The sequence below is a fragment of the Bacillus sp. NSP9.1 genome (genome assembly GCF_000465465.2).
In the GTDB taxonomy this organism is placed as follows: Bacteria; Bacillota; Bacilli; order Bacillales; family Bacillaceae; genus Bacillus; species Bacillus sonorensis_A.
Genome location: NZ_CP048273.1, coordinates 2,584,834 through 2,642,504 on the forward strand (window position 1 = coordinate 2,584,834; position 57,671 = coordinate 2,642,504).

Annotated in this window: 60 protein-coding genes, 1 tRNA gene and 1 pseudogene (1 of these 62 running past the window's edge); 15 read left to right on the plus strand and 47 right to left on the minus strand. The window is 44.2% G+C overall.

Annotated elements, in window-relative coordinates:
• Window positions 1-536 carry the 3' end of a molybdopterin-containing oxidoreductase family protein gene (locus M654_RS13325; protein WP_026587381.1) on the plus strand. Its footprint begins 1,504 nt before the window's first position, so the window shows 536 of its 2,040 coding nt (coding positions 1,505-2,040); its start codon lies off the left edge, out of view; it ends in the stop codon at window positions 534-536.
• 68 nt (window positions 537-604) lie between these two features.
• On the opposite strand, the gene M654_RS13330 is transcribed toward M654_RS13325, so the two are convergent.
• Complete coding sequence (locus M654_RS13330; protein WP_026587382.1) at window positions 605-1,084, minus strand: MarR family winged helix-turn-helix transcriptional regulator; 480 nt, start codon at window positions 1,082-1,084, stop codon at window positions 605-607.
• A gap of 89 nt (window positions 1,085-1,173) precedes the next feature.
• Here M654_RS13330 and M654_RS13335 point away from each other — a divergent pair, with 89 nt between their 5' ends.
• The gene (locus M654_RS13335) at window positions 1,174-2,712 is read left to right on the plus strand and encodes an MDR family MFS transporter (RefSeq protein ID WP_051290382.1); all 1,539 of its coding nucleotides are present in this window, start codon (window positions 1,174-1,176) and stop codon (window positions 2,710-2,712) included.
• 7 nt (window positions 2,713-2,719) lie between these two features.
• Here the strand turns inward: M654_RS13335 and M654_RS13340 are convergent, their stop codons facing one another.
• The 9 genes from M654_RS13340 to M654_RS13380 all read right to left on the minus strand — a co-directional run bounded on the left by M654_RS13340 (window position 2,720) and on the right by M654_RS13380 (window position 14,263).
• Complete coding sequence (locus M654_RS13340) at window positions 2,720-3,829, minus strand: spore germination protein (RefSeq protein ID WP_026587384.1); 1,110 nt, start codon at window positions 3,827-3,829, stop codon at window positions 2,720-2,722.
• Between the two features lie 33 nt (window positions 3,830-3,862).
• Window positions 3,863-5,062, minus strand: a complete 1,200-nt coding sequence (locus tag M654_RS13345) for a Ger(x)C family spore germination protein (protein WP_026587385.1) — start codon at window positions 5,060-5,062, stop codon at window positions 3,863-3,865.
• Complete coding sequence (locus M654_RS13350) at window positions 5,046-6,146, minus strand: spore germination protein (protein ID WP_026587386.1); 1,101 nt, start codon at window positions 6,144-6,146, stop codon at window positions 5,046-5,048. The genes M654_RS13345 and M654_RS13350 overlap by 17 nt, the downstream gene beginning before the upstream one ends.
• Before the next feature lie 26 nt (window positions 6,147-6,172).
• A complete protein-coding gene (locus M654_RS13355; RefSeq protein ID WP_026587387.1) occupies window positions 6,173-7,270 on the minus strand; it encodes a spore germination protein in 1,098 nt (365 codons plus the stop codon).
• Between the two features lie 25 nt (window positions 7,271-7,295).
• Complete coding sequence (locus M654_RS13360) at window positions 7,296-8,867, minus strand: spore germination protein (protein ID WP_026587388.1); 1,572 nt, start codon at window positions 8,865-8,867, stop codon at window positions 7,296-7,298.
• Between the two features lie 257 nt (window positions 8,868-9,124).
• Window positions 9,125-10,858, minus strand: coding sequence for a ribosomal protection-like ABC-F family protein (gene abc-f, locus M654_RS13365; protein WP_026587389.1), 1,734 nt, complete (start codon window positions 10,856-10,858; stop codon window positions 9,125-9,127).
• Between the two features lie 323 nt (window positions 10,859-11,181).
• Complete coding sequence (locus tag M654_RS13370) at window positions 11,182-12,381, minus strand: Ger(x)C family spore germination protein (protein WP_026587390.1); 1,200 nt, start codon at window positions 12,379-12,381, stop codon at window positions 11,182-11,184.
• Window positions 12,382-12,415: 34 nt separating this feature from the next.
• On the minus strand, window positions 12,416-12,649 hold the full coding sequence (locus M654_RS13375; protein ID WP_026587391.1) for a hypothetical protein: 234 nt from the start codon (window positions 12,647-12,649) through the stop codon (window positions 12,416-12,418).
• Between the two features lie 42 nt (window positions 12,650-12,691).
• The gene (locus tag M654_RS13380) at window positions 12,692-14,263 is read right to left on the minus strand and encodes a spore germination protein (protein WP_026587392.1); all 1,572 of its coding nucleotides are present in this window, start codon (window positions 14,261-14,263) and stop codon (window positions 12,692-12,694) included.
• A 160-nt stretch (window positions 14,264-14,423) separates the two neighbouring features.
• On the opposite strand from M654_RS13380, the gene M654_RS13385 reads away from it, so the two are divergent.
• Entirely contained in the window at window positions 14,424-15,524 is a 1,101-nt protein-coding gene (locus M654_RS13385; protein ID WP_026587393.1) for a GerAB/ArcD/ProY family transporter, read from the plus strand.
• A 37-nt stretch (window positions 15,525-15,561) separates the two neighbouring features.
• Here M654_RS13385 and M654_RS13390 read toward each other — a convergent pair whose 3' ends face one another.
• Window positions 15,562-15,702 carry a hypothetical protein gene (locus M654_RS13390; RefSeq protein ID WP_163170559.1) on the minus strand — a complete coding sequence of 47 codons (141 nt, stop codon included), beginning with the start codon at window positions 15,700-15,702 and terminating at the stop codon, window positions 15,562-15,564.
• 287 nt (window positions 15,703-15,989) lie between these two features.
• On the opposite strand from M654_RS13390, the gene tlpB reads away from it, so the two are divergent.
• Entirely contained in the window at window positions 15,990-17,975 is a 1,986-nt protein-coding gene (gene tlpB, locus M654_RS13395) for a methyl-accepting chemotaxis protein (protein ID WP_026587394.1), read from the plus strand.
• 38 nt (window positions 17,976-18,013) lie between these two features.
• On the opposite strand, the gene csaA is transcribed toward tlpB, so the two are convergent.
• Both csaA and M654_RS13405 read right to left on the minus strand, forming a co-directional pair.
• Complete coding sequence (csaA, locus tag M654_RS13400) at window positions 18,014-18,346, minus strand: chaperone CsaA (RefSeq protein WP_026587395.1); 333 nt, start codon at window positions 18,344-18,346, stop codon at window positions 18,014-18,016.
• A gap of 307 nt (window positions 18,347-18,653) precedes the next feature.
• A complete protein-coding gene (locus M654_RS13405; RefSeq protein WP_026587396.1) occupies window positions 18,654-19,205 on the minus strand; it encodes a GNAT family N-acetyltransferase in 552 nt (183 codons plus the stop codon).
• A gap of 477 nt (window positions 19,206-19,682) precedes the next feature.
• Between M654_RS13405 and M654_RS13410 the strand changes: the two genes are divergently transcribed.
• The gene (locus M654_RS13410) at window positions 19,683-21,011 is read left to right on the plus strand and encodes a serine protease AprX (RefSeq protein ID WP_026587397.1); all 1,329 of its coding nucleotides are present in this window, start codon (window positions 19,683-19,685) and stop codon (window positions 21,009-21,011) included.
• 59 nt (window positions 21,012-21,070) lie between these two features.
• On the opposite strand, the gene M654_RS13415 is transcribed toward M654_RS13410, so the two are convergent.
• From M654_RS13415 to M654_RS13425, 3 genes are all read right to left on the minus strand, one after another.
• Window positions 21,071-21,496: a DUF5367 family protein gene (locus M654_RS13415; protein WP_026587398.1), complete on the minus strand. Its 426-nt coding sequence runs from the start codon at window positions 21,494-21,496 to the stop codon at window positions 21,071-21,073.
• A gap of 13 nt (window positions 21,497-21,509) precedes the next feature.
• Window positions 21,510-22,103, minus strand: coding sequence for a TetR/AcrR family transcriptional regulator (locus tag M654_RS13420; RefSeq protein WP_026587399.1), 594 nt, complete (start codon window positions 22,101-22,103; stop codon window positions 21,510-21,512).
• A 152-nt stretch (window positions 22,104-22,255) separates the two neighbouring features.
• Window positions 22,256-22,741 carry a MarR family transcriptional regulator gene (locus M654_RS13425; protein ID WP_026587400.1) on the minus strand — a complete coding sequence of 162 codons (486 nt, stop codon included), beginning with the start codon at window positions 22,739-22,741 and terminating at the stop codon, window positions 22,256-22,258.
• A 139-nt stretch (window positions 22,742-22,880) separates the two neighbouring features.
• Here M654_RS13425 and yqeK point away from each other — a divergent pair, with 139 nt between their 5' ends.
• Window positions 22,881-23,528 carry a bis(5'-nucleosyl)-tetraphosphatase (symmetrical) YqeK gene (gene yqeK, locus M654_RS13430; protein WP_051290383.1) on the plus strand — a complete coding sequence of 216 codons (648 nt, stop codon included), beginning with the start codon at window positions 22,881-22,883 and terminating at the stop codon, window positions 23,526-23,528.
• A 32-nt stretch (window positions 23,529-23,560) separates the two neighbouring features.
• Here yqeK and M654_RS13435 read toward each other — a convergent pair whose 3' ends face one another.
• The 8 genes from M654_RS13435 to M654_RS13470 all read right to left on the minus strand — a co-directional run bounded on the left by M654_RS13435 (window position 23,561) and on the right by M654_RS13470 (window position 30,568).
• Window positions 23,561-24,046, minus strand: a complete 486-nt coding sequence (locus M654_RS13435) for a DinB family protein (RefSeq protein ID WP_026587401.1) — start codon at window positions 24,044-24,046, stop codon at window positions 23,561-23,563.
• A gap of 44 nt (window positions 24,047-24,090) precedes the next feature.
• Window positions 24,091-25,719, minus strand: a complete 1,629-nt coding sequence (locus tag M654_RS13440; RefSeq protein WP_026587402.1) for a YndJ family protein — start codon at window positions 25,717-25,719, stop codon at window positions 24,091-24,093.
• Window positions 25,716-26,333, minus strand: coding sequence for a DUF4166 domain-containing protein (locus M654_RS13445; protein ID WP_026587403.1), 618 nt, complete (start codon window positions 26,331-26,333; stop codon window positions 25,716-25,718). Before M654_RS13445 ends, M654_RS13440 begins: the two co-directional genes overlap by 4 nt.
• The gene (locus M654_RS13450; RefSeq protein ID WP_026587404.1) at window positions 26,317-27,234 is read right to left on the minus strand and encodes a DoxX-like family protein; all 918 of its coding nucleotides are present in this window, start codon (window positions 27,232-27,234) and stop codon (window positions 26,317-26,319) included. The genes M654_RS13445 and M654_RS13450 overlap by 17 nt, the downstream gene beginning before the upstream one ends.
• A gap of 231 nt (window positions 27,235-27,465) precedes the next feature.
• Entirely contained in the window at window positions 27,466-28,035 is a 570-nt protein-coding gene (locus M654_RS13455; protein WP_026587405.1) for a TetR/AcrR family transcriptional regulator, read from the minus strand.
• Between the two features lie 2 nt (window positions 28,036-28,037).
• Entirely contained in the window at window positions 28,038-28,757 is a 720-nt protein-coding gene (locus M654_RS13460) for an MBL fold metallo-hydrolase (RefSeq protein ID WP_026587406.1), read from the minus strand.
• Between the two features lie 81 nt (window positions 28,758-28,838).
• The gene (locus M654_RS13465; RefSeq protein WP_026587407.1) at window positions 28,839-29,579 is read right to left on the minus strand and encodes a zinc ribbon domain-containing protein; all 741 of its coding nucleotides are present in this window, start codon (window positions 29,577-29,579) and stop codon (window positions 28,839-28,841) included.
• A gap of 53 nt (window positions 29,580-29,632) precedes the next feature.
• Window positions 29,633-30,568, minus strand: a complete 936-nt coding sequence (locus M654_RS13470; protein WP_026587408.1) for a helix-turn-helix transcriptional regulator — start codon at window positions 30,566-30,568, stop codon at window positions 29,633-29,635.
• Window positions 30,569-30,665: 97 nt separating this feature from the next.
• Here M654_RS13470 and M654_RS13475 point away from each other — a divergent pair, with 97 nt between their 5' ends.
• Window positions 30,666-31,217, plus strand: a complete 552-nt coding sequence (locus M654_RS13475) for a CcdC protein domain-containing protein (RefSeq protein ID WP_236251132.1) — start codon at window positions 30,666-30,668, stop codon at window positions 31,215-31,217.
• A 38-nt stretch (window positions 31,218-31,255) separates the two neighbouring features.
• Here the strand turns inward: M654_RS13475 and czrA are convergent, their stop codons facing one another.
• From czrA to M654_RS23935, 3 genes are all read right to left on the minus strand, one after another.
• Window positions 31,256-31,582 (minus strand): Zn(II)-responsive metalloregulatory transcriptional repressor CzrA, encoded by a 327-nt coding sequence (czrA, locus tag M654_RS13480; RefSeq protein WP_026587410.1) that lies wholly within the window; start codon window positions 31,580-31,582, stop codon window positions 31,256-31,258.
• 78 nt (window positions 31,583-31,660) lie between these two features.
• Complete coding sequence (locus M654_RS13485; protein WP_026587411.1) at window positions 31,661-32,485, minus strand: MBL fold metallo-hydrolase; 825 nt, start codon at window positions 32,483-32,485, stop codon at window positions 31,661-31,663.
• A gap of 247 nt (window positions 32,486-32,732) precedes the next feature.
• Window positions 32,733-32,984, minus strand: a complete 252-nt coding sequence (locus tag M654_RS23935) for a YnfE family protein (protein ID WP_026587412.1) — start codon at window positions 32,982-32,984, stop codon at window positions 32,733-32,735.
• A gap of 154 nt (window positions 32,985-33,138) precedes the next feature.
• Here M654_RS23935 and M654_RS13495 point away from each other — a divergent pair, with 154 nt between their 5' ends.
• Window positions 33,139-34,473 carry an APC family permease gene (locus M654_RS13495; protein ID WP_026587413.1) on the plus strand — a complete coding sequence of 445 codons (1,335 nt, stop codon included), beginning with the start codon at window positions 33,139-33,141 and terminating at the stop codon, window positions 34,471-34,473.
• A gap of 85 nt (window positions 34,474-34,558) precedes the next feature.
• A complete protein-coding gene (locus M654_RS13500; RefSeq protein WP_035428123.1) occupies window positions 34,559-35,215 on the plus strand; it encodes a lysozyme family protein in 657 nt (218 codons plus the stop codon).
• Window positions 35,216-35,332: 117 nt separating this feature from the next.
• Here M654_RS13500 and M654_RS13505 read toward each other — a convergent pair whose 3' ends face one another.
• The 6 genes from M654_RS13505 to M654_RS13530 all read right to left on the minus strand — a co-directional run bounded on the left by M654_RS13505 (window position 35,333) and on the right by M654_RS13530 (window position 40,961).
• Window positions 35,333-36,319 carry a polysaccharide biosynthesis protein gene (locus M654_RS13505; protein WP_026587415.1) on the minus strand — a complete coding sequence of 329 codons (987 nt, stop codon included), beginning with the start codon at window positions 36,317-36,319 and terminating at the stop codon, window positions 35,333-35,335.
• 39 nt (window positions 36,320-36,358) lie between these two features.
• A complete protein-coding gene (locus M654_RS13510; RefSeq protein ID WP_026587416.1) occupies window positions 36,359-36,997 on the minus strand; it encodes a DUF1796 family putative cysteine peptidase in 639 nt (212 codons plus the stop codon).
• Window positions 36,998-37,210: 213 nt separating this feature from the next.
• Window positions 37,211-37,714 carry a hypothetical protein gene (locus tag M654_RS13515; RefSeq protein WP_026587417.1) on the minus strand — a complete coding sequence of 168 codons (504 nt, stop codon included), beginning with the start codon at window positions 37,712-37,714 and terminating at the stop codon, window positions 37,211-37,213.
• A gap of 13 nt (window positions 37,715-37,727) precedes the next feature.
• The gene (locus tag M654_RS13520; RefSeq protein ID WP_026587418.1) at window positions 37,728-38,933 is read right to left on the minus strand and encodes a glycosyltransferase family 4 protein; all 1,206 of its coding nucleotides are present in this window, start codon (window positions 38,931-38,933) and stop codon (window positions 37,728-37,730) included.
• 361 nt (window positions 38,934-39,294) lie between these two features.
• On the minus strand, window positions 39,295-39,828 hold the full coding sequence (locus M654_RS13525) for a DUF420 domain-containing protein (RefSeq protein ID WP_026587419.1): 534 nt from the start codon (window positions 39,826-39,828) through the stop codon (window positions 39,295-39,297).
• A 152-nt stretch (window positions 39,829-39,980) separates the two neighbouring features.
• Window positions 39,981-40,961 carry a hypothetical protein gene (locus M654_RS13530; RefSeq protein ID WP_026587420.1) on the minus strand — a complete coding sequence of 327 codons (981 nt, stop codon included), beginning with the start codon at window positions 40,959-40,961 and terminating at the stop codon, window positions 39,981-39,983.
• Between the two features lie 231 nt (window positions 40,962-41,192).
• Between M654_RS13530 and M654_RS13535 the strand changes: the two genes are divergently transcribed.
• A complete protein-coding gene (locus M654_RS13535; RefSeq protein WP_026587421.1) occupies window positions 41,193-41,696 on the plus strand; it encodes an N-acetyltransferase in 504 nt (167 codons plus the stop codon).
• A 54-nt stretch (window positions 41,697-41,750) separates the two neighbouring features.
• On the plus strand, window positions 41,751-42,716 hold the full coding sequence (locus tag M654_RS13540) for a S66 family peptidase (RefSeq protein ID WP_026587422.1): 966 nt from the start codon (window positions 41,751-41,753) through the stop codon (window positions 42,714-42,716).
• 31 nt (window positions 42,717-42,747) lie between these two features.
• Here M654_RS13540 and M654_RS13545 read toward each other — a convergent pair whose 3' ends face one another.
• The 4 genes from M654_RS13545 to M654_RS13560 form a co-directional block, all read right to left on the minus strand.
• Window positions 42,748-44,337, minus strand: coding sequence for a solute:sodium symporter family transporter (locus M654_RS13545; RefSeq protein ID WP_026587423.1), 1,590 nt, complete (start codon window positions 44,335-44,337; stop codon window positions 42,748-42,750).
• A gap of 140 nt (window positions 44,338-44,477) precedes the next feature.
• Window positions 44,478-45,278 (minus strand): LysM peptidoglycan-binding and 3D domain-containing protein, encoded by an 801-nt coding sequence (locus M654_RS13550; protein ID WP_026587424.1) that lies wholly within the window; start codon window positions 45,276-45,278, stop codon window positions 44,478-44,480.
• A gap of 247 nt (window positions 45,279-45,525) precedes the next feature.
• The gene (gene recQ / locus M654_RS13555) at window positions 45,526-47,307 is read right to left on the minus strand and encodes a DNA helicase RecQ (protein ID WP_026587425.1); all 1,782 of its coding nucleotides are present in this window, start codon (window positions 47,305-47,307) and stop codon (window positions 45,526-45,528) included.
• Window positions 47,308-47,421: 114 nt separating this feature from the next.
• Window positions 47,422-47,928: a hypothetical protein gene (locus M654_RS13560; RefSeq protein WP_026587426.1), complete on the minus strand. Its 507-nt coding sequence runs from the start codon at window positions 47,926-47,928 to the stop codon at window positions 47,422-47,424.
• A gap of 284 nt (window positions 47,929-48,212) precedes the next feature.
• Here M654_RS13560 and M654_RS13565 point away from each other — a divergent pair, with 284 nt between their 5' ends.
• Complete coding sequence (locus tag M654_RS13565) at window positions 48,213-48,395, plus strand: YjfB family protein (RefSeq protein ID WP_409445216.1); 183 nt, start codon at window positions 48,213-48,215, stop codon at window positions 48,393-48,395.
• 106 nt (window positions 48,396-48,501) lie between these two features.
• Window positions 48,502-48,575, plus strand: a tRNA-Arg gene (locus tag M654_RS13570).
• A 186-nt stretch (window positions 48,576-48,761) separates the two neighbouring features.
• On the opposite strand, the gene M654_RS13575 is transcribed toward M654_RS13570, so the two are convergent.
• The 8 genes and pseudogenes from M654_RS13575 to M654_RS13610 all read right to left on the minus strand — a co-directional run bounded on the left by M654_RS13575 (window position 48,762) and on the right by M654_RS13610 (window position 53,427).
• Window positions 48,762-49,112 (minus strand): DUF2200 domain-containing protein, encoded by a 351-nt coding sequence (locus M654_RS13575; RefSeq protein ID WP_026587427.1) that lies wholly within the window; start codon window positions 49,110-49,112, stop codon window positions 48,762-48,764.
• 614 nt (window positions 49,113-49,726) lie between these two features.
• Window positions 49,727-49,855 carry a hypothetical protein gene (locus M654_RS24140; RefSeq protein ID WP_268884347.1) on the minus strand — a complete coding sequence of 43 codons (129 nt, stop codon included), beginning with the start codon at window positions 49,853-49,855 and terminating at the stop codon, window positions 49,727-49,729.
• 107 nt (window positions 49,856-49,962) lie between these two features.
• On the minus strand, window positions 49,963-50,418 hold the full coding sequence (locus M654_RS13585) for a DUF4274 domain-containing protein (protein ID WP_026587428.1): 456 nt from the start codon (window positions 50,416-50,418) through the stop codon (window positions 49,963-49,965).
• 32 nt (window positions 50,419-50,450) lie between these two features.
• Window positions 50,451-51,083, minus strand: a complete 633-nt coding sequence (locus M654_RS23940; protein ID WP_236251133.1) for an AHH domain-containing protein — start codon at window positions 51,081-51,083, stop codon at window positions 50,451-50,453.
• Window positions 51,084-51,214: 131 nt separating this feature from the next.
• A pseudogene (locus M654_RS13595) lies at window positions 51,215-51,439 on the minus strand (polyprenyl synthetase family protein); the annotation flags it as partial.
• Window positions 51,436-52,737: a T7SS effector LXG polymorphic toxin gene (locus M654_RS13600; protein WP_236251134.1), complete on the minus strand. Its 1,302-nt coding sequence runs from the start codon at window positions 52,735-52,737 to the stop codon at window positions 51,436-51,438. The pseudogene M654_RS13595 and the gene M654_RS13600, both read right to left, overlap by 4 nt.
• 11 nt (window positions 52,738-52,748) lie before the next feature.
• On the minus strand, window positions 52,749-53,027 hold the full coding sequence (locus M654_RS13605; RefSeq protein ID WP_026587430.1) for a YwqI/YxiC family protein: 279 nt from the start codon (window positions 53,025-53,027) through the stop codon (window positions 52,749-52,751).
• Between the two features lie 7 nt (window positions 53,028-53,034).
• A complete protein-coding gene (locus M654_RS13610) occupies window positions 53,035-53,427 on the minus strand; it encodes a YwqH-like family protein (RefSeq protein ID WP_035428127.1) in 393 nt (130 codons plus the stop codon).
• 292 nt (window positions 53,428-53,719) lie between these two features.
• On the opposite strand from M654_RS13610, the gene M654_RS13615 reads away from it, so the two are divergent.
• Both M654_RS13615 and M654_RS13620 read left to right on the plus strand, forming a co-directional pair.
• A complete protein-coding gene (locus tag M654_RS13615; RefSeq protein ID WP_026587432.1) occupies window positions 53,720-54,829 on the plus strand; it encodes a Rap family tetratricopeptide repeat protein in 1,110 nt (369 codons plus the stop codon).
• A complete protein-coding gene (locus tag M654_RS13620) occupies window positions 54,826-54,957 on the plus strand; it encodes a Phr family secreted Rap phosphatase inhibitor (RefSeq protein ID WP_152520972.1) in 132 nt (43 codons plus the stop codon). Before M654_RS13615 ends, M654_RS13620 begins: the two co-directional genes overlap by 4 nt.
• A gap of 96 nt (window positions 54,958-55,053) precedes the next feature.
• Here M654_RS13620 and M654_RS13625 read toward each other — a convergent pair whose 3' ends face one another.
• Together M654_RS13625 and M654_RS13630 are read right to left on the minus strand one after the other, a co-directional pair.
• Window positions 55,054-55,437: an ArpU family phage packaging/lysis transcriptional regulator gene (locus M654_RS13625; RefSeq protein ID WP_026587433.1), complete on the minus strand. Its 384-nt coding sequence runs from the start codon at window positions 55,435-55,437 to the stop codon at window positions 55,054-55,056.
• A gap of 1,573 nt (window positions 55,438-57,010) precedes the next feature.
• The gene (locus tag M654_RS13630; RefSeq protein ID WP_026587434.1) at window positions 57,011-57,382 is read right to left on the minus strand and encodes an iron chaperone; all 372 of its coding nucleotides are present in this window, start codon (window positions 57,380-57,382) and stop codon (window positions 57,011-57,013) included.
• Window positions 57,383-57,671 lie beyond the last annotated feature (289 nt).

Sequence of the window (57,671 nt, forward strand, 5' to 3'; positions counted from 1 at the left end):
TTGAAGGAATAAATTATGAGAGCTTATCTGAAAAGCACTTTGTAAAAGCGAAAAGAGAAGCGATTTTTCCCGACAGGCTCCCGACGCCGAGCGGAAAAATCGAATTGTATTCAAAAACGATGGAACAAGACGGCTATCCCGCCCTGCCGACCTATACACCGCTTGCAGAGACGAGCAATTATCCATTTTTATTCGTACCCGGGCCGAATCACAATTTTTTAAACTCGACCTTTTCAAATAATGAGAAACATATCAAATTAGAAAAGGAACCTAAGCTCCATTTGAACAGACAAGATGCAGAAGAAAAAGGGATTGAAAACGGAGATATGGTAAGGGTTTGGAATGACCGCGGCGAATGCGTGCTCCCGGCGGCCGTCGGTGAAAACGTCCTCCCGGGTGTGGCCGTCAGCCAGGGACTGTGGGCCGATACGAAAGGCGAAAATTATTTGGTGAATGCGCTGACACCCGATCGTTTGGCCGATATGGGCGGCGGTGCCACCTTCTTTTCGGGAAAAGTTCAAATTGAAAAAGCATAGCCATAAAAAAAGACCGGTGTTGATTCACCGGTTTTTTGAATGATCAGACTTGTTTTAAAGGCCCCTATCTACTTCTGTGCTCCCCTTATTTTTTCTACATAGTTTGCGGCAAATTCCGTACTATGTTTGATGAATCTTGTGATAACCTGCAGCTCCTGATCGGTATATCGACTGAAAAGCACCGCAGATTGTTGGGCAAGCTCTTCAAACAGTGAATAAATATTCTCCATGTTTTCCGGCACCAATTCAATCAAGAGCCGTCTTCTGTCTGAGGCATCTCTAGTGCGCCTGGCATATCCCGCGTTTTCGAGCCGGTCGATCACACCGGTGATGGCCCCGGTTGTCAGGGAGCTCTTTTCCGCCAATTCCCCGGCTGTCATGCTCCCTTTACGCGCAAGAATCTCAAGGCATTTATGGTCTGTTGCATTCAATCCGATTTTTTCACCGATCGCCTGGTGCATAAAAACGGTGGCGGTGCTGTGAAATCTTAACTGCTGAATCAGTTCCTCGATGAGCGTTTCTCTTCCTTTTTGATTTGTCCTTGACATCGGCAACACCCTTCTATAAAATCATAATGTCTTAGAAACTAAGATATTTATTTCCTGATATAAAATAATGATAGCAGGATCCCACGCGAATGCCAAATCTAATAAAAGGAGAATCGAATCATTTGTCAAATACTCAAAACAAAAGATTAGGATTTATTGTAGCAGGATTGCTGCTCGCCATTTTGATGGCCTCTATGGACAATACGATCGTCGTCACGGCAATGGGCACGATTGTCGGTGATCTCGGCGGGCTCGACAGCTTTGTCTGGGTCGTATCCGCGTTTATGGTTGCTGAAATGGCGGGAATGCCGATTTTCGGAAAATTATCGGACATGTACGGCCGAAAACGATTTTTTCTGTTTGGAAGCTTTGTTTTTATGGCCGGTTCTGCATTGTGCGGAACAGCTTCGAGCATTGAACAGCTCAGCATTTACCGCGCCATTCAGGGGATTGGCGGAGGAGCGTTGATTCCGATTGCCTTTACGATTATTTTTGATATCTTCCCGCTTGAAAAACGCGGAAAAATCTCGGGTCTGTTCGGGGCCGTTTTTGGCTTGTCCAGCATTTTTGGACCTTTGATCGGCGCTTATATCACAGATTTCATCAGCTGGCATTGGGTATTTTACATCAATCTGCCGCTCGGTTTGCTTTCTTTCATTTTGATCGCGATGTTTTATCAAGAAACGAAACAGCATGAAAAACATCATATTGATTGGTTTGGCGCCGTTACGCTTGTGGGGGCTGTCGTCTGCCTCATGTTTGCGCTTGAGCTTGGCGGCGGGACATATGCCTGGGATTCAAGCGAGATCCTTCTGCTCTTTTGCAGTGCAGCGGTATTATTCATTTGCTTCTTTTTGATTGAACGTAAAGTGAAAGAGCCGATTATTTCGTTTGATATGTTTAAAAACCGCCTGTTTGCCGGAAGCACGCTTGTCGCTTTATTTTACGGAGGGACATTTATTTCGGCGACGATCCAGATTCCGATCTTTGTCCAAGGTGTATATGGGGATTCGGCGACGAATTCAGGGCTTGTTCTTCTGCCGATGATGCTCGGCTCCGTTATATCCGCACAGCTCGGCGGTTTCTTAACGACAAAAATGAGCTACCGGAAAATTATGGTGATCTCAGGATTCATATTGGTTGCGGGTTTTTCTTTGTTAAGCACGCTCAACATCGATACCCCCCGTCTTTTATTAACCGTCTATATGATCGTCGTCGGTCTGGGGGTCGGCTTTTCCTTCTCTGTTTTGAGCATGGCGGCCATTCATCATTTCGGTCCAGAGCAGCGAGGTTCTGCGACCTCAACAAGCAATTTTGTCCGCTCGCTCGGCATGACAATCGGCGCCAGTATATTCGGGATGATTCAGAAAACCCATTTTTCAGAGCAGATGCAGACGTTTTTTAAAAGTGCTGATGCAGCGGCGATCGCTTCTGCCGATGACGCGAACCAAATTTTATCAAGCTCGAGATCATCGATTCCGCCGGACATTCTAAATCGGATCACTGAAGCGTTGTCAAACTCGATCGTCCACACGTTTGCATGGGCGGTTCTGCCTGCAGCGGCCGCCTTATTGTTGGTATTCTACATGCCGAATGACCGGGTAAACGTAAGCGCCAAAGGCAAGTGATGATGGCTCAGCTTGTATGGCCAGTCCGCTTCTTCCTTGTCTTTTTCATTTTTGAGATGATCAAAAGCGGAATCGGCACAATACAGAATAAAACAGCCGCAATGTAGCCGATCATATCGCCGAGCGAAAAAACATCATCGACATTTTTGGGTATCATTGCAATCAAATACATCACCGGAAGCAGACCATACATGATCGGTCTGCTCTTTTTTTTAAAGACTTGAGACAAGCCCAGCGATGCGGCGTAAAACGAAATGATGAAGGTGGCGAACAGTTGCATGATCCAGATGACAAGCAGCATGGACTCAAACCGTTCAAATATCAACCCCGGGATTTCAAAGCTGCGGATCAGTTCAAGCGTCGGCCATGTCATTGAAGTTACTCCGTCAACGGACAGCGCCCCGATGACAAAGACAACGGTCGTGAAATAAAAAAGCATGGAAATGCTCAGTCCGGCGACAAGCACTTTGATGCCCTTTTCCGGCTTTTTCGTAAACGCCAAAAGAAAGACCATGACTTCCGCGCTGATAAAGGAAAGGGTCGTTGCCTTCACCCCTTTGAGGACCGGCATGAAGCCGTCTCCGAGGACAGGACGCAAATTGTCCAGTTCAAATATGCCAAAGCTCATGAACACAACAATCATGAAGATGATGACTGTAATCGGAAAGATGATTTCAAGCAAACGGGCGATCGCGCCCATCCCGTCTTTGATCGAATAAAGCCCGACCCACATCATCGTCATGACAATCGCCCAAAGCGGTGTTCCTTCGAGCAGATAAAAGTTGATAACTTCCGCCATGATTCTTGCTTCAAATGCCGCAATCGTGACAAAGTGCTCGATAAAAAACAGACTGATGACAGCCGCCAGCCATTTGCCGACAACCTTCCCGCCGTATTGAAAAAACGTTTGCCCGGGATAATCCTGACTTAATTTTGTCACGATCACTCCGGCCGCAAATGTGATCAGTCCGCCTAGAATGACGGATAACCACACGTCCGGTGTACCCGCCTCATCTACGGACGTTCTCGGTAAACTGAGGATTCCCGCAGCCATAATATAGCTGACAAAGACAACAATCGCCTGAGTTGTTGTGATGTTATCTTCGGAACGGATCATTTTTGCAATCTCCGCCTTTCGCATTTCTGTTGTTTACTGATCCCCTACTGTTCCGTAATCTTTAATCGTGATCTGCACATGATATTTAATCGGAATGTCGGTAAAGGTTTGATCCCAGTTTTTCTTCAGCTTTTTCCAAAGTCGGGGATGTTTGATTCTGAGCTGGTTTCCGAATCCGGCGAGATCCGCTTTGTATTGGCGCTGCATTTTTTTAGTAATTTGCTCCATTTGTTTCTTCACCGTTTGCGCTGTGTTTTTTTCAACTCTTTCCAAAAACTTGTTGTCGAACGCTTTTTCAGCGGTGTTCCAGTTTTCGGCGAGGTGTCCCTCTGACTCAACATTGACTTGAAAAGAGAGACGGCCGCCTTTGACAACGGGCTTGATGTTGCTGTTAATGGTTTCCACTGCAAAAGCATTCAGCTTTTTGGCTTTGGTATCATAGCTTTTGACCGCCCCGCCCTTCCCCTGTCCAGTGATCCACATCACACCTTCTAAATCCTCTTCATCCAAATAGCCGATCAGCTTGTTGTTTTTTCCGTTGATGGCGGCGGCCCCCGCGTATTTGACTTCCCCGTCGGCGCCGACCACATTTTGTATCAGGAAGCTCGAGCCTGATCTCATTTTGCCTGTCAGTTTGGCCAGTGTCACAGGAGGGAGCACTTTTTTTGTTTTGTATTCGTTTTCAACGATTTTGCGCAGGCGAAACGCCGGCATTTCACCAGTTTCCTTCAGGTTAAGCGTGTCTTTTGCTTTTCCTCTTGTCACGAGAACGAGGCTGCTCGGCCTGATTTCGTTGTCGCGGAGGGGCTGATCGAGCAGTTCTTCCAACGAATAGGTACGGAGCAGCTCGCCGGCGACGACGATCACCTTTAAATGGGGGCTGAAGATCGGCCTGTCCAGCCTTAAAGCCACTTCAGCGCTGATTTGTTGTAGCGAATCACCAGTTTCATAAATATTGAAGTAAGATTTTTGTGGTGACCCCCCTCCTCCGCTCGCCTTTGAGCCGGCAGCCTGTTCGTTGACATATTGATAGATCATGGTGATCCGGTCTTTTTTCGGGTAGTCTCCCCCCATTTTGTCAAACTTTTTTTCAAGAGCTGTTTCACTGCCTTTATCGATCCCCATGGCAAATGTTAAGCCGAGCTCTTCTATTTCATGGCTGCTCCAGCACCCTGTTAAAACCAAAAGAGAAAAAACGGAAAGGCAGCGAAGCATGTCAGTTATTTTTTTCATGATTCCCCCTCCTTATTTTTGTGATCACAAGCAGCAGCAGCGGGATGAGGCCGACTAAATACAAAGCGGTGTTTCCGATCATATCTCCGATGGAAAATAGCTGATTGATGCTTTTCGGCGTCATGGCAATCATATAGATCAGCGGGAGCAGGCCGAATAAGATCGGTTTCATGTTTTTGTTAAAAAGCTGGGACAGCCCCAATGCGGCAATATAATAGCTGATGGTGAAATTGGAGAAGATCTGCATGATCCAGATGACAAGCAGAAACGATTCAAACCGTTCGAGTACGAACCCGGTGATCTCAAAGCTCCGCATCAAATCGATCGTCGGCCACGTTCTTGTGACCACTCCGTCAATGGAGAGCGCCCCGATCACCATAATAACGGTGATCACGTAAAAGATAACCGGAAAAGAAATACCGACCAAAAGAGCTTTGTACGCTTTGTCCGGCTGTCTCATAAAAGGAATGACAAACAGCATCACCTCAATGCCGGTATAAGCAAAAGACGTCGTTTTAACCCCCTGAAGCGCCGGCGTGATTCCCTTCCCAAGTACAGGGCGCAGATTGTCGGGGTCAAATAGGCCGATGCTCATAAAAGCGACGGTTAGAAAAATCATCACCGTAATCGGAAAAATGATTTCATAAAGACGGGCAATCGGATTGATGCCACCGATGATCAGATAAATGCCGCACCATAAAAAAATCATTGCCATTGCCCAAAGCGGGGTTTCTTCAAGCAAAAAAAACTGCATGACTTCTGTTACAGATCGGACTTGAAAGCCCGATGTTGTAAGGAAGTAGCAAACGAACAGCAGGCCGACCGCCCCTCCCAGCCATTTTCCGATAATATCCCTGCTGTATTGATAAAAGGTTTTTTCCGGATATATAAGGCTTAGCTTCACTATAATGAATCCTGCCATCATGGCAACCAGTCCGCCTAAGATGACGGACAGCCAGACATCCGGCGTCTTGACCGCATCAACAGAAGTTCGCGGCAGCGTCAGAATGCCCGTCCCCAATAGAAAATTAGTGATGATAATGACGGTTTGCGAAACGGTGATTTTGTCTTGCGAACTGACCATAAAGACCGAGCCTCCTTTCATTACGCCTAATTCCCGCTTTTTCTTTTTCTCACCTTTGCAATCACAAGGAGCAAAATGGGCAAAAGACCGCCCAAATACACGCCGCTGTTTCCGATGAAGTCGCCAAATTCAAACATTGTGTTGATGTTGTTCGGAGCCATGGCAATCAAATAAATCAGCGGAAGCAAGCCAAACATGACCGACTGAAGCCTCACTTTGAAGAGCTGGGACAGCCCCAATGCCGCAGCGTAAAAAGAAATGGCAAACGTATTGAAAAGCTGCATGATCCAGATGACAAGCAGCAACGATTCAAATCGTTCAAAAATGAGCCCGGGAATTTCAAAACTTCTCATTAAATCAATGGTCGGCCAAGTCCTTGTGATGACGCCATCAACCGACAAAGCGCCGATGACCATGACGACGGTGATCATGTAGAACAATAAGGGGATGGCTGTTCCGATCACAACGGTTTTTATGATGTGGTTCGGCTGATTCATAAACGGCATCAGAAGCAAAATAATTTCGATGCCTGAAAAGGACAGAGCCGTTACTTTTATTCCTTGTAAGACGGGTCCGATGCCTTGCCCCATGACAGGTCGCAAATTGTCCGGCTCAAAAATGCCAGTACTCATAAACACCACCAGCAAAAACAGGATGACTGTAATCGGAAAAACGATTTCAAACAAACGGGCAAGTGAACTCAAACCGCCGACAATCGAATAGAGCCCCACCCATAAAAACACCATCGCCGTTGCCCAGCGCGGCGTTCCTTCCAGCAGAAAAAAGTGGGTGATTTCAAGCATAGAGCGGACCTGAAATCCGGAATGAGACAGCATATAGAAAATGAACAGGAGGCTGACAAATCCGCCCAGCCATTTACCGACGATCTCCTGGTTGTATTCATAAAATGTTTTCTTGGGATACTGCTGATTTAGCTTCACCATGATGATTGCGGCCGTCAGTGCGATCATTCCGCCTAAAACGAGGGTGATCCAGACATCCGGAGTCTTCACTTCATCGACAGATGTTCGCGGCAGCGTCAAGATGCCTGTTCCAAGCAGGAAATTGATGACGATGACCGCCGTTTGTGCAGTGGTGATATGCTCTTTCGGCCTGATCATCATGAATGTTTGCCTCCCTTCTATATTGCTACTGGCGTGTTGTATCGTCTGTTTTCGTCAGCTTCGGTCTTTTTCTCATCATCAACAGCGGCGCACGAACAATAAAATCTTTCCAGTCGCCTATACGATATGGAACAGCAGGGCTCGCATATGGAACACCAAAGCTTTTCAGCTTCACCGCATGACTGGAAAGCATCAGGAAAAACATGATCACGCCGTACAAACCAAATGTGGCCGCACAAAACATCGCCGCAAACCTCAGCATACGCAGGGAAATGCCGGCGCTGTATTGCGGAATCGCAAATGAAGAAATTGCGGTGACCGCAACGACGATGACCATGATCGGGCTGACGATGCCTGCCTGAACAGCCGCCTCGCCGATAATGATACCGCCGACGATTCCCATTGCCGGACCGATCGGTTTTGGGAGCCGCAGTCCGGCCTCACGTAAAATCTCGATGGCGATTTCCATAATCAGCGCTTCAATCAGAGACGGAAAAGGCACCCCCACCCTCGTCCCTGTGATCGAGATCGCCAGCTCGCTTGGGATCAGCCCGGGATGAAACGAGATAAAGGATATATATAAAGCCGGTCCCAGTAATGAAATCATCGCCGCACCGATCCGCAAAATGCGGATCAGTGAACTTGGAAGCCAGCGTTCATAATAGTCCTCAGGCGATTGAAGGAGCATGCTGAAGGTCACCGGCACGATTAACACAAAAGGCGTTCCATCCAAGAGAATCGCCACCCTGCCTTCCATCAGAGCGCTCATCACACGGTCGGGCCGTTCCGTGCTTTGCACCTGCGGAAACGGACTGAGATAATTGTCTTCAATCAGCTGTTCGACAAAGCCTGATTCAAGCACATCATCGATATTAATACATTGGACTCTTTTTTTGACTTCTTCCACCAGCTCCGGATCGGCAACATCTTTAATGTAGGCGACGACAAGCTTTTTGACGGCTCTTTTCCCCACTTGAAATTGGGTCATCGACAAGCTTTGATTTTTTCCGTGCTGCCGCAAAAGCGCGGTGTTTGTCCCGATCGTTTCCGTAAAGCCGACTCGCGCCCCTCTGACCAGCGCTTCCGATACCGGCTCTTCAATATTTCTTGTATTTTTCTTGACGGTGCCGAGCATCAGAACATCAGCTGATCCGTCGATCAAAAGCAGTGTCGTTCCCATGAGAACCTCCGGCACCACCTGGCTTACATGGTTGGCCTCGGTGATCTCACTGATTGATAAAATTTGCTGTTTGATCACCACGGGCAGACTGCTGTTGTTTAATGACGAAAGCTCCATTTGATATTCTTTAGAGAAATCGGCCATCAGGGATTTCATGATGTGTTTGTCGATCAGGTCTTTATCTGAAATTGCTTCGACAAAGGCGATAGCCGCCCGCGTGCCGGTGCGTCCGATGTCAAACTCGCGGAAATGAACATCCGAATTATGTTCCATCGCTGTTTTGGCCATTTCCAGATCATGGTCGAAATCACCGGTAAAATAGCCTGTTGATTCCAAAGACGGCGCTTCGATCTTTGCGGATTTTTGTTTATTGGTCTGTTGCATGATTCTTCGTGTTTTCGATTTCCACCATCTCATCTCTTCACTCATCCTCTTTTATACGAATCCAAAGAAAAAATCTTGATATGGCAAATGGAATGAAAAATACAATAAAAGCCTGCATCAATGTCGGCCAATCTGGAAAATAGGTAACAATCGTTTGCCACATGTTGATCACCCTTTGCTAAGTCCATCTTTTTTATCCTATTATTCCCTTGGATGACTTCTATAATTGTGGTAATTTCACCCACGCAAAAAAGCCATCTGTCCCAAAAAACGAGACAAATGGCTTTTGATTAGTCTTTTTTTGAAAGCGCTTGTTTACGCTTCACAAGCTCAGAAAATTCCTGATCCAGCTCGCGGTATCTCACTTCATCAGGTGAAAGTCCGGCCAGCTCGCCAAGCACTGCGGTCATTCGGTTTTCAATCCGTAACATTTCATCTTCTTCCCCGCTTTTTTTGCTCAGAGATTTTGTCTTGCGCCGCAGGTAGTCTTCCAGACCGGTTTCCACTCTGGTCACGCGGCCGTTTTCAAATACGAGCAGTTTGCTGCACAATTTTTCAGTAAAGTACCGATCATGCGAAACGATGATGATCGTTCCCTGAAATTCCAGCAATGTCTCTTCCAGCTGTTCTCTGCTTGGCAAATCCAGGTGGTTGGTCGGTTCATCCAAAATCAATAGATCGTAATCGTCCAGCACCATGCCAGCCAGTTTGATCCGTGTCCGCTCCCCGAGGCTGAACGTTCCAATCGTGTGATCAAACCGGTCTTCTTTGATCCCCATATTGGCCATCATTGTCCGCGCCCTTGCGATTTTGTCTCTGTCAGACAGCTTCAGCGCTTCGGCCACTGTCTGCTCGGGTTTTAAATTGCTGACATCCTGGCTCAAATAAGCGGCCTTGACAGACTGACTTTTCCATAACACTCCTTCTGTGGCCGGCTCCTCCTCCAAAAGCATCTTCACCAGCGTTGTTTTGCCGCAGCCATTGTCTCCGATAAGAGCAAATCTCTCTCCGTGCTTGATGTAAAAATGGCTGTCTCTGAATAAGGTTCTTCCATCAAACGTTTTTGTCAATCCTTTCGCTTCGAAAATCCGTTTGCCTCTTTTTACTCCAGATGAAAATTGAAACTTGACTGCCGCTTCATCCTTTGGCTTTTCCGCTCTGTTTTTTTCAAGTTCTTGTTCAAGACGCTTGAGTTTTGATTTGACTTGATTATCGAGCTTTTTAGCTTTGACCCGATGGTATTCTTTAAATCCCGCCTGCCTCCGTTCTGACTGGGTCCCTTGTTTTGTCGAGTCGCGGTGAGCTTTCTGCGACCAATTTTGCAGAGTGGAAATCTGTGACTCGATCCTGTTTTTATGCTTCTGCTGGACCTCGTATTGATGCAGGCGTTCTTCATACAACCGCTCTTTCTCCCGCCGGTATGCGCTATAGTTTCCTTGATAAGAGTGCAATTTTCCATCTTCAAGCTCAAATATTTTCGAGACGGATTGATCCAAAAAGTAGCGGTCGTGGGAAATAATCAATACCGCACCTTGATATTGTTCAAGCTCATCAAGCAGCCAGTTGATTCCTTTTAAATCCAAGTGATTGGTCGGCTCATCGAGAATCAGGACATCAGGGTTCGTCTTCCAGACGTGCGCCAGCGCGAGCTTCAGCTTTTCTCCGCCGCTCATATGGCCAAGCCGTTCGGAACTCCAGCTTTGAACCTTTGATAAGCCGAGGCGGCTTGTCAGTTGATATAATGTCCCGCTTTCAGCCCCTGTTAATATGGTTTTGAAATCATTGACCGAATACTCAATCGACTGCTGCAAATAGCCGATTTTAAGCGTCCGGTCCATTTGAACAGTCCCTTTGTCAGCTTCCATATGACCGCTCAAAATATTGGCAAGCGTTGTTTTTCCCGCTCCGTTGCAGCCGACCAAACCGATCCGCTCTTGATGTGAAATCTCAAAATCGATGTTTTTTAAAATGGTTTGCTCTCCAAAGCTTTTTTGCAACCCTCTTATTTTCATTAAAATCGTCATACTGCTCACCTCTGTTTGTTTTGGCTGACAACAAAAAACCTCTCACGGAAACCCGGAGAGGATAAAATGCCAAATCAATGCATCGAGAAAGCGCAGTATGAACCGGCCTCTTTTCGAGCACGGCAAACACACATGCAGCGAAAAAGAAGATGATGCAAGGTATAAAAGGGCAGACTAATCCTATTCTCCAAGTTTCCGTTTTTTCGTATTCAAAAAACGATGGAAAATAAGATTACTGCTTCATGTCCCCTATACCTGTTCCTTTCACTGTATTTACCATAAAGTATATGAGACAGAGAGGTGCTTTGTCAACGTGTAAGCGATTACTCCATTTTTTCAAGCGGTGACTTTCCGATTGTCCCGACGCGTCGAATCTGTACGTCTGTTTTCACATCGATCGGCATCTCCGAGAATGTTTCGTCCCAGTTTTTCTTGACTTTTTTCCAATAGTCGGGGTTTGATCGGTGAAGTGCTTCGCCAAAACCGAAAAAGTCGACTTTGTACTCTTTCTGAGCTGTTTTAATTGCATTTTCTATGATCATTTTAACCCGTTTATTTGCATTGTTTTCCAGCTCGGTGATCGTTTTGGATTTCATCAAATCAAGTTTGCACTGTATTTCTCCAATGTTGCCTTCCACATTGATCTGAACGCTTCCCTTCGGCGAACCGTTTTTGACGTCGACCGCGAGTTCCGATTTCGCGCGAACAACCTCCACCGCCACTTTTCCTTTGCCGTTTGGACAAGGCTGCTCACCGATCGTGCTTTTGACATTTCCTAACGCATAGTTCACCGCTTTACTGTCTCTTTCATTCAGCCAGCCGATGAGTCTATCACTTTTAAAAACCGCCAATCCGCCGTATTTTAATTTGACATCCGGGTCAATTTGTTGAACATTTTCATTGTCTTGCCCCTTTTTAACATCCCCCAACAGCTTGAGTCCTGTCAAATGGGGCTGTATCCCCTCGCTGGTGATATCAGAGATCAGTTTGTCCAAGGTGATGGTCATCGAAGGAGCCCACGACTTCTCCGATGTTTCAAGCGACGTATACAGTTTGTTTGCAGGAATGTCTTCTATCCCGGTCATGACTTTCAGCACGTTTTCCGCTCTGGCATCTTTGGCGACAATGATAAAAAAATCGGGCCGCACCTCGTGATCCCTTGATAAAAAATCAAGCGTGTCGTCGATTCCTTCTTTAGCGATTTCCTCGCCTATGACGAGAACACGCAAATGGGAAAAATAAAGTTTTCTAGGTGTTACGGTTGTCATTCTTCTGATCGCTTCAAAGATCGTGTCTCCCTTTTCCTTATACGTAATGACCGGCGCTTCCTGGCCTTTTCCCTGCTTGGCTGCAATCTGACTGGGGTCGATGACCTGAGTCGTTACAACATGTTTGCCATCCGCCTTGTCGATCGCCATGGCGCCGACAATGGCCAGTTGATTTAATTCCCGCCGATTCCAGCACCCTGATAATACAATAACGGAAAGGATGAGAACGGCAACTAAACCGATATGTTTCCGCAAGCCTTAACCACCTTTCTCCGTTTTCTCTTCCTGCTCACTGCAATAAAGTCATGATGGCATCACCGAGCGGTTTATAAATGACAGCGAGCCAATCGAGAGGGTTTGGAAGCTCAACACCAAGCCCCTCTGTGATGCATAGCGCAACAGCAAGAGCGAGCAGCAGAGAAAAGACCCATATCTCTTTTTTCTGTTTTTTCTTCCATAGCGTCGGCAGCTCCAAAAGGATGATTAAACCCGCTATAAGAGGAATTCCCAGAACAACCAGCATACTGAACCACTCCTTGCTTTCCGGCTTCCCTTAAAGCCGACATTATTTTTGTTTTCTTGGCTTCGGCGGAACGGTGTCTTCGCGCCTGACGTTTTTTTGGCTGATCAGACGCGGACGTGAAAATAATCCCCAGCGCGGCAGCCGAAAAAGCGCATCCTTTTGATCAGCGGCTATAAACGGGGCGAGCGGAGACATATACGGTACGCCAAACGATCGCAAACTGCATAAATGAAGAGCGAGGGCGATCAAGCCGACAATGATGCCAAACAATCCGAAGGAAGCTGCCAGCCCCATAAAAACAAACCGCAGCATTCTGACGGATATCGAAAGATTAAATGAGCTGACGATAAAGCTTGAAATCGCTGTTATCGCGACGACGATGACCATGGCCGCGGAGACGATTCCGGCATCGACAGCCGCCGTTCCAATAACAAGCGTCCCCACGATCGAAACCGCCTGTCCGATCGTTTTCGGCATTCGGACACCGGCTTCGCGGAGGATTTCAAAGGTGACCTCCATCAACAGCGCTTCAACAAAAGCGGGAAAAGGCACGCCTTCGCGCTGTGCTGCCAGATTGATGAGCAGCGGCGTTGGCAGCATTTCTTGATGAAACGTCGTGATGGCGATGTACAGTGATGGTCCGAGCAGCGCGATAAAAAAACCGATAAAACGAAGAAAACGCAACAGTGAGGTGATATCGGCGCGCTGATAATAGTCATCCGCTGTCTGGAAAAATTGGACAAACAGGGATGGAACCACTAAGGCATTCGGACTGCCGTCAACAAAAATGGCGACTCGCCCCTCCAGCAGATTACCCGCTGTGACATCAGGGCGTTCTGTATGGAAAATGGTAGGAAATGGCGTGTAGGTCTCATCCTGTATCAGCTCTTCAACATAGCCGGTTTCCAGGATGCTGTCAATGTCAATTCGATCAAGCCGCCGCCGGACTTCCTCGATCACTTTTTCATTGGCCATTCCTTTAATATAGGCAATCGATACATTCGTTTTCGTCACATTGCCGAGCTTCTTTGTTTCAAACCAGAGATTGTGGTCATTGATAATCCGCCGCAATAGCGCTGTGTTGGTCCGCAGACTTTCCGAATAAGCCTCTTTTGGGCCGCGCACAGTGTTTTCAACTGTCGCTTCGGTTACGCCGCGATCTTTGCCTCCTTTCATACCAAGCGTTAACCCTTGAGAATAGCCGTCCAGCAAAAAAATGACATCCCCGCTTAAGAGTGAGCTGAAAAGTGCGCCGAAATCGGTTAATTCTTTCAAATCACCAACGGTCAAAACAGAGTCTTTTAACTTGATGAACGGGCTTTCTCCAGCAGAAACATCGACTTTTTGAAAATGAAACATTAATGATTCAAGTATGAAATTTTGCACAGATGCCTCGTCGATTAAGCCGTCCGTATAAATAATCGCTGCCCGCAAATCCCCGTCTTTTCCGATTCGAAACTCCCGAACGATAATATCGTCGCTATCCCCGAGCGCTTCTTTTACGTGTTGGATATTCTCTTTAAGATTGAGATGCAGTCCGTCCCTCTGATCGGAAACGTGATCTTCGACATACTCTTTCGATGCTTGTTCGTAGCGTTTTTTAAAGAATCTCATAACTTCTCCCTGCTATTTCCTTTTTGGTTTCCTGTATTTGGTTTTAATTTGTCTTGATTCCACTTTTTTATACCTGAAAGAAGGATGGAGTTTATCATCAACCTATTTTGTTAATGACTAATGATAATTTAACAAATGTTGGTTTTCGGAGGCGTAAAAAATGGAGAATGCCAAAATCAGCCCTCACCAGCTATTTTCGTTGATCGTATTATTCGTGTTTGGAACTGCGCTGATTGTTCCATTGGGAGTCGAAGCGAAACAGGATGCATGGCTGGCGGAATTGCTTGGTTTAGCAGGGGGGATCGTGATATTGTTCCTCTACTACTATTTATATAGACAATTCCCGAATATGCTGCTGACTCGTTATATACAAAATATTTTAGGAAAACCCATTGGCTTTATAATCGGTCTTTTATATATTGTATTTTTCATTTATGGAGCCTCTAGAGATCTTCGTGACGCCAGCGAGCTTTTACTACTTCAATATGGCGAAACCCCGATGTTCACCCTGAGCGTGATCATGATGGTTATTGTTTGCTATGCCCTTTATCAAGGAATCGAGACGTTGGCAAGAGCGAGTGAAATCATGTTTGCGCTGATATTTGTGATGACCATCGTGACTTTTTTCTCCATCATCGGTTCAAATGTTATCCGTCTTGAACATTTGCTCCCGGTCTTAGAAAATGGCTGGATGCCTGTGGTAACCACCGCTTTTCCCGAACGTGTTTTTTTCCCTTATGGTGAATTAATATGTTTTACCACAATATTTCCTTATTTAAATCAACAGAAAATTGGGATGGCATTTGGGCTGGCTGCCATCATTTTCAGCGGTTTGGTTTTAACGGCGACAATCATTCTGGAAATCGCAGTATTAGGTGTACATGGATGGGGATCGTCAACATTCCCATTTTTGAAATTTGTTGAAAAGATCAATTTCGGCGGATTTATCCAAGGGTTGCAAGGCGTTGCGATGATCGCACTCGTGGTGGGAGATTTTGTGAAGGTGACCATCTTCTCATATGCAGCGGTAGTTTGTTCGGCAGACATATTTCATGTAAAAAAAGCCAGCCGCTTCATCCTGCCAATCGGACTGGTGACCCTGGCGCTCTCCATAGTCATAGCTGGCAGTTATGCCGAGCATATTGAACAGGGAAAGGCTGCCCTTCATTCGATCTTTCCCCTGTTTGCATTTATGATCCCATTGCTGTTGGTTATCGCCTCTTTTGTTCGGAAGCGTCTTGCTGCCGGCAAGCAGGATTAGTATTTTCCCGGCTGAAGGAGCCATTCGATGATCTGGATTAGTCACTGGTGTCGCCATAATGATGGACATACTGGGGATTGCAGTAAGTGCTGACCTTTATCGAAATCAATGAGAAGATGTCATGCTCGAGTGTATGATTGGCGGTGCTGTCACCCCTTTCAGATGCGACAGCCAGCATGGTATCTCCGATTTATTTCTAAAGGCGTTCTTTTGACGAGAATCATGACCTGCCCAGATTCTGCCCATGTATCTATACTATGGCGGCAAACTTCAGCTTTAGGATTGGCGTGAATTCCGTTCTCTGACTCTGACCTTTACGTATGCTCTCGGCCGCACTGACGGCCATCACCTTTATCGTCTAAATGAAACTGTTTTTTGTTTCGAATCCTAAATTTTAAAATTTGATATAAAAATGTGAAAATTGTCCGATATTAATTTCGTAAACTAGACAAAGGAGTTTTAGCGATGAAAAAAATATTGGACTGGATCAAGCGTCCTTCTCTTTCAAAAAGACTAACGATCTCATTTTTATTGATTTTAACGCTGCCAATATTAATCTTCTCAAGTGCCTCCTATATGACGGCAGGCAGTTCGATCGAAGATGAAATCATGCGAAGCGCAAAAAACAGTGTTGATCAACTGAATGAAATGATTGATCAAAACCTTGAAAAAAAGGCGGATGCCATTACATATTTTAGTGAAGTCATCCAAGAACAAACATTCAAGGAAAAAGGACAGACTTCTCTAAGAGAAAAGTTTGAACAATACGCCAAACAGAATCAAGACGTTGAAGCGATCTTCACCGGCTCAAAAGACAGCGTATATGTCCAGCATCCATATACGAAAATGCCTGACGGCTATGATCCGACGGAAAGGCCATGGTATAAAGAAGCGGTTGAGAAAAAAGGCGAAATCATCGTCACCGATCCTTACACATCCGCCGCTACCGGCAACACGGTCATTACGATCGCCAAACAAACTCAAGACGGATCAGGAGTGGCTGCGCTCAGCTTGAACATCGACGAGCTGATTAAAGCAACGAACGATGTCAAAATCGGAAAAGAAGGATTTGCTTTTATTACAAGCGCCTCAAAAAAATATATCGCCCACCCGACGATTAAAGCGGGAACTGAAGGTGAAGGCGACTGGGTCAACCAAGTCTACGGCAAAGAAAAAGGCGAATTCAAGTATACGTTTCAAGGAAAAGACAAGCAGATGGCTTTTGCGACAAACAAACTGACCGGCTGGAAAATCGCCGGAACGATGTTTTCCGATGAAATTACAAACGCGGCAAAACCGGTTCTTCACATGGCGCTCATCGTATTTGCGGGAGCCGTGATACTTGGAGGAATTCTCATCTTCTTTATTATTCGGGCGATCAGCAAACCGCTGAATCAGCTTGTTTCATCTGCGAAAAATATCAGCAACGGCGACCTGACACAGCAAATCGAAGTGCATTCCAATGATGAAATCGGACAGCTCGGCAATAGCTTCAATGACATGGCCGACTCGCTTCGCACCCTGATCGGCACGATTCAGGAATCGGTTGAAAATGTCGCTTCCTCCTCCGAACAGCTGACAGCAAGCGCAGACCAGACGAGCAAAGCGACAGAACACATCACTTCGGCGATCGAACAGTTTTCAAACGGTGCCGAAAGCCAGAATGAGAAAGTGGAAGCAAGCTCACACCAGCTCAGCCGGATGAATCAGAAACTGAACGAAATGACTGAGGTCTCTGAATCGATCACAGAATCGTCGGTCAAATCGACGGAAATCGCGGAAACAGGCGGTGAACTCGTCCAGCAAACCGTCGGGCAAATGAATTCGATTGAACAATCTGTCAAACAAGCGGAAGGCGTCGTCAAAGGACTGGAATCCAAATCGAAAGACATTACATCGATCCTCCGCGTCATCAACGGAATTGCCGATCAAACCAATCTGCTTGCGCTGAATGCCGCCATCGAAGCGGCGCGTGCCGGCGAATCAGGCAGAGGTTTCTCCGTCGTCGCCGAAGAGGTTCGCAAGCTGGCCGCTCAATCGGCGGACTCAGCAAAAGAAATCGAAACATTGATTCAGGAAATCGTCAAAGAAATCGAACACTCTCTCAACATGTTTCAATCGGTCAATCATGAAGTTCAGTCCGGTCTGAAAATTACTGAAAAAACAGAAACGAGCTTCAGTCAAATCAGTGATATGACAAATGAAATTGCCGGCAAACTGCAAACGCTGAACGCAGCGGTCGAACAGCTGTCATCAGGGTCACGGGAAGTCTCCGGAGCCGTTGAAGAAATTGCGGAAGTGTCACGTGAAAGCACTGCGGGCATTCAGGATATTGCCGCATCAGCGGAAGAACAGATGGCTTCCATGGAAGAAATCAGCTCCTCTTCTGCCACACTCGAACAAATGGCTGAAGAACTTCGCGAGTTAACAAAAAAATTCAAAGTCAATTAAAAAAGGAGAGGCTCCCAACAGGAGCCCCTCTTTTTGTTTTAACCGATCTTTGTGCCGTTTGGTGCTTCCTCATCAGGCGCCAGCAAAATCACATCACCTTGTTCCGGAACACCGCCAAGAACGAGGACCTCAGATTTAAAACCGGCGATCCGCCGCGGAGGAAAATTAACCACAGCCGTTACCTGCCGTCCCACAAGCTTTTCAGGTATGTAGCGCTTTGTGATTTGCGCGCTCGAGCGCTTGACGCCGATCTCTTCTCCGAAATCGATCTCCAGCTTAATGGCCGGCACCCTCGCTTCCGCAAACACTTCCGCTTTCAAAACGGTCCCGATCCGTATGTCCAGCTTTAAAAAATCTTCAATTGTTGCCATGATGACACCCCTTCTCCTCTGCTGACAAGTCCTAAAATCGTTATTCTATTTTAGATTATCAATCATTACGATTCAACACAAGCGTTCTTATCGGCCCTCACAGCGATCCTTTCCAACTGTTTCATCACCTTCGTTATTGTCATTAAAATAAGCTGCGAATTTCTCGTCTCCTCCATTTTTTATCACTAGGTATAGGATTTATCATCCTGCTCTTCCATTGCTAAACAGTCCGCGTCGTTCAATTCTCGCGCCCTTTTCCGGAATAATCATACAACTGATATAACCGGTATGAGTTGTATGAAAGTCCTTAAATAAGGTTGAGGTCTCCTTTTAAGATCGAGTACATATATAAATCATCAAATTTACCACAAGTATATTCGTAATGTCTTAACAACCCCTCTCTTGTAAACCCTTGCTTTTCTACTAATTTTTGTGAAGGGAGATTTGCAGGTTCTATTAGAGCTTCAATCCTTTCCAAATGATAGTGATGGCACCCGAATTTAACAACTGCTTCCAATGCTTCACTAGCTATTCCTTTCCCCCAGTAATCTTTGCTTAATTCAAATCCAACTTCAGCTCGATAATGTTTGGTAACCATATGAAGAAATCCGCAACTTCCTATAACCTTTCCAAAGTCTTTTAATGTCACTCCCCATCTAATGCCAGTGCCTTCTGTGATCATAGAGTTATACCAATTAATTTCATCCCAAACATCTTGAACTGTTTGGAAAGGTGCCAAACCCGTATGCTTTACAACATCTTCATCAGATAAATAAGTAAACATATCATTAGCATCCTCAGTTGTGACTTCTCTTAAGATTAATCTTTCAGTTTCAATTATCGGAAATTCTTTTTTCATTCATTTTCCTTCTCTCTATTAACATTAGAATATTTATATACTCTCTTTCATTAGACTCCGCCTCATCACTTTATCCCATCATATGGCCCTTTCGAGCACAACTCTTGCTACAGAATCGAAAACGAGAGGGTACATCCGGTTGCCTAATGTATTCAATTTTCGATGAGAAACAAAAATTTAAAATAACGGCCATAGAGCTAAAAATTCTTGGATTCCCCTCTTCCTCTCAAAACACCCATGCATATATTGGTACAATCAGAAAGATGAGAATATCGAAATAAGATTGAACTTTTGTTTAAATATGATCTGAAAGAGCTAAAGATGTTTTTTATGAATATTTAGAATTTTAATATTTCACAAAATGGAATGCTAGTGAACAGCCTTTTTATCCGCCGTTTTAGGACAGCCAACTTTACGGGATCTCCCATTCATTCATAGATTATCTTACAAGACATATCTTAAAAGAGGTGGATCTCGATGTTCGGTTCCTACATGGTTCAAATGGTCCGGGCCAATGCCCATAAATTAGACCGTCCCTTGAGAGAAAGTGTGTTAAGACTCTATAAACCTTTCAAATGGACACCTTGTTTTCTGCACGGTTTCTTTGAAAAAATGCTGATGAAAAACAAAAAACTTTCTGTCATTATAGAATTTGAAAAAGACAGTCATCATAAGGGCTATCAGCTTGTAAACGAGATGGTGGCCAATCGGAGGCGGAACAAAGTCAAAAACCATTTCACCAAAATCAACTGTTGCAGCGCGGAGGTCACACCATCTGTTCTGCAATCGCTCTTGTCACAGTCGAGCGGTATTCGAAAAATCTATTTAAATCGGCCAGTCAAAGCCCTCCTTGATGTCGCACTCGAAGCAAGCAATGCCAAAGAAGTCGTCAGAAACAACATGACACTGACAGGAAAAGGAGTCACCGTGGCTGTTGTAGATACAGGCATTTATCCCCATCAAGACCTTGAAGGAAGGATCAGAGCGTTTGCCGACTTTGTCAATCAAAGAGCTGAGCCGTATGATGACAATGGACACGGAACCCATTGCGCAGGTGATGCCGCCGGAAATGGAGCCGCTTCTTCGGGACAATACCGCGGACCTGCCCCTGAAGCCGATCTGATCGGGGTTAAAGTGTTGGATAAAATGGGCTCCGGCTCACTGGAAACTGTGATTCAAGGAGTAGACTGGTGCATTCAGTTTAATGAGGAACATCCGGAAGATCCGATCGATATTATCTCCATGTCGCTTGGTTCAGATGCCGTCCCTTATGAAAGCGAAGAGGAAGATCCCGTCGTCAAAGCCGTCAATGCAGCCTGGGACGCGGGAATTGTCGTCTGTGTGGCTGCCGGAAATTCCGGTCCTGATGCGCAAACGATTGCCAGCCCGGGCGTCAGCCGCAAGATTATTACAGTCGGAGCTTTGGATGACCGGGATACAGTCAGCCGCGATGATGATGATGTCGCATCCTATTCAAGCAGAGGACCGACCATTTACGGTCAAGTCAAACCAGACCTGCTGGTTCCTGGCACCAATATTACGTCTCTGCGATCTCCGGGATCTTTTCTCGATAAACTGCAAAAATCAAACCGGGTCGGCACAAATTATATGACATTGTCCGGCACCTCAATGGCTACACCGATTTGCGCAGGAATCGCCGCGCTTATTCTTCAGCAGGCTCCCGGAACTGCGCCTGATGAAGTCAAAAGGCTTTTAAAGGATGGCACTGATTTATGGACAGACCGGGACCCGAACATTTATGGTGCAGGCTATGTCAACGCAGAGCGTTCGGTTCCCCAAGACTGATACACCCTTAAACCAAAAATGTGTTTCGCCCGTTTTGCAAAAAGCGGGCGTCTATTATATCAATGTCGCTTTAAGCGTCTTCCCCCTGCTCTTCCCCATTTTTCCATCAACAGCGGTATCGTTAAATACATGGCATATGCAAAGACCATCCATATCGCAAAACCAATCACCTTTCCTTTAGTGAGCGCCGGGAAAATCAGCGAATGGTTCCATAAGGAAAAAGCATCGAGAAACAAACCGATTAAAGAGCCCCAAATTCCAAGCTTAAGTGCCGCGAACCGCGACTGATCAATTCGTTGATAAAACCGCAATATGGCGTATAGAACGACAAAGGTTCCCGCTTCAAGAAGCAGAAAACGTGACCAAAAGGTATCTTCACCTGGTTCGGCAAGTACCGACTCGCCAAACAGCATAAAAAACCCGGCTGCACCAAGCCAGACAAGAAAAGAGAAAACAAGAGCCAAACCTAGTTTTTCTGTAAACATGTCGATTCCCCTTTTACTTTTTTTCACGCGAAGCTGTTTCCGTCAACATCTGCAGAACCATCTCCAATTCCCGGTAGACTTCTTCTGATGAAAATTCCGGTGACACGAGAGACTGAACAGCAAGTCCGTCAATTAAAGCATTTAAAAGAATCCCCCAGGTGCGAAACGAAACCCCTTCGACAGGAGAACGCTTCCACATCAAAGAGAGCTGTTCCGCCAACAGTGTATTTTCTTCTTCAAGAAGCTCGCCTAATTGCCCGTTGATCCTTTTATTGCGAAAACCAAAAACGGCCAATTCCAAAAAAAGCTGATGATAGTAGGCGTCTTTCTCAGTCCTTGACTTTGCCGATAACAGTCCTTCCTTTATTTTTTCGGCCGCGGGCTTTTCATCTGCTGTCAGATGATCCCATGACGTGCGGCAAACATCACGAACCACTTCAAACACAAGCTGCTCTTTTGTCCGGAAGTGATAATAAACCGTTCCCTGTGTCACCTTTGCCTCTTCAGCCACCGCCTTTAGCGTCAGATTGTCCAGACCATAATCGGCAATACGGCGCTTTGCCGCCTCAATCAACGTTTCTTTTGATGTTACATTCGGCCTTGCCATTTATACTCACCCTCTTAGTTATTCATATAACTAACTTATGTGAATCAACTATAATATGGAATAGGTGTATCGTCAATCCAATTTCAAGCAAACAACAAAAATTATTTGTTTACATAATATGATTATGGTTAATTTCAAAGAACATAGGTCAGCTACTCATTTTTATTTGATTCGGCCATAATTGTCATCCCTTGAAGAAATTTCAAAATGGCGCTTTGATCTTTCTCTGAAAATGAATCGAGAAACTGATCAAATTGTTCCGCTTTTTGTTGATGAAGCTTTTCATGAAGTTCAAACACTTGTTTCCCGCTCGGTGTCAGCCGAAAGTAGACCTCTTTTTTGTTGTCCGTCAATTGAAACCGTTTGATAAGGCCTTCTTTCAAAAGCTTTGAACTGATTTTTGTAATGTTTGCCTTGGATAGGTTCATTTTTTTGGCGATACCGGTGTTATTGATCGGTTCATCATGGCCAATACAGCTGATGACATGGATTGTGGTCATATTCCCGGGAAGCCGTTTGACATCGGACTCTGCCGCCTGCTTCATAAATGCTTTGAGATCTGTATCCGCTTTTTGTTCGTTAAGGTGCAGCAGTTTGACATACATATCATAGATCAGCTGTTTTGTCAGTTCAGACATAGTCAATGGACAGTCCCTTCTTTTATTTTCTAGTTAACAAAATATTTTAACGGCCTGTATCCAGATTTGTCAATGCTATGATAAGGTAAAAGCAGATTGTTTTGTTAATGATGAAACAACGTAAAAAGGAGAGATGTTGATGAATATTGAAGGAATAGAGATGGAAGTTCGCCGCAGAGGCGATATATGTTCAGATGCCATTGATTTTTTGAGACGCCATAACCACGAAAAAACGGCTGAGCATTCGATAAGGGTGAAAAAAGCGGCGGAAGGATTGGCAAAACGTTTTCATGTGTCTGTACAAAAAGCTGAAATTGCCGGCGTTTTGCATGACATCAGCGGCGTTATCCCTAACGAAAAAAGGCTTGCGGCAGCGGAAGCGCTCGGTATTGACATTCTTCCCGAAGAACGGGTATTTCCGATGATCATCCATCAAAAACTGTCGAAAGTGATGGCGCGGGACCTGTTTCAGGTGGCGGATCAAGATATTTTGAATGCAATAGAATGCCACACAACGCTCAGGAAAAACCCCTCCCCGCTCGATCTCGTCGTATTTTCAGCGGATAAAATAGAATGGGATCAGACGGGAACGCCGCCTTACATCAAGGAGCTTCATGAAGCGCTTGATGTTTCCTTGGAGAACGGAGCGTTTATTTATATTCAGTACTTGTGGAAGCAAAAAGATAAACTGAAGGTTGTCCATCCTTGGCTAAAAGATGCCTATCACAATCTGAAAGCAAAAATCGAGGCTTCACCCAGGCAAAATGACCGGCCTTCAGACGTGTGAGCCCTTAACCGCCATCTTGCCTGGCAAAGCCGCTAGTTCACGCCTTTTGAAGCATCCCAGTTTTTCAGCTGTTTTCTCATATGGACGATTTGCCCCAGATGATAAGCATTATGAAGGATGAGCAAGGATAAAATGTCCGCCCAGGTGGAATGCGGGTCATGCTCCGCCGGCTGAGTCAGCACCTCTTCTTCGCAGGAGGCGACCGCATCGATCCATTCGGAATAGATGCCGTCCAGCTCCTTTCGGCTTTCTTCCCAGCCAAGCCCGCTCTTATTCACAAACGTATCATCGATTGTATAGGCAAAAGCCGGAACAGGAATGCCTTTAAACCGTTTTAAATAACGCTCATTATAAAAAATTAAATGATTGGCAATTTCCAAAATCGAATTTTCCGAACCTGCTCCTTTTTGCCTTGCCTCACTTTCGGTGAGACCGGCGGCGGCCGTTTGAAAACAAACAAACCAAGTCGTTTCGTTATAGCATGCTTTAAACTGTTCAAGCAAAACGTTTTTTAGCATAATCACCCTCCAGTTCAATTCGATCTTTGCCCGGCTTTCATTTGCTATTTCGCCTTCCATGCGGCGGAATCCTTTTTTTCAATATCATATTGAATATCGAGAAACCGTATGCCAAACAGCCACATGCGGTGAAACGCATAAAGCCTGTCCTGCCCCTCTGCTTTGATGATGAACCGTTCGGCAAGGGGCAGTTTAAAAGTTCCGATTTTTGTTGAAAGAAATATACCTTCATCGCCTCGATCTGACTGTTTTTCGCTTGTCAAGATCAGGGATCTCCCTTCTGCCTTCGGCTTTAAAATGCCCGTCATATTGGAATACGGCAATGGAAGGGCAATGTTCATGTATGTCACGTCATCACGGGTATGAACGGAATATAGCGCCACAAAAACGGTGTCCCCTTCTTCATTTGTTCTGATCCAGGCGCGTACATTCTCCCTTCCGTCTTTCGCTGAATCAACACCGACAATCGCACCGTCCATTATTTGCCGGCCTTGTTTGATGCCCAAATGAATTTGGCCTGTCTGTTTTGAGATGAGCTCGTAGATGTAAGCGAGCGGCTTAAACCATGGCCGCCAGACAACCTCCGCTTTTAAAGCGTAGCCCGCCGTGTTTTCATAGAAATCGAAAATGAGAGGAGAAAGCGATTCGGGCCGGAAGCCGCTGCTGCGGAATAGGTGCATATCATCGGCAAGTCCTTTGTAAGATGTATCGTTTTTTAAACGGTGCCGCTGTAAAAAATCGGCGCCGATTCTCCATGTCCCCAAAATCCTGCTCATGTTTTCGCCGGTTGACCTTTCGCTTACCGATTCAGGGCCTTCAAGGCGCCAGCCGATCAGCCCCGGAATGATGACGAAAACAGCGTTGACAAGCCCGTGAACCCAAATCATCTCCTGTATCGTCAACAGCGGTCGGCCGCGAAAACCGCCGTATGAATAAATCAGCGAACATGAGATTGTGAACATCAAGAGCAATGATGAAAAGATGACCAAGGATCTCGCTGCACGGTTTTTGAAGGCTGCCTTCCATACGAGGAAACCGCCGCTGTATAGGGCAGCCAAATATAGCGCAACAGCCGCGACATCAATCGTTTTCGAAAACGATATGCCGACTGCGATCAACAGCGGGGACAGCATGATCACCCATGAAACCGCCGCATAAAAGCGGGTTTTCTTTTTCAGTGTTCTGCCGAGCATTCCATTGAAAATCGGGATGAGAAATGCCGAATAATGAAAATGCACCGCTGTTAAGAGGATAATCAGCGGGCTGAAGTCCATGATTTCAAGGTCTAGCGTATAAGCCAAAAGCCAAAACCCCCCGAAAGGAAGATAAAACAGACCGCTGTCAATCGACGCCTCTTCAAGGCCCTTTCCTCCCCTTTCCCAGAGGCGAAGGGCCCCGTATAAAGCGATCATGCCTGTATAGCATAGCCAGATCCATGAAAAAAGCGGCGAATGGAACAGCAGGGATAATGCAGCGGAACAAGCTGCAAAAGGAAAGCTGCGGATCAACAGCTGATACATCCCGTTGTCATGCTGAATGAGACTGAGCGCAGCCGGTACAAAAAACAACGCTGATAATAAAAGAAGCGCCTCTGCCGGCGGAATATCCGGCGCTTTAGCGAGGAAAAAAGCCGCATAGCAAAGAGCGCTTACACCTAAACGCCAAACAATCATTTCGCCTCCCCCTCTTCCTGAAATGTTCCTTTGTATGAAAACAGTGTTCCGGCTATTTGGTTTTTCACATGGACATCAATCGTAAAACAGCCTTTGTCCTCGTCATACGATTCATTCACAACAGAAGCGCCGTATAAACATTTTGGAAGCGGCAGCTTTTTTCCGAATAAAGGAAGCCATTGTTTGACAGAGACAATCGATAATGATCCATCGGGTTCCGCTTTAAAATGCAGACTTGAAATTAAAATCGGGGGATGCCCGAAAAAATCGATGATTTCCCTGCGCCTTTCATCATAGACCATGACAGCATCAAAATGCCTTTGCTTATCACGGAAAAAGAACGTTCTGCTCCACTCAGCCTCCATCATATTGTTTTTCGTCAGCCGCAGGCTGTTTTCAATCGTAAATGGAACGTTCTTTCCTCTTTCGGGAAAAAAGCAGCGGAATTTCGTCCCCGCTCTAAACAACTGCCTGATCCAAAAAGAGCCTCCCGATATCTCCGTCATCACCCCTTTTCCTCTAAATGCGTTTTCCGTAGTGATACGATACCGCTCCTTGAGCTTTGGATGGAGAAGGTGAAAGTCTTTTATCACTCGTTCATACATGGAATTCAAATGAACGCCTCTTTCTGATCGTATTTCGCGCACTTGGAATCTCCTTTGCGCTCACATAGCCGATAATGGACAAAATGATCAGTGCGGTATTGAGCGCGACGGGATTAAAAGGGTGTGCGAAGGATGTGATATCCGTCATTCCGGCACAGGCTGTAAGCAATACAAGCAGGGCGATATGCGGCAGAAACCATTTCCTTTTACAAACAGGAAACAGCCACAATATACCGAGCGCCATCTCAGCCAATCCGATCAGTTTCAATAGGGACGCCGGAGGAAATCGTCCGCCTGAAAGGGAGGAAAGCATGCTGATTTCCTCAGGGTGCTGCATGATGAGCTTTGGAATGAGCCCCTGATATATCCAAATAAAAGAAAGAAGCAGACAAACGAACCAGTAGATCGCCGTTTTCTGAATAAGCAGCTTTGGATGCAGCCCTTTTTCAAGCCAAATCTTCAGGGCGTCAAAACTCCAGGCGGTCGCCCAGCCGATCAGCGGCCTGAATGCAAGATCAGCGAGGCGCCCAAGCCGGCCGTAATTGGTTTCATAATCGTATTGCGTCATAAAAGCGATCCCGTTTTCAATCTGTTTGTATTTCCAATATCCCCTTCCTTCCCGGATGAGAGAAAGCGGATGGCTGCTCGCGAATGAGAGTGACGAGACTCTGTCACCCGTTTCTTTATACATGCTTCCGGTCGACTCCCCCGTACCGGAAATCTTCAAACCGAAGCCGATTCTCGTTTCATATAAAAACCTTTGCCGCTCACCGGGTCTTCGCTTTAAATAGGTAATGTCTGTAAAACGCAAATCCCATTGTTGATGGAGCTCAGGGTCTTGCGTGTAACGCCAGAGCCGATCCATATCTGTTTGGATTGAGATTTGTACATATATCGGATTTTTTTTCATAACGTCCGTCCTTTGTGAATTTATTCACATTTATAGATTATCATGGATTTCTTTCCGTGTGAACCACTTATTGGCATAAAGCTTATTTTCCGACAGACAAAAAATCCTTGGCTGACTGCGCCAAGGCAAGAAGTGGCTGGTTAAGCCTATAATACCTATGACTCAAAAGATGCTGGAGTCATATTCCTATGATACTAAAATTTCAGAAAAATGTAAACAATTGTGAAATATTTATTTGTCCTGATAGATATCAAGCCCTATTAAATAAGCGCGTATCGTCCTATCAAGGCTCTCCTCTATTTCGTAAGGAAGGCCGAAAGCATTGTTTTGCCTGAGTCCGGCAAATCCATGCAGAATGCTTCTCAAGCCTCTGACCGCATGAATGGCCGCATCCGCGTCTAAATGGTACGCTTTGAGAACCGAAAGCACAAGACGGACAATTTTTCCGCCGGCTTCTTCAATCCGTTTGTCCCCATCTTCCGGAACAAAAGTCGCATCATAAAGGCCGGGTCTATTTTTCGCGAATCTCATATAAGCTTTCGCCATCCTCCTGACAGCTTCCTCTTTTTTGGCACCTTGAATCGCTGCGGCCATTTCCTCATAAAGGCTTGTCAGCCCGAAAAGTGCGAGCTCCCTGCGAATTCCGTTTAAGCCCTCTATATGATTGTACAAAGACGGAGGGCGGACATTCAGCTTTTTAGAAAGAGAAGCCAATGTCACGCTGTGAATGCCCTCTTCATCAGCGAGCACAGCAGCAGCTTCAAGTATCATTTCTTTATTCAGCCCTATTCGCGGAGACATCCTTAGTCACCCTTCCTCTTGAATGATGTATAAGCTTCAGTGATCGCTTTTCTCATGCCGGCTGCCGGATCATAGACGAAGCTGCCGTGACCTGCGGCAAGCACTTTCGGCTTCAAATCCAATAGTTTTTCCGCGCTTTCAAGCGCGATTTCTTGATTCCAAGTGGCCAACGCGGGAAACGGAAATGTCAGCTTTAAATGCCCCGATACCGTAATGCCGCTTCTTGTATGATACGAGTCGCCCGCAATCAAAATGCCATGCCTTTCATCCAAAAATGAAACACTTCCAGGTGTATGTCCCGGAGATGCGACCGCCGTTAGAGAGCAGATGCGGTCACCTTCTTTTAAGAGCACATCCGGATTTGTCTTGATATGTTTTGGAACCCCGCCTTTAATGGGAGTTTGTGCCTCTTTCTCAAGCAGCGATCGATCCCCCTTTAACAGACGCGCATCCCGTTCAGATATGTAAACCTGAGCATCTGGCAGGTGTTGTTTTAAGGAATCAAGTGAACCGACATGGTCGCTGTGGGCATGGGTCAGCACGATCCGTTTAATCGGCTGTCCGAAGTTAGCTGCAGCTTCGAGAATACCCCTTTTGCTGAGCGCAATCCCTGCATCGATTAATGTCAACCCGTCTTCTTCTTGAACGAGATAACAGTTTACAGGAAAGACGCGCGGAAAAAATGTCAATTGGCAAACCGATTGATACTGTGTGATTCTCAACTGTTTTCACCTCTCAATAAATAAAAAACTAACACTATTAGTTTTTATTATAAAACTAATGGTATTAGTTTTTCAAGATATTTATTTCCCGCGCTGTACAGCTACATAGATGGCGACTTGGGCATTTTCGCGATCAGCTGCGTTTTCGTTATACACCTCAAAATCTCCTGTATATGTACGAATCTGTTTTTGCTCCCATCCCCAGATGTCCCGCCACGTGTCAAACACAACTTCTTCAAGTCTTCCCCGCCGCGAGATGAAAACGGCATACTCTGAAGCCGGAAGTGTGATGACATTGCGATCATCGTCTTCAGGTTCGCCAAAAGTTCCGATTGAAAACGTATATGAACCATGCTCATCTGTTTCATAATCGGAATAGAGTGCGATGATATCGCGCGGGATTTGATGTGACGAAAGCGGGCTGTTTTTGTGGAACCATTCCCACATGGAAGAAATTTTGCCCTTTCCTGAAGCTTCCTCTTTATTGCTTGTCACGGTCGATATACCGGTAAATTGTTTTGTATTCAATTTCTCGAAATGGGAGAAGCTCGTACCCGTCTCTTTAGCGGCCGATCTCCATCTTTTTAAATGAGGCAGTGTGCTTTCAAGCAGCTTCCTCGCTTCCACCTCTGTTTTGCCCTCCTCCTTTAAATAAGGGACACAGATCTCGATCATATCCTGCAAGGTGGCATCAGGCTGTTTGAACTGTCCCTCCCCGTAGCAGTACTTGCAGTAATCGCGGTTTTTGCCCCCGCCTTTTTCTGTACCGAGCTCTTCATGATCCATTGGCATTCCGCAGCTTTGGCAAATGAGTGTTTTCATTTTTCATTCCTCCTTTTTCAACAGCATACAAAAAGAAACCTGACAGCATTGTGTCAAGTTTCATATAAATCAATAATTTGTTTGGCCAAGCTTTTGACGTTTTGGCGAATATGAGGCGGATCAAGGACTTCAATATGGGTTCCGAACTGCAGCAAAAACCCGTAGAGCCAAGGGTCTTCAGGGTACGATATGATGGCGGTGCACCTGCCGTTTTCATATGTCAAAGCGTCAAAGCCGAACCATTCTCTCGCCAACAGCTCTCCGGACGGATGAATGCGCAGGGTAATGTACGTCATGTTTTCCGGCTTATACCATGACGACTCCCATGGAAGAGAGGCCAAATCGACCTCCCTTCGCTGAAACGGCTCGGATAATATGCGGATGTCTTTCATCCGGACGAGCTTAAAAAAGCGAAACGCTTGTCTTTTCAGACAATAAGCATATAAATACCAATGCCGTGCCTTTAAAACAAGGGTGTGCGGCTCGGTAATCCGGCTGCCCGTTTGTCCGTCACGATTAACATATGTAAAAGATACGGTATTCAAGCTGTCGGCCGCTTGATTTAACATCTTGATCTTTTTCTTTATCCCTTCGCTTTCTCCCCAGGATGAAATATCGATAAACCATCTTTTTGTTTTTTCGCGGTACAGCGGCATTTCTTCTTCTGAGACGAGAAGGCGGATCTTTTCCAGGGCGTTTCCGTTCTGAAAGGCTTCATAGGTTGATGAGACGCTTTCCAGCGCCGTCGTGATGGCCGCCAGCTCATCAGCCGAAAGAAGCTTATTTTCCAGGCGGAACTGCTCCATGAGGCTGATCCCGCCTCCGGCTCCCTGTGATGTCACAATCGGGATGCCGGCCTGATTGATCGCTTCAATATCCCGGTAAATCGTTCGGACGGAAACTTCGAATAGATCTGCAAGCTCTTTAGCCTGTACGCGCCTTTTTCTGACCAATAAAATCACGATTGCCAAAAGCCGGTCAATTTTCATCATGTTCTCCTCTCATTCCTCTGTACTTCTGTTTTTTTCCGGGATCTTCGTCCCATTAACATTCAAAACTTAACTTTATGGTTACGATTTGAACAGTTTGGACATATACTTCATTAAAAAAGGAGGTTTTTCAAAAATTACACTTTATGTTGTCCAATTGTTCGCGATTGTGTTGATCATCTATATCAGATTCAAGCGATCCATCGGTTTTCAGCCCTTGAACCGTGCGCGCTTGATGTTCAGAATCGTTCTCTTTTCGGTTATTTTTTTATTCTTGCTGACGATGAGCGCTCTTCATCCGCTCTCATATCTTTATGATCTGATCGGAATCGGATTCGGGTTTTTGCTGACAGCGTATGCGCTCAAACATGTATCCCTCGAAAACCGCGACGGTGTAATTTATTTCCGCACCCATCTATGGGTCGAACTGCTTGTTCTTTGCTTGTTTTTATACCGGTTTCTCTTTCGGATCATCGAAATCAATGCGGTTGAAGACGCTTCGTTAAAAAGCGGATCAGCGGCATACGGTGCTCTATTTGCACAGGACCCGGCGACAATGATCGCTCTTTTTGTACTGGCCGTTTATTATGTCGGCTTCTCTTTTTTTGTTTTGAAAAAAGGAAAATTAGAAGAAAACCGCTCAGTATAAAAGGCAAACTCATTGCCTCGAGTTTGCCTTTTATACGGTCAGTCATGCTGTGTGTGATCGATCATTTGCTTTAGCACATCCAGGACATGCTGATCCTCGGGGGAATAAAAAATCGACGTCCCCGCTCTCCTTGATTTCACCAGGCGCAGGTTTTTCAAAAATCTCAGCTGATGAGAAACGGTTGACTGCAGAAGGCTGAGCTTTTCCGCAATTTCATTGACCGAATGCTCGCCTTGTGACAGCAAATGCAGGATTTTAATTCTCGTAGGGTCTGAGAGCGCTTTAAACGTCTGTGAGACAAGAAATAGCGTCTCTTCATCCAGCTCAATCCGCCCTTTTTCGATGTCTTGTTTGTGTTCGTTCATGATTTCACCTTTTCCGCGCGACTTTTACCTCCATATCATATACCAAAACATGCGGGATTGAAAAGTTTTCGGCCAAAGTCAAGTGGAAAACAATGCCCCCTGAAGAGCTTTTATATATCTTTCGGCAGACTTCTGAACGCGCTCACCGGCGTTCTGTTTCACAATCCGGTGAAAAGCATTGTACAGCCTGTTGTACGGAATATTCTTTACTTGATCGGCCATTTCTTTCACCTTGCCGGCCGGAAGCGGAATCAGGTTGGGGTAGCTGTACATAAAGCTGACCCACTCCTGGTCCTGCACGACTGTGATGATATCTCCTGTAAGGAGGACACCCTTCCCGTCATCACCGTTTTTCCAGTGGCAAACGGCACCACCTTTAAAATGACCCCCAAGCCGATGTAAGGTGATCCCCGCTGAGAGCTCTAGAGATTCCCCGGACCAAAACACGATCCGTTCACTTGGCCTTTGCACCCATTTCCTGTCATCTTCATGGATATAGATCGGCGCATCAAAGGCTTCCGCCCATTCCGTCTGGGCTGAATAATAATGCGGGTGTGACAGGGCAATCGCTTGAATCCCCCCGATTTTCTTGATATCCTCTATCGTTTTTTCATCTAAATATGTAATACAGTCCCATAGCAAATGAAAGCCGGGTTCCTGAAGCAAATAGGCTGTCTGCCCGATTGCAAATCCCGGCTTTGTCGTCAGGCTGTACAGGCCTTCTTCTTCAAAACAGATGTCATTTTGGAATCTGCGGCTTCCCTTCAGCTCTTCAAGCGTTGTCCATTTTTGCCCCGCCGGATTGACATACTGCCTTTCTTCATCGCAGATGTTGCATACAGCCGGCGGTTCAGATGTTAGATCATATTGGACGCCACAGGTTGTACAAATATATTTTTTCAAACGATTCATCCCCTTTCTATTACATTTTACCATCTATTCATTATTTTTTGATTATTCGGTTATTTTTCTTAAGATCTGACTTCTGCCAGCTGTAAAAGTCGTAGCGGCTGAGCACTTCCATTCGGCATAGAAACGTCTTCAGCTTCCGTCCAGCCTATTCATTTTATTCATATTCTAGCATGATATAAGTCTTAAAATCTCCTCTGTCCCCATTTATAAACAAAGCAGCACCCGGAAAATCCGGATGCTAACGGTTTGCTCTTTGATATATCTGCTCCAATTGAGATAGGGAAATGTCTCCCGCCGCATAATCAACAGCGGCGTCGACAATTTGGTCAAAGCTTTCGGCTGAAGTGCTCGTCTCTTTGATTTGCCTTTCATACCGCTCAAGCTCTTTCTGCTGCCTTGCTAAATCTTCTTCTTTTCCATCGTAATCGGCAGCATTCATCGTTTCCATATTTCGCTTTACCGCTTCAACATAACCTTCAAGATCATCCATTTTCAACATTCTCCTTGCTTTTTTTCAAAAGCATTTGCCAAACCAGTTGTTTTTATACTGTTAAAAACCGTTTTGATATGCTTGCTAGCACCTCAAAAAACATTTAAAATATGCTTGATTTCATCAACTGATTCATAAGGAGTTTAAAAAGTCATTGAAAAAAAAACTTTCGCTTAAACGAAGCCTTACACTTGCTCCCCTTGTCGTGATTGGGCTCGCCTACATGGACCCGCTCGTTGTCTTTGATTCCTACGGAGTGGTTGCCCAGATGACAAAAGGGCACGTTCCGGCTGCCTATCTTTTTACGATCGCTGCCCTGCTGCTGACGGCTTTAAGCTACGGCAGCATGGTCAAAGCCTATCCGAAAGCCGGATCGGTTTATACATATGCATATGAAAGCATCCATCCGCATGCCGGTTTTGTGGCCGGCTGGACGATTCTGCTCGATTATTTATTTTTGCCGATGGTGAATTTTGCGATCGGCAGCGCCTATCTGTCAGCGGCTTTTCCGGACATTCCCCACGGCCTTTGGGTCGTTTTTCTCGCGCTTTCGATTACGGTCGTCAATATGTTAGGCATCAAATTAACGGCAAACATTACGGCGCTGTTCGTCGCTTTTCAAGTGATCGTCGCGCTGACGTTTGCCGGATTGATGATCACAGGTCTGGCCCGCGGGCTTGGCACCGGAGAGCTGATCTCAGCCGATCCGTTTTATCGGCCTGATATGGAGCCATCTTTGATTGTCTCGGGGGCGACGATATTATGTTTTTCTTTTTTGGGCTTTGACGCCATTTCCACAATGTCGGAAGAAACGATCGATCCGAAGAAAAACATTCCTCTGGCGATCTTTTTAACGGTGGCCGTCGGCGGAACGCTGTTCACTGCGATTTCTTATTTGATGCAGCAGGTATATCCAGCCTTTGACAGCTTTCACCATGCCGACTCGGCTTCTTTGGAGATTGCCTTTTATACGGGCGGCGCATTTTTGCGGTCTTTCTTCTTAGCGGGAACGATGGTCGCGGTCATTTCATCATCGCTTTCCTCGCATGCGAGTGCATCCAGGCTTTTGTATGCGATGGGGCGCGACAACTCACTGCCGAAACGTTTTTTCGGTTATGTCCATCCACGGCTGAGAACACCGGTTTTTAATATCCTTTTCATCGGTCTGATTTCACTGACGGCCATGATTGGAGAGCTTGAAGTCATTTACTCATTCATCAGCTTCGGTGCATTGATCGGATTTATCTTTGTTCATCTTTCTGTCATCGGCCACTACTTCATTCGCCGGCGGGAAAAAGGACTGTTCAAGATCATCCGCTATCTCGTTCTGCCTTTTTTAGGCGCCTCGTTTTGCGGATGGCTGTTACTGAGCGTCGGTAAAAATGCGTTCATCATCGGAATCATTTGGCTGATTGGCGGATTTTTGTATTTTTGGTTCCGGGTTCGCTCACTTCCAAACACAGCTTTAGGATTTGATGAAATGACCTAAAAAAGACGCTGATATATCGCTTGGTCTTTAGGTCTGATCTATGTCATAATAAATATGGCACTAGGGCGCTACAGAGGTGAAACCATTGAAGAGAAAGAAATCATCAGGATGTTTGGCCGGAGCTGGCTGCTCGTCGTTTTTTGTGTTTGTTGCCTTGATCGTGTTTTTTGCCTTCTCCGGACTGGACCAGTTGAAATGGCTTCCTCTCGACACTGAGACGAATATCATCGGGAGATTGACAGATTACAAGCCTTTTGTTGAACAAGAGCTCGAAGAAAAGGGGCTTTCGCAATACACATCTCTTTTGCTCGGCATGATGTATCAGGAGTCAAAAGGCAGGGGCAATGATCCGATGCAGTCGTCAGAATCCCTCGGAATGAAACGAAATGAAATTGATGACCCGAAAGCCAGCATTAAACAAGGTGTGCGCCATTTTGCAGAAATGTATGAGAAAGGTCAGAAAAAAGGCGTCGATTTAGCCACGATTGTACAAAGCTATAACATGGGAGCCGGCTATATCGATTACGTCTCTGAACACGGCAAAAAACACACGGAAAAGCTGGCGAAAGAATTTTCTGAAAAACAAGTCGAAAAGAATCCCGGTCTATACAATTGCGGCGGGGATAAGAACAATTTCCGCTATCCATATTGCTACGGTGATTACTCATACACCGAAAAGGTAATGGAACGAACAAAAAAAGTGGAAGAACACATTCAAGGGTTGACCTTGGAGGATGAGTGAGACGATCTGGGCGGTTTTCGCCCGGCTCGTCTTATTTCATTGCAGCGAACATAAGCATCGCCTGCTTGATCGCATGCCATGCTTGTTAAAGTCCGCGGGACAGAATCTGACCTGTCATTAAGCTAAAAAACCGCCCTTTTTCAACATCTCTCTCACTTCATCTTTTGAAATCAAATGGTCTTTTGAACTTAACTTTTCAGTTTGCAAAGGATTGCAGTTTGTGTAATTTGCCCGTAATTCAGGAATATTGATCGACGGCAGCACAACTGACAGATCTTTCGAGAGAGAGACGGCGTGCTGGCGTTCGTGTGTTGAAATTAAAAGCTCATGAATTTTTTCCCCCGGTCTAGCACCGCTTTCTATGATGGAGGATTTGTCATTTCCATATGTTTCGATCAATATTTCCGCCATGTCCAAGATCCTGAAAGCCGGTGAGTTCATAATGAAAATCTCCCCGCCTTGTCCTTTGACGGCTGCCTCTAACAAGAGCTCAATCGTTTTTTCCTTTGTTAAAAAGAAACGTGTCATTCTCTTATCCGTGATGGACACCTGGTTTTTTTGCCTGATTTGATCTTTAAATAGATGCAAAACGCTTCCGCTGCTTCCGAGCACATTTCCTCCCCTCACACAAATAAAGGCCGTTTTTCCATATAGATGGTTCGCATAAACAATCAGCTTCTCGCCGATCGCTTTCGTCATCCCATAAAAGTTGACAGGGTCTGCCGCCTTGTCGGTCGATACGTTGATCACTTTTTTTACACCGTTTTCAATCGCTGCTTCAATGACGTTTTCTGTTCCTGACACATTGGTTTTCAATGCTTCAAGCGGCTGTTCTTCACAAACCGGCACATGCTTCAGCGCAGCTAAATGAAAGACGTAATCGACTCCTTTAAGTCCTGCATGAAGCGCTTTTCGATCGCGGATATCGCCGATGAAAAACGCGAGTCTCGGATCTTCTATCTGCCGTCTCATCTGCACCTGTCTCTCTTCGTTTCTGGAAAATACAGTTATTTTTTTAGGGTTTAAGGCCAGCAGCTGAAGGATGAGTTCATGCCCCCATGAACCTGTTCCCCCCGTAATGAAGATCGTTTTATTCTCAAACATTCCTGTTCCTCCTTCAGTAAACTTCAGATGGAAATATCGCTATCCGATGGTGACTCCTTCAAACAACGAAGTCCACAAAGCATTATTTGACTTCCATATTTCTTGATCAGGTAATTCAACAGCGCAAATTTTCTCTAATGGCCAATTTTTTTCGATAATGGTTTTGACGTTCGAATGCCGCACCAGAAGGACATGAAAGTCATGCTGAACCAAACCAGATAAAACGCGTTCAAGCTCCTGCGCTTCTTCGAAACTGCCTTCTGTCCTGACAAACAGAATGCGGTTACTGCTAGACAACTTTTCCAAAAAACGGTTGATTCTTCTGTTGAATTTCTCCATTACGGCAGGATAAGTTGCCAGATGGTCAAGTGTATTTTTATTCGCGTCAAAATCATGAACAGATCCGACGTTATAGAGGTCGTCTACTACATAAATAGTAGAATTCTCTTTTTTCTCGCCGGTATTATAGCCGATGATTCTGAGGTTTTTCGGATCCATAAATCCCGCGAACTTATTTCGAAGAAGCTGGTTGAGATCTGTGAGGGAATTCGTAGTCACCCAGTCGAGAGGACCTGCAAACGGTCTTAAATCATTATCTCTTAGCTGTATTGCCGCCAAGCAAAGGTGTCCTAAGCTGAAAATGGCGTCATAATGACCTTTAATGTCTTTTAAATTCATATTCCTAACACCCCTTGAATCCCTCCTATTAAACCCGCTTATTTCATACTAGGTGAAGTAAAAGTAAAGCGCTGCTTTTTAGTATTGTATGCCGCACAAGCGGCAAAGGTAAAAGACAACCACCTATTCCTTGATGATTTGAAAGGGAACTGAAAATAATAGGATAAAAAAATAAAAGCCTTCGATTTCCGAAGGCTGACCATAACGCATTGATTAATTGTTTTCGCTTTCTTCATTGCTCTGTGCTGCTTGCAGAATCTTTACAGTCTCCGTATTGGCGAGTGTATGTTCTTCAGGCAATGATTCTTTCAGTTTGTTTAACACATCATCCCTCATGCCTTTCATATTTTCCTTTGATTCAGAATTCGATACTGTCGTATCAGAAGGCAGTGATGCTATAATTTCTTCTAAATCTTCGCGATCCATATTTCCTGAAGCCACCGCCCTTTGAATATCCTTTAAAACCTTATGGTTACTTTCCAAAATACTATTATTCATATTTTCAAGAATGGAAGTTAAATCTGTCAATAAAGGCTTCATGCTGTCGTCGATATCATCTAAATTCAGTTCATCCTCAGAATCTAGGGAACCTTCCTGTTGCTTCGTCCGTTCTTCAACAAGTTCCATCAGCATTTCCAAATATTTCGTCCACCACTTGGCATCCATTTCTTGATTTAGCGTCCCGAGCAAATGATTGACAATTCGATTTTTGTTCATTTGATCTCACTCCTTAATTTTTCACAGTATTTTGATAAACATCGAGAACTTTTCTGACGGCTTGATCCATATCCCAATGTTTCTTCGCAAACTCTTTGGCGTTTTTGCCTAATGTTGTTCTGAAACCATCGTCTCCCAATAAGCGGCCCATCAAACCTGCTAAAGCATTCGCATCCCCTTTTGGCGCAATAAGACCAGTCACTTCATGAGTGACCATTTCCGGCAGTCCTCCGGCATCACTCACAACAGCGGGAACCCCGGCAATTTGTGCTTCAATTAGAGATAAAGGCTGATTATCCAACAGACTCGGGAGAACATACATATCGGCAAAGGACAGTAAATAAGGCACATCATCACGATTTTTCAGAAAGACAACATCGTTTGAAAGACCGAGTTGTTCGCTTTGAATTCTGAGTCCTGCCAGCTTCTCCCCTTCCCCGACAATCCAGCAAACCCAATCATTCCGGGTGTTTTTCAGTTGGCCAAGGGCTGATAGTAAATGGTGAACACCTTTGTTTTCGATCAGCCTGCCGGTAAATAAAATGACTTTTTTGTCTGTTTGAGGAACATCAGCTGTTTTTGAATTCATCCGGTTTAAAAAACCATCAATGTCATATCCGTATTGCATAACGCGAACTTGCCGCTCGGGAACCGAAAATTCTCCCGTTAAAATGTTCTTTAGCCAATTGTTGGCAACGATCGTCGTATCTGGTGATGTGGCACCCTTTTGTTCAAGATGATCAAAATATGCTCTTGCCATATGGGATGTGGAGGATCTGTGGATCGTTTTAAGCTGGTCCCTGATTTCGTAAGTGACACTTCCGTGAAGTGTCGTGACAAGTGCCGTATTTCGGGGCAGCACTCTTTTGAGACTCGCGCTAGCGATGATATCTTGCGCATGAATCAGATCGTATTTTTCCAATCCTAAATAAGCAGCTCCCAGTTCATATACGGAACGGTGAATCTCAGTATAATTGACCAATTGATTTGCTTGAATTTCCGGAATGCTGTTCATAATTTTCTCAACCAAAGGAAGGAGCTGACCTTTTTCTATGCTGCGATTTTCGTTCACAATATGAACGATACTGTTGTCTTTCCCAAATCCAAGTAAATCAACATCATGTCCTAAAGACTCAAGTCTTTCTTTGAGTTGTTCCATATAAGTCCATACACCACCTACATGGGGTATATTCCAATAAGTGGCAAGCAGTATTTTCATATGCATCTCCCTTTTATTATTTCTATAAAATGCTCTAATTATTTATATTGTCTATTTCTATATCTTGTGTAGACGATTATCTATGTTTAAGAGTAATATTTTTTTGGAAGAAAGCCCGCTGCATCAGCCTATGTTTAGTAGACAGGGGAAATCACCCAAACACACGAGACGGCCCATGGCCTAGTTTTTCTTGTAAAATATATGTATTGAAACATCATGGAGATGAGCAGCGGTTTCACTCTGTCACATCAGCTGTAAACCGCCGATCCGGAATGCGATCCGTTCGCAAACGGATATTTCCACATAAAAAACCCCTAAAGGCAAACAGATTTTCATCTGTCCCTGCCTTTAGGGGTGATGCTTAATAGTATGGCGAAATCAGAATATAAACGAGAACACCTGTCAGACTAACATACAGCCAAAGCGGCATCGTCCAGCGGGCGATTTTGCGGTGGCGTTCCACCTGCATGCTAAGCCCCCTGAACAAGGTGAATAATGCGAGCGGAACGATCACAGCCGATAAAACAATGTGTGTGATCAGAATAAAAAAGTAAATCGGCCTGATGATCCCTTCCCCTCCAAAGTGGGTATCGGGCATCAGCGAATGATAAATCAGGTATGACACTAGAAAGATGGTCGTTGTAGTAAAAGCGGCAAAAATAAACCGTTTGTGCGCTTTGATGTTTTTTTGCTTGATCATAAAAAGCGCAGCCACTAAAAAAATGAATGTAAAACTATTGCAGACCGCGTTGAGCAAGGGCAAAAAAGTCAAGTCCAAATGGGCGAACTTGTCGCTTTTCGGCATCAGAAACAATAACGCAATGACGCCGTTGATGATGATAGTCAAAGCGACGACAATGCCTGTATAGCTTTTATTTTTTTCTGTAAGGCTCATTTTGAATAATCTCTCCTATTTGTGCAAGCTATCCAAATCGTATGCAAATTCCGGGGGAATGTCAACGTTTTCGGCCTGTTCGCCCAAATTTGGACATAAAATAGACAAAAATCCCCTCTGCCGGTTTGTCCGGTGAGGGGATTTTTTGTCGCTTAGAAATTCATGGCGTCTTGTGCCATCAAGTTTTCTAATTCATCTTCTGTCACAATATCACCTTTTGCCGGTTTGTGATCGAATGTCACGTCACCGTCAATGTTTTTGTATGTCGTTGAGAATGTAAGGCCTAAAGATTTAGGGAATTCATCAATATCGAAATCCATTTGGACATCCGCTTTTTCACTCAGAAGATTTTCTTTGTCATCGAGTGTTGTTGTCACATTAAATTTTGTGAAGGTGATATCTTTCAAGCCGTCTTTGACGTCGTTCAGCTCATCTTTCGAGAGTGTATCTCCTGACGCATCTCCGACGATTTCAATCAGCTTCATGAGAGATGATTTGATTTCTTTGTCAGTAAAGCTGAACTTGATTTTTTGCGCAGCACCCTGATCTTTTTCTTTGTCTGTCAGATCCGCTTTTTCAAACTTATCCGCAGGAAGATCGTCCGCCGCTTTTTTGATGGATTCCATCACTTGCTTTTGAATTTCTTCCGTCTCTTTTGCTGAAGATTTATCATCTTCAAGCGGGAATTCCAGGTATTTGCCTTTCAGGCTGTCAAACTGCATGCCGGCTGTTCCCATGAAAACGCCGAAGCTGTCAAGCACGCTGTCGATTTTGATATAGCCGACTTGTTTCTTTTCGTCCATATAAATCGGGACATTGACATCCATTGACATGTTTTGCACTTTAAGCTGGCCTTTAATCACAGCTTCTGTCTCTTTTGTTTTCGTATTCGTCTTGCCGCTGATTGTTAATTTCGCATTGTTCAGCATCTCAACAATTTGCTTATCTTCAGCTCCAAGGTTTGAAGCATCTACATTCAAGCCGATATCACTTGAAAATTCATAAGATTTGGCAGCAAGCAATTTTTTGTAGGCCGCTGCATATGATCCTTTTGGATCAGCCTGCTGACATGCACCTAATGCAAGAACAAAAACGGTCAGCAGTAAAAATAGACCCCAACTTCTTTTCCTCAAAGTGGCACGCTCCTTTTGTCATGATTTTTTCTGGGTTTAAGAGGATATATTGTATGTATCCTAGTCATTTGAACCAGAAGTCATATGCATTCTACCATAAAAAAATTCGTAGAATGTGAAATTTTTGCTTAAAATTACATTAAAATTTATTTTTAGGGCTAGATTTGCAAAATCATAGTCTTTTTAATATAATCGAAAACTGTATGTTTCAATAGAAAGGAGCATGTTTAGATGGAAAAAGTACAGGAAAAAAACAGCTCCGAATCGCAAAAGGAATTGGATGATCTGCAATTTCAGCTGTTTCGGATGCGTGAGAATATGAAGGATATATCAAAAGATTCACGGGTGCTCGGCATTGATCAATCGAAAGATGACGAATGGATGATCGTCCATTCGATTGATGATGGCCGGACATGCAAGATCATGCTTAGCGACTGCCAGTCTCCTTACCGCGGAAGATGCGACTTTTCGCTCGTGGCTTCCTACAGTGAGGAAAAGCGGGCGATTCATATCGGCGATATTAAAGGACCGTCAGGCTATGGATATGGCTCGATCTGCATGAACTATTTAAAAGCGCGGGCGCGGGAGCACAACATTCCCGTCATTACCGGAGACATCGCCGAAAGGGATTGGGATCATGTCGACCGTTTAATCCACTTTTATGAAAAGCATCATTTTGAAGTCACGATCGACCCTGATTCAAAATCAGGTGAAATTCAGTGGGTGGATGTTTAAATCATTCGTCATATATGATGAAAATAAAAGGAAACAACGCAAGCAGGTGAAGACATGTATCCAGCCAAATTAAAAGAAGGCGATCACATCAGGGTGATCGCCCCGTCACGAAGCATGGCCCTTTTAAAGACGGAACAAATCGAACGAGCCAAAAGGGTTCTGGAACATCTCGGGTTCCATATCTCGATTTCCGCCCATGCAGAAGAAATCGATGAGTTTTCTTCTGCAAGCATTGCCTCCAGAGTCGACGATCTTCATGAAGCGTTTTCCGATCCTGATGTGAAAGGAATTTTGACGGTGCTTGGCGGCTATAACAGCAACCAGCTCCTTTCCCATTTGGATTACGATTTGATCAAGGCCAACCCCAAGGTCTTTTGCGGGTTTTCGGATATTACAGCCCTCGCTTTGAGCGTCTATCAAAAGACAGGTCTTGTCACCTATTCAGGGCCGCACTTTTCCAGCTTTTCAATGCAACAGGGCCTCGACTATACGAAGGATTATTTTTTGAAATGCTGCCGGGATCATGATCCGTTCGACATTGAGGCTTCTTTATTGTGGTGGGACGCAATCGGCAAAGAAGCACAGCCTCAGCCCAATCCGGGCCCTGTCGTGCTGAACGAAGGCAAGGCAGAAGGGACGATCATCGGCGGAAATTTGAGTACACTGGGCCTCCTTCAAGGAACGGAATACTTCCCGGATCTAAAAGGCGCTGTATTGTTTATAGAGGATGACTGGGAATCCTCGGCAGCCTTTTTCGACCGGGATTTGCAGTCATTGCTCCACCTCCCCTGCTTTTCCTCTGTCAAAGCGGTCGTCATCGGCCGATTTCAGCGGGCATCCGGCGTGCCGATCGAACGGCTCAAACAGATCATTCGAACAAAAAAAGAGCTTTCTTCCATACCGGTTATCGCCAATATGGACTTTGGCCATACCATCCCCTTTTTTACTTTTCCAATCGGAGGACGATGCCGTCTCGAAGCTCATCAAGGCAAGGTGCATCTTCGCATCACCGAACATTAAAAGCGGAGGATTCAGGGATCCCCCGCTTTTTTTATTTTGCAAGCCCCCACGGTGAAAACAAAAGATAAATGCCAACCATCAGGCAGATCACCAGAGCGGAGGCCAGCTTGGCATGCTTCCACGGCCGCAAGTCAACCCGGGTGTTTTTTTTAAATTCAAATTCGCGCTTCCGCGGGCGCATTTTTCCGATGAAAAGCATCAGTAAAACGGAAAACGGAAATAAAACGGCTAAAATATATAAAAAATGGATGTGTCCAAAGTATATTTTGGAGATCGCATACAGCAGGATATGTGCGGGAATCGCGGCTTTCACAGCCAATGCCGGCACCTTCTTCGAAAAAAATCCGACAACCACGGCCGCTAAAACAGGCACATTAAAAAACCCAAACATCTCTTGTAGGTAATTGTAAAGCCCTGACGGCGCAAACAGGATAAATGGCGCGATGACAACCGATAAGGCCCCGAGTGCCAAAACGAATCGCCTGCCTGTTTTGACAAGCTCTTTTTCTGTCGCATCAGGCTTGCACATTGGCTTGTACAAATCCAATGTGAACAATGTGATTGTACTGTTAAGCGCTCCGTTGAACGAACTGAGAATCGCGCCGAATAAAATCGCGGCAAAGACGCCGACAAAAGCCCCCGGAAGCAAATCAACAATCAGCTTCGGATAAACGGTATCTGGATTCATGATGTTTCCGCCATATAAATGATAAGCGATCACCCCCGGAAGGACGAGATAAAATACGCCGATTGTCTTAAAAACACCGGCCAGCAAGGCGCCCTTTTGCCCTTCCGCCAGGTTCCTCGCCCCGAGCGCCCGCTGTACGATCGACTGATTGACGGCCCAATAAAACAAATTGTTAACCAAAAGCCCCGTCAAAATCGTCGGCCAGGGAACTTCTGCAGAGTTGTCCGCCGTTATGGCATTGAGCTTTTCCTGATGTACACTCACTAGCTCCGAATAGCCTTTCAGCAGACTGCCGTCACCTATAGCCAGGATGCCGAGCACCAATATGAACAAGCCGCCGAGAATTAAACCGATTCCATAAATAGCGTCCGCTGACGCCGCGGCTTTAAGTCCGCCGAAAAATATGTAGCAGCAGCTTGCAGCGCCGATCATCAGCGCAATCAAAAACACCGTTGCAAACCGATTGGTTCCAAGCGCGGAAGAGATGCCGAATACCTGATCCAATACAAGTGCACCCGAATACAAAACCGTCGGCAGAAATGATGTCGCATATCCGAGTAATAAGAGGATGGACACAATCTGACGCGTCCTTTGATCATACCGCTTTTCAAGAAAGTCGGGTATTGTGGCAACCCCTGAACCGAGATATCGCGGCAGAAACACAAATGCCAGCATGATCAGCGCAATCGGCGCTGTCACCTCCCAGGCCATCGCACTCATCGTTCCGGCATAGCTCTGTCCATTCAGCCCGACCATTTGCTCTGTCGATAAATTGGTCAACAATAGGGAGCTTCCGATATAAAAAGCGGTGAGGGTGCGGCCGCCGAGAAAATACCCGTCTGAGGTTTTTAAGTCAACATCCTTCGTTCTCAAATAAGAAAAAATAAAGATTCCTGCATTAATCAATAAGAACGTCAAAACAATCCACAGCACACTTCTACATCTCCTTTGACCAGCATTTAATGGGTTTATCTACTTAACTACCCATTTGCCAATCTAAAAAAACTTCAGCTTGTGCTGTATAATAAAAAAAAGACACCGATCATATTTTATGGTCAGTGTCTTCACAAATTCTATTCATTTAAAACTTTTACTTTAACTGTTCGAACGCCCCAGTTTTTCGCGGCTGATTTGCTAGGAACAAACACATCGATTTTGTTCCCTTTAATAGCGCCGCCCGTATCTGCAGCTGTCGCTTCTCCGTAGCCTTCGACATGGACTTTTGAACCGAGCGGAATCACGCTTGGATCGACCGCAATCACTTTGGCGTTTTTATTGGCTTTTAAATTAATCCCTGTCGCGGTAACGCCTGACATTCCGCCGTCATTAGCAGTATATGCCGTCGCGGTAACCGTCAGTTCTTTCGCCGCGCTTTGAGAAGTATTTGAACGGGATGCCGTTTCTTTTTCTCGCTTAGGTGCCGGTTGCGACTGTTCAGCTTTTGCTTCGCTTTGAACGGATGCTTTGGTTTCCTGAGGCTTCGCAGCAGCCTGTACCGTCGCCTGGCCATCGACTGTTATGGATGTATTCGGGTAAATGATATCTGATGTTATGTCGTTCCATGTTTTAAGGTCATTTACTGTAACGCCGAATTTCTGGGCGATTTTCCAGAGTGTATCTCCCTTTTTGATGGTATATTGAGTTGTTTTTTCTGTCTGTTTTTCAGAAACGTTCAGCTTCTGTCCCGGAATGATCAAATCGGAAGAAAGCTGATTCCATTCTTTTAAATCCTGCAGGCTGACACCTTGTTTTTGCGAGATTCCCCAAAGTGTATCGCCTTTTTGGACTGTTACTTCTTTTGCAGAGGCACTCGCTCCGAATGCAGTTGTCGACAATGCTGCAGCTGCAACAAAGGACACAAACGTCTTCTTCATAAGTAAATCCTCCCTTGTTAGCTTTTTATTGTTCGGCTAACAGGAGCAATCGTAACATATGAAAATGTCAATTCAATAACAAAACAATTTGTTTTTGATTACAGTTATTTTACAAGAAAGATTTTTCGCTACTGGAAATATGTGACTCCGACACTTGAAAACCTGTTACATCAAGGGTTCTCCCCTCATCTTTTTTTAAAAAAAGAGATTTACTAAAAAAATGATTTATTCATAAAAAAATCGTTTTTTATGCCTCTTTTTCAGTTTTATAGGCTTTAAGCTCCTGTAAAAATATCTCGCCATACTTTACTTTTTTTTGTTCTCCCACTCCTTTGACAGAAAGAAGCTCTTCTTCGGTCACAGGCACCTTGCCGCTCATTTCTTTCAATGTTTCATCAGAAAAGATGACAAAAGGAGGCACACCCTGTTCCTTGGCAAGTGTTTTGCGCAGCTGTCTCAACCGTTCAAACAATTCGTCGTCTTTGGCAATTTGAGCGGTGTTCATTTTTTCTTTGCGAACGACTGTTTCCCGTCCGAGCAGGACATTCCGGCCCTTGTTTGTCACAGTCAACGTCGGGTATGTGCCATCGGACATCCTGATGTAGTCATCGGCAATCAAAAACTCGATAAAATCACTGATTTCAGGGACCGACTGATGCTGTAAAATCCCGTAAGTTGATAATCGCTGAAAACGGTTTTCGATGACTTTCTTATTTTTCGAACCGGCCAAAACCTGTGCAACCATTGTTTTCCCGAATCTTTCTCCCATGCGGATCATGCAGGAAAGAACCATTTGCGTTTCTCTGGTGACATCAGCGGCATTTCTCGTATCAAGACAGCTGCCGCACCTGCCGCAGTCCTCTGTCTGCTCTTCGCCGAAGTAAGAGAGAATAAAGCGTTCAAGACAGCCCTCCGTATGACAGAAATCGACCATTTGCCTCAGCTTTTTCAAATCTTGCATCTGTACGTCCTCATCTTCTGTCGACTGCTCGATTAAAAAGCGCTGCAGCCTGATGTCCTGCGGAGAAAACAGCAGGATGCATTCACTGTCAAGCCCGTCACGCCCTGCTCGTCCCGCTTCCTGATAGTAGCTCTCCATATTTTTAGGGATTTGATAATGAATCACATATCTGATATTTGATTTATTAATCCCCATTCCGAAAGCGGAAGTCGCCGTGATCACACTTGTTGCGTCATTCAAAAAAAGGTCCTGCTGCCGCTCTCTTTCGGTATCATTCATTCCGCCGTGATAGCACCCTGCGGCGATCCCTTTTTTAGACAGCTTTTCACAGATTCTTTCGGCCTCACGCCTTGTAGCGGTATAAATAATTCCCGCCTCAGAACGGTTTTTTTCAACGTATGACTCTATAAAACGGTCTCTGTTTTCTCCTTTGAGAATTTTAAATGTCAAGTTGTCTCTGGCAAAGCCCGTGAAAATCGTATTTTCTTTTTTGATCCCTAGCTGTGCGCAAATATCCTCATGAACTTCAGGCGTTGCTGTAGCTGTCAGGGCCAGCACAACGGGACGAGTCTTTAGCTCGTTTAGAAAACCTTCGATATGTCTGTAGCTCGGCCTGAAATCGTGTCCCCACTGTGAAATACAATGGGCTTCATCAATGGCTGTGAGCGGAACATGCAGATTGGAGATCACACGTATGAATTCGGGAGAGGCTAAACGCTCCGGGGTGACGTAAAACAGCTTGTAGCTGCCTTCTTCCAATGCGGATAGGCGTTTGGCTGTTTCGTCATAGTCAAGGGAGCTGTTTACAAAGGAAGCGTTGATGCCAAGCTGCTTCAAAGCATCCACTTGATCTTTCATCAGCGATATTAACGGAGAGATCACGAGGGTCGTGCCTTCCATCATGAGCGCCGGAATCTGATAGCAGATCGACTTGCCTCCGCCTGTCGGCATGATGCATGCCGTATCCACTTTCTCTGATACGACAGATTGAATCGCTTTCCTCTGCCCCGGCCGCAATGATGGGTAGCCAAAATATTGCTGTAATAATGCTTCGGCTTTCTCTAACATACAATGAAAACCTCTCTTTATGTAGTCTGCTTTTGTCTCTCCATCATATCATATTTAAGCGGACACACCATCATCCCTACTAAAAACGCGTAATAAACGAAGAAAAATCATTTTTCACAAAACCGGATGTTTTTCAGCCATGGCTCGAATTTGCCCCGCCTCCTGGCGGCAAAGCTTTTTGTACGCGAAAGCACCGCTCAAACTCACTTCGCTTAAAACGGCATGCCTTAATATTGAAAGCTCCGATAAGACGGACGCTGTCTCTTTTGTGTAAACACCTTGCTCATGAAGCATTTTGATCAAATGCTGCACATCCTGATCCTCGGCACCTGGATCAAACCTTTTTGCAGTCTGGCGAAGGGCGTCTTCCACCTCAGACCAAGCTTTTTCAATGATGTTTTCCTCCTTGCTCAAAGCCCCGGGAAGCACTGTTTTTTCCCCGGCAGAAGCCAGCTCCTTTACCCTTTTATCAAACTCCAATTCAAAATCTTTATATTTCAATTTGATTAAATCCCTCATCCGCTCAGATAAAGGCCCCCTCAGCAGCAAGATCACGCTTAATATGGTGACGGGCCATGCCAAAGATTCGATCGCCGCAGATACAAATTCAAGCCATTGCATAACATCAGCCTCCATTTTGTCTTTCTTCTCATTAAGATGTGACACCACTTTATAAAAGTCTTGGTTAACGGTGAAAAAAGGTGAAAATAAGAACAAAACCGGCCGGCAGTGAAGTGCGAGTCATAAAGGATCTGTGACAGCGCGGGGAGCGCTGAGGGGCGTTTCGGAAAGGTAAGCACGCTTGATATACATATATTAACAGACAGACGCAAAAATTAGAATATTCAGACTTAAAATCAGGAATAAAGACACATCTTGTTGATCCGATATTAGAGGATAAGGAGGTGGTTTCTTTGGATATCGCTGCTTTATCGATGGCAATGAGTCAATCCGCGCTTGCCCAAAACGTCCATATCTCAATGACAAAGACGGCTATGGACACCGCTGAGCAAAGCGCAGAGCAGTTAATCGACATGGTGCAAGCCCCTCATCCCGTCTCAGGCCATCATATCGATCTAAAGGGCTAAGAGCGAGTTGCATGCATTCAACCTCTGTTGGATGCATGCTTTTTCAGAAAAAAATGGTGAAATCCCCTTTATTTTTTCGCGCTTTTATACTATAATATTGTTCTGTGTCCCAGTAGCTCAGGTGGATAGAGCAACAGCCTCCTAAGCTGTGTGTCGGGAGTTCGAATCTCTCCTGGGACGTATTGCATGAAAAGAGGCCAACCCTTACATACCAAGGGTTGGCTCTTTTTTGTTCGTCGTGTTCAGGTGAAGTAAAGGACATTGTGAGTTTATCCTCTAAACAAATCATTTCAGGGCAGTAATCTATCACAATCGCGCCCAGTTATTTAAAAGCTATAGAATTAGTGTTTCTTGGTTTTTTTATTATTATTTCCGTAAAATCTTCTCCATCGCCTTTCCCTTTGCCAACTCATCGATCAGCTTATCCAAATAGCGAATTTCCTGCATCATTGGTTCTTCGATATCTTCCACTCGGACGCCGCAGACGACACCTTTGATCAAAGCCCGTGAAGGATTCAATTGGGGAGCTTCCGCAAAAAAGGTCTCAAAGTCTGTCTGTTTTTCCAGTTGTACTTCTAACTCTTCTTGGCTATATCCTGTCAACCAACGAATGATTTCATCCACTTCTGATTTTGTACGTCCTTTTTTCTCTGCTTTCGAAATGTAATGGGGATAGACTCTTACAACACTCATTGTATAAATCCGATGTTTGGTCATGATACATCCTCCCTAATGGTTAAATGGCCCGTTTGTTGAATTGTCACAATTCATCCATTAACGTAATTGTATCAAATTTTTTTATAAGTTATGGACTTTATTTCAAAACCATAGATAAAATAAAAGTAGCCTTGAACAAGGTCCTCAACTTGCCTTAAGTGAACTTGTCCCGGTAGATCATTTGCTCTGGAAGATCGACGAATCCATGGATTTTTCGTTTATTTATGATCAAGTTGTCCCTCTATATTCATCCAATAACTGCTCTAATATCTCTTTATACGACCGTTTACACGCTTATATATGCCCATGTTCTCTTCCCAATCCCGCCTCGTTAAAGGTTCATCTGCCTTCGTTGAGGGCTTAGACACTTTTTTAGTTGCTTCGTGTCAGCCGATTAAACATCTCTCATTTTAATCTCCTTACCGATTAACACCACATTGCGCTATTCGCTTTTTAAAAAAGGCCCGGCTAATCTCCAGGAGGACGCAAAGATTTCAAGAAGCCATGTGAAAATGACTTCCTGTACAAACGGGAGCTCCCCGCTTGCGTTCCCCGTGACTATCGCGCGCAATCCTGCATAGACTCCAGCCGCTCCTCCTGTGAAGCTGACGACCTTACACTTGATCAGGGAAAGGTGCGTCTCCCATTCTGGCCAATAAAAAGCGGCCGCCAATCAGCTGCACAGCATCCGTGTGCGAAAGATCGGTGGCCGCAGACTCTCCGTCTTGGACTAAGGTATTCACGTTCGTTTTTCTTGTCTCTATCGTATGACAAAGCGGAAAAGAAAAAGTCCCCCATTTTATCCCCATTTTTGTCGGGTTTTTCTCGGAATTGAACCTAAAAAAACACATTAAATTTTTGGAACATCTACCACATGTCCTGGTGACTTATCAAGTAAAATATCCGGAATATTCGGGTTGCTTTTTTTCAACTTAAACTTTTGAATCTTTGTTAATTCAGGATCAAATGAAATGTTCTGAGTTTTAAACTTTAAATTTATAAGCTTATTATAAGTTTTAAATAAAAAATCCTTCCATTCTTCTAAAGTAGATGTTGAAACATCATCTTGATTTTCAAGCATACGATAACCATCTGCATAATGGAACATTAATAACCCTGTTCCAAAATCACAGTTCTCATTTTCAAGAATTGCTCTTGGAACATCAAAGCCGCTATTCCAATTATAATTTGCTGCAAAAACATGGAGCATCAAAGGGTCATCAATGTTTCTTACCAAACTTATTGTGCTGTCTTTATCTGTTTTATAAAGCAACTCTTCAAGGAAATTAATATCTTTCTTATCCACTAGTTTTACCTCCTAACAAATACTCAAAAAAATTAGTTTGATAATTGTTTAAGTTTTCTTTCCCAAAGTTCTACCGTGGCACCTTGACTAGGATATAAAGGTAACCCTTTCTCTTGTAATGTCCTTAAATTACTTTGCAGTTCAGATACTTGTTTTTGTAAACTATAAACGCTTTGATTAATATCCATTTTGTTTAAAGCTCTTTCTACCACTTCATTATAAACAGAATGATATCCTCTGTGCCTCGACATGGCACTTATATCTTTATCAGGTATTCTTAGAAAAATTCCATTTGATGCATCATCGAAATACATCCCTATTTTTTTAATAACAGGATTATTTGCCATTTCAGAAGGAATAATATGCTGGGCTTGATAGCCACTCCATTTTGTTGAACGTTTAAGCCCCATTTTCTCCATCATATTTTTTCCTAATTTGTTAGAATTCCCGCCTGTTACGGCTCCTGTCTTACCAGGAATTATCCTTGCTTCACCTATACCCTTATTAATAGTAGTGATTTCCTTTATGCGCCGAATAAAAGTATCTTTTATATTCTCCCCATTAAGTGCATGATAAGGAATTTTTCCTCCGCCTACAAGTTGAACTTGTGGAGCAAAAGGATTGTGTATTTGTATCCCTTTTATTTTTGAAGCAACCCTATGCATCGACTTATTGAAATACGCTATACTTTTTTCTAAAGTTTCCTTCGAAACCTTAATCGTTTTGCTCGTTGCTTTTTTAGTAGCTGCCTTTACTTTAGATCCGACTTTTCCGGCTTTCGAGACTTTGTTTAATTTGTCATGGATTCCAGCGAACGGGCGAACAGATAATCGCCGGTATACATCGCAATCCGGTTATCCCACTTCGCTTTGATTGTCGGCTGTCCCCTTCTCAGCTCCGCATCATCGATGACATCGTCGTGGACGAGCGAAGCCATATGTATCAATTCCAATGAAACGGCGACATTTTTAATTTTGCTAATGTCGTATTCACCAAACATGCCGGAAAGCAGAACAATCAAACGATCAAAAAAGTAAAGTGTGTACATACCGATGCAAAAAAAATTCCGTCTGTAACACGCTCGATTCCAGAGACTTTTTCATCTGTATCAGGATCTTTACCAGTTATGACTCGAAGCGCATCATTACCGCCTGTTAGTTCTTTTCCGGCAAAGTCAGCTATATCATTTACTGGTTCTAAAGAAGTTCCTTCAAAATCGCGCTTAATACTACCTTGACTCCTGCTATCTGGTATATGCTCGACGACTTCCATCTTCACTTTGCCGTTTACAATGTACTCTCTTACGATTTGGTTATTTTCATACACATGGTAGCGACCGCCGATATATTTAATGTCTGCTGGATTTTGAACCACTTCATCGGCAACATCAACTGTTTTGACCTTTTTCCATCCTTTATGATTATATAGTTTACCACCAATTACACGGATATCTCCATAAACCTCCGGATGTTTTGCTAATTCTTTTTGCAGGTCAGTCAAAACAGTATTTTTTGCATGAATTTCTTGATTGATTTTTTCATCATTCTCTTTTCCAGCCACCGTATCAACATTGGATCCTTCATTTTTGTTGAGTTTTTCAAGCATTATCTCCATCGGAGACGACTCGGCATTCTCCAGCTTGCCCTGAAGTCCGCTCGCTATCCCGTTGATTTCATTTTCATCCGGCTTTAAAATCGAACCTTTTTGGTAGTCGGTAATCTCAATTTTAGGGCCTGTATACATTTTTTCAAGCCTTGTGATGTATCTTTGCATAGTCTCAAGGTCGTTTTCTGCGGTTTTGAGAGCATTGGTCTGCTCCCTATCAAAAGCATGGAGCTTTTCGAGCGTGCTGCTGACTTCCCTTTTCGCTCTCTGATTCTGTTCATGAAAATCACTGTCATCCAACTGAGGTAAATCGGCAATATGACTGACTTTCGCGATCGTAGCATTGGCTTTGGATACCAAATGTTTCGTTGTTCGATCGGCCGCGTTCAAGCCTTGTTCCAATTCGTGTTCGAGAAAGGCTTGTGAAATATATCCGTTGTGATTTGATTCAAAAGAATCCAGTGAGGTTTTGATTTTTTTCAATGCCGATTCGTATTCTTCAATGAACGTTTCATAGAATCGCAGGAACGGAGTATGGCATTCTTCGTAAAACGCGCGAATGGCGTCCCCGCCTTTTCCTTTTAAGGCATCATCAAGAGATGTGATGCCGTCGACGCTTTTTTTGACTTTGGCAATTTCATCTGCTTGTTTTTTTAACTGTTCCAGCGTATCATCTATTCCATTTCGTAACGCTTGAACATCCAGAGTCTTCATAGCATTCTCCTCTATTTCGTTTTCATCGATGAAGCCAGCTGCTTGTCGGTGTCTTTGATTGCTTCAACGGCGGATTCCGTTTGGGCGATTTGTTTTGAAAAAGCCGAGGCATAGGATTCAGCGACCTCATTCATCGTTTGATTTAATTCATCTATCTTTTTCGCTGTATCTAAATGATTCTGGCCTTTGACATCCGTCGGAACCGACGCTTTTATCGAATGGTTTGAATGCTTCAATTTAGAAATCGCTTGTTTGACTTCACCGGTCTTCACTTTTATTTCTTGACCCATTTTTCAATTACTCCTTGTTTCGCGCTTCTTGTTTCTCTCTTTCAATCTTTTTCTCCAGTGAGTGGATTTCTTGTCCGAGTGAGTGAATCTCTCCGTTTAACGCTTTAATTCGTTCATCGATTTTTTCCAGAACATCGGAAAGCTGCTTGCCTTCAATGTCATGAAAGGATGCCTTCATATCTTTTCGAATACGCTCAAATGATTCGGCAAGACTGCCTTGCCAAGTGTGAGACGTAAGCTCGGGTTCTGTGATCATCTTTTTGGAATCAGAGAACTCCGTTTTTTCGGCTTTCAATTCTGCGCGGCAGGCTTTCAACTCCGCCAAAAATTCCTTCTTCAGCGATAGATCGACTTTCATGATATCTAGAGCCAGCGTTTCTCCCAGGATTGAACCGATCATTTGTAACACCTCGCTTCCCAAAAACTGCATGACTAAAGTAATGACCAGTATAGAGTTTACCACTATACGGAAATGAATTGGCGAATAAATCCTGTCTACCCATGAAAATGAATCATATTGATCAGGACAAAAAACCCAACAAACTTGACAGACTTTTTTCGAATTCCATAAAAGGAAAATTGTTGTCAAAAAATGATCCATTATGTAAAATTAATCATATGCAGAAAAAGGAAACGATCAGCTTTGATTTTTTCGAATATTTAAAATGAATAAACAGGAAAGATGATAGGGATTGAATGTAAAAATAGCACCTGAAGAAGTTGGAAACATGTTAAATCAATGGTACGGCATGATCAAGTTACAGCAAGTGAATAAAGCTAGGTTAATGAAAAATGAAATTCAGCGGGCTATTGAGAATATGGAGGAAAATCAAGATGTTTTGCTTTATTTCAATATGATAGATTCCCGTTTTAAATTACTGATGGAACAATACAATGAATCTGGAAGTATCTTAAAAAGTCTAAAGTATCGTGCTGAAGAAAGGAAAACCGATGATATGCTTCAGTATTACTTTTACTTTTTTAGTGGGCTGTATCAGTTCTACATAAAAAATTTTACGAAAGCAATTAATTTTTATCGTATTGCAGAAAACTGGGTCAACAAAATACCTGATGAAGCAGAACGTGCAGAATTCAATTTTCAAATTGCTATTGCATACTATGAAATTCATCAACATTTTTTCTCGTTAACACACGCTGAAAAAGCACTTGAAAGCTTTTTAGCCCTTGGAAATTATGACAATAGGGCGGCAACTACTCAAATGATTATCGCGGCTAACCGCTTAGACCTGCACCAATATAAGTCGACAGAAGCTTTGTATAAAAAAGCAATAAAAATGGCAGCAGATACTCAACAACATTTCGTTGAAGGGCTCAGATATCACAATCTCGGACTTGCCTACGAACGACAGGAAAAACTCGATCTAGCGCGAGAATCCTTCGAAACAGCTCTCGACATCTTTGAAAATCTGCACTCTAAAATCGCAGTCATTAGAACTTCTTATATGCTGGCAAGGGTTTTATTCAAGAAAGGATTGGTCGAAGAAGGGACACATTGGTATCAAAAAGCTCTCGATCTGGCAAAAGAAACAAACGAAAAAACGTACGAAGCCAAGCTATTAATCATACACTCAATATATAAAGAGTTGGATGAAACCTTATTAGATAACACATTAAATATGCTAAGAGACAAAAAACTTTGGTCAGACGTAACAGATCTAGCTGTCAATGCAGCCAGACACTTCAAAAAGAAGGAATATCATGAATTGGCAGCGAAATACTTTGATGAAGGAATTGTCGCTCGCGACAAAATTCAAACATGGACGGAGGAACTGGTCTCATGAAAAAATTATTTTTAGGTGTAGTAATTACAGGTGTAGTCCTAACCGGTGTATTAAGCTTCACCACTCAAGGAAAAGCCGAATTTGGCACTGGAGAATTTAAAGTTGCTGAAAACGCGTTTTTTGGTTAAATCATAGCGCGATTCGGTGCAGTTTTTAAAATTAGAAAAGAGTACACTTTGATAAGGCGGACTTATAGAAGTCTGCTTTTTTGTTCACCACTGCCCTCAGATAATCCCGAGAGCTGTCGCCAGATTATAAATGGCCTGCCGTTTGACCTGATAATATTTGTCCTTTTTCATCCCCATTTCCATATAAATTTCAATGTCCTTGATTTTTTGTGAAGAGAGATATTTCGCTTGGATAATCTTTAATTCATCATCATCAAGGCTTTGTTTGAGCGCTCTGTCCATCTGACATACTTTCAACTCATTTAAGCAGTGCTGATCCCTCAACTGCGGGAAAAGGTTAATCATCCCGGTTGCCTCTCGTTCTTTCCGATTTTCCAGCTGAACCTTCAATGCCTTGTATCTTTTTAGCTCCCTTATAATCGTATTTCTGACTTCTTTTTCGTCTATAGGCGGCAGAAAAGTCAATTGTTTGGCCAACAAGATCATCCCTCCTTAAAATAAAAAAGACACCAAACAATCGCATCAAGCGTTGGTTTAGTGTCCGCAGGCTCTCCGTCTTGGACTTATTTATTGAATTTTTTTAACAAATGGTTGCCACACAAGTTCTTTAGATCAAACAATATTTTGTTAATGAGGAACATAATTGGAAATTATTGATAAGTAGTGCCCTTCAATCTTATTTCCCCTACATCCCCAAACAGCCGGTTGACCATTATCCCTTATATCCAAACCTACTAATGAAACATATAACCAAATGAAATCTCCTCCCCTCCAAAACCAAATACGTGTCCATCTACCAATGCACCTACTCATTTCTTCGATAGTTGGTGTTTGTGGATGGAAAGGAGGGGGACCACCTACAATTAGGTGGCTTACCAACCTTTTGACAAAAGCCATGAACCCTTAACTCAATTTCATTATTGTCAGATATATGATCACCCACTTGAATTATTTTACATTTTAATATTTATGAATAGAGTTGTGTTTTTATGAACAAAGAAGTCTAAAAACCCAATCTTGCATCTTCATCCCCTTAGCAGCGGCAGGATCTCGGTTCTCTTCTCTAGGAATCAACAAATCTTTATAATCAGCTACATGACTGCAGGGATTTGTCCAAATATGTACTACCCCATAGTATCCATCTTCTGCATGTTGTGTAAGTTGAGGTTCACCCATTCGGCCGCGGCAGGTTAGACAACTTCAAAGTACAACTACGTTTTTGAATCCGATCAAATATCCGTTAGAATCTCTATCAGGTATAGAAACAACCTTTACTTCTTTCATTCCGCACCACCGAAAGCCAATCTCACCGTATCAGCCAAAGTAGTTGGCGTATTATTACTGATGACTTAACCAGGATCCCCACAAAATATATATTTGTCGCCTCTTGGATAAACTGTTCTTCGTTTTTTGTTTTCTGTGATCTTTATAACGGTAGCTCCATTTTTAAATCCCGGTGGTTGGCATGGGACGCCCGCAATATAGGTATTTGAATTAACAGTGATTGATCTCCATGTATAGATATGGGGAGCTTTAAGCTGAATTCTCCAGTCAACAGAAGAAGTTCTTGAAGTGTAAGTCCTGGCATCCGTATAGATTCGCGGAGTGTAACCACTTCTGGTTGGCCAGCCAGACCATACGGACTCGACTGTTCCTGTTGATACAAAAAACCCCGGTGGCTGGTACTACAGCAACACCATCCCCAATTATTTGTTTTAAAGATAGTACACTCCATGATAGTCTATCGTTTCCCACCATAAAACCTCATAATAAACCATATAAATCAACTAAAAAGTGTTATTTTTTCGCCTTCAGAAAAGATCATCCGCATCCGTGTCGGGAGTTCGAATCTCGCTTGGGACGTATTTCATGAAAAGAGGCAGCCCCTTGATATACCAAGGGGCTGCCTCTTTTTTGTTTGTGATTTCCGATCGTTTTATTATGTTTCTTTGGTGGCGGGTTTTTTATTGCAAACTCTGCACAAATCTTATTATATCAAAGATTTTCCGAACCTGATTTTTCAAATGAGCATTTGAAGCCTTTTGATTCTTTTTTATTTCCGCCAAAAAGTTGAACAGTCTGCCTTATCCAACATATTAAACTCGATTATTTTCTTAAGTAATGAGAAATCAACCGGGTGATCCCACTTGATACGAACCAACTGCTTGGTATGATCATAGCCGGCCTCTACAATTTCATCGGAAAAATGAATGATCCCTGCCCTTTCAGGGGCAACAGCCAAATGGTGTTTGGCTACGCTAAAGCCGATAATAAATGTGCCGTGATCGGTAAACATAGGCTGATTCCACGCCATTTTCGGCGCTAACTGTGGAAATTTCTCAGTTACCCAGCTCAACACTTCTTCCGTACGGGCCCGATGCTGCGGATGATCAATATTCGCTAAATATTCTGCAAAAACTTCCATGTTGTTCCCTCCCCTTCATATAAACTAATGAGATTTGATACCTATATCGAATGGTGCCTCTCCTGTTTCCAATGTTGATGTTACCTTTTCAACAATTAATGATCAAGAATGAAAAACAAAACTCCTTCGAGAGAACTCAGTAATTGGTCAGTATAAAAAGAGCCTCCGCTTTTAGATAAGGAGCTCTTTTTATGGTGGTTGTTGATTTTATCCCTCCCATGAACATGACTCATATTGATCAGAACAAACAACCGAAATGTCAAAAAATAGCCCAACTTGTAATAAGCGG

Coding starts and splice junctions, on each gene's coding strand:
- M654_RS13330 (WP_026587382.1), bottom strand. CDS start 1,084: ATGTCAAGGACAAATCAAAAAGGAAGAGAAACGCTCATCGAGGAACTG.
- M654_RS13335 (WP_051290382.1), top strand. CDS start 1,174: ATGCCAAATCTAATAAAAGGAGAATCGAATCATTTGTCAAATACTCAA.
- M654_RS13340 (WP_026587384.1), bottom strand. CDS start 3,829: ATGATCCGTTCCGAAGATAACATCACAACAACTCAGGCGATTGTTGTC.
- M654_RS13345 (WP_026587385.1), bottom strand. CDS start 5,062: ATGAAAAAAATAACTGACATGCTTCGCTGCCTTTCCGTTTTTTCTCTT.
- M654_RS13350 (WP_026587386.1), bottom strand. CDS start 6,146: ATGGTCAGTTCGCAAGACAAAATCACCGTTTCGCAAACCGTCATTATC.
- M654_RS13355 (WP_026587387.1), bottom strand. CDS start 7,270: ATGATGATCAGGCCGAAAGAGCATATCACCACTGCACAAACGGCGGTC.
- M654_RS13360 (WP_026587388.1), bottom strand. CDS start 8,867: ATGAGATGGTGGAAATCGAAAACACGAAGAATCATGCAACAGACCAAT.
- abc-f (WP_026587389.1), bottom strand. CDS start 10,858: ATGACGATTTTAATGAAAATAAGAGGGTTGCAAAAAAGCTTTGGAGAG.
- M654_RS13375 (WP_026587391.1), bottom strand. CDS start 12,649: ATGCTGGTTGTTCTGGGAATTCCTCTTATAGCGGGTTTAATCATCCTT.
- M654_RS13380 (WP_026587392.1), bottom strand. CDS start 14,263: ATGAGATTCTTTAAAAAACGCTACGAACAAGCATCGAAAGAGTATGTC.
- M654_RS13385 (WP_026587393.1), top strand. CDS start 14,424: ATGGAGAATGCCAAAATCAGCCCTCACCAGCTATTTTCGTTGATCGTA.
- M654_RS13390 (WP_163170559.1), bottom strand. CDS start 15,702: ATGCTGGCTGTCGCATCTGAAAGGGGTGACAGCACCGCCAATCATACA.
- tlpB (WP_026587394.1), top strand. CDS start 15,990: ATGAAAAAAATATTGGACTGGATCAAGCGTCCTTCTCTTTCAAAAAGA.
- csaA (WP_026587395.1), bottom strand. CDS start 18,346: ATGGCAACAATTGAAGATTTTTTAAAGCTGGACATACGGATCGGGACC.
- M654_RS13405 (WP_026587396.1), bottom strand. CDS start 19,205: ATGAAAAAAGAATTTCCGATAATTGAAACTGAAAGATTAATCTTAAGA.
- M654_RS13410 (WP_026587397.1), top strand. CDS start 19,683: ATGTTCGGTTCCTACATGGTTCAAATGGTCCGGGCCAATGCCCATAAA.
- M654_RS13415 (WP_026587398.1), bottom strand. CDS start 21,496: ATGTTTACAGAAAAACTAGGTTTGGCTCTTGTTTTCTCTTTTCTTGTC.
- M654_RS13420 (WP_026587399.1), bottom strand. CDS start 22,103: ATGGCAAGGCCGAATGTAACATCAAAAGAAACGTTGATTGAGGCGGCA.
- M654_RS13425 (WP_026587400.1), bottom strand. CDS start 22,741: ATGTCTGAACTGACAAAACAGCTGATCTATGATATGTATGTCAAACTG.
- yqeK (WP_051290383.1), top strand. CDS start 22,881: ATGAATATTGAAGGAATAGAGATGGAAGTTCGCCGCAGAGGCGATATA.
- M654_RS13435 (WP_026587401.1), bottom strand. CDS start 24,046: ATGCTAAAAAACGTTTTGCTTGAACAGTTTAAAGCATGCTATAACGAA.
- M654_RS13440 (WP_026587402.1), bottom strand. CDS start 25,719: ATGATTGTTTGGCGTTTAGGTGTAAGCGCTCTTTGCTATGCGGCTTTT.
- M654_RS13450 (WP_026587404.1), bottom strand. CDS start 27,234: ATGAAAAAAAATCCGATATATGTACAAATCTCAATCCAAACAGATATG.
- M654_RS13455 (WP_026587405.1), bottom strand. CDS start 28,035: ATGTCTCCGCGAATAGGGCTGAATAAAGAAATGATACTTGAAGCTGCT.
- M654_RS13465 (WP_026587407.1), bottom strand. CDS start 29,579: ATGAAAACACTCATTTGCCAAAGCTGCGGAATGCCAATGGATCATGAA.
- M654_RS13470 (WP_026587408.1), bottom strand. CDS start 30,568: ATGAAAATTGACCGGCTTTTGGCAATCGTGATTTTATTGGTCAGAAAA.
- czrA (WP_026587410.1), bottom strand. CDS start 31,582: ATGAACGAACACAAACAAGACATCGAAAAAGGGCGGATTGAGCTGGAT.
- M654_RS23935 (WP_026587412.1), bottom strand. CDS start 32,984: ATGGATGATCTTGAAGGTTATGTTGAAGCGGTAAAGCGAAATATGGAA.
- M654_RS13505 (WP_026587415.1), bottom strand. CDS start 36,319: ATGTTTGAGAATAAAACGATCTTCATTACGGGGGGAACAGGTTCATGG.
- M654_RS13510 (WP_026587416.1), bottom strand. CDS start 36,997: ATGAATTTAAAAGACATTAAAGGTCATTATGACGCCATTTTCAGCTTA.
- M654_RS13515 (WP_026587417.1), bottom strand. CDS start 37,714: ATGAACAAAAATCGAATTGTCAATCATTTGCTCGGGACGCTAAATCAA.
- M654_RS13520 (WP_026587418.1), bottom strand. CDS start 38,933: ATGAAAATACTGCTTGCCACTTATTGGAATATACCCCATGTAGGTGGT.
- M654_RS13525 (WP_026587419.1), bottom strand. CDS start 39,828: ATGAGCCTTACAGAAAAAAATAAAAGCTATACAGGCATTGTCGTCGCT.
- M654_RS13535 (WP_026587421.1), top strand. CDS start 41,193: ATGGAAAAAGTACAGGAAAAAAACAGCTCCGAATCGCAAAAGGAATTG.
- M654_RS13540 (WP_026587422.1), top strand. CDS start 41,751: ATGTATCCAGCCAAATTAAAAGAAGGCGATCACATCAGGGTGATCGCC.
- M654_RS13550 (WP_026587424.1), bottom strand. CDS start 45,278: ATGAAGAAGACGTTTGTGTCCTTTGTTGCAGCTGCAGCATTGTCGACA.
- recQ (WP_026587425.1), bottom strand. CDS start 47,307: ATGTTAGAGAAAGCCGAAGCATTATTACAGCAATATTTTGGCTACCCA.
- M654_RS13560 (WP_026587426.1), bottom strand. CDS start 47,928: ATGCAATGGCTTGAATTTGTATCTGCGGCGATCGAATCTTTGGCATGG.
- M654_RS13575 (WP_026587427.1), bottom strand. CDS start 49,112: ATGACCAAACATCGGATTTATACAATGAGTGTTGTAAGAGTCTATCCC.
- M654_RS23940 (WP_236251133.1), bottom strand. CDS start 51,083: ATGCATAGGGTTGCTTCAAAAATAAAAGGGATACAAATACACAATCCT.
- M654_RS13600 (WP_236251134.1), bottom strand. CDS start 52,737: ATGAAGACTCTGGATGTTCAAGCGTTACGAAATGGAATAGATGATACG.
- M654_RS13605 (WP_026587430.1), bottom strand. CDS start 53,027: ATGGGTCAAGAAATAAAAGTGAAGACCGGTGAAGTCAAACAAGCGATT.
- M654_RS13610 (WP_035428127.1), bottom strand. CDS start 53,427: ATGATCGGTTCAATCCTGGGAGAAACGCTGGCTCTAGATATCATGAAA.
- M654_RS13620 (WP_152520972.1), top strand. CDS start 54,826: ATGAAAAAATTATTTTTAGGTGTAGTAATTACAGGTGTAGTCCTAACC.
- M654_RS13630 (WP_026587434.1), bottom strand. CDS start 57,382: ATGGAAGTTTTTGCAGAATATTTAGCGAATATTGATCATCCGCAGCAT.